This window comes from Geomobilimonas luticola (assembly GCF_018476905.1).
In the GTDB taxonomy this organism is placed as follows: domain Bacteria; phylum Desulfobacterota; class Desulfuromonadia; order Geobacterales; family Geobacteraceae; genus Geomobilimonas; species Geomobilimonas luticola.
Window position 1 is genome coordinate 456,730 of record NZ_JAHCVK010000001.1, and the last position, 55,662, is coordinate 512,391.

At 58.7% G+C, this 55,662-nt stretch carries 57 protein-coding genes and 2 tRNA genes (2 of these 59 cut by a window edge); 39 read left to right on the top strand and 20 right to left on the bottom strand.

Features of this window, described 5'->3' with window-relative positions; all coding sequences use genetic code 11:
* The 3 genes from KI810_RS02120 to KI810_RS02130 form a co-directional block, all read left to right on the top strand.
* Positions 1-400, top strand: the end of a protein-coding gene (locus KI810_RS02120; RefSeq protein ID WP_214173832.1) for an ATPase, T2SS/T4P/T4SS family. It extends 1,256 nt beyond the left edge of the window; only the last 400 of its 1,656 coding nucleotides appear in the window; the start codon falls outside the window, past its left edge; its stop codon occupies positions 398-400.
* Positions 401-495: 95 nt separating this feature from the next.
* Positions 496-1,566 carry a type IV pilus twitching motility protein PilT gene (locus KI810_RS02125; protein ID WP_214173833.1) on the top strand — a complete coding sequence of 357 codons (1,071 nt, stop codon included), beginning with the start codon at positions 496-498 and terminating at the stop codon, positions 1,564-1,566.
* Positions 1,567-1,643: 77 nt separating this feature from the next.
* Positions 1,644-2,576 (top strand): substrate-binding domain-containing protein, encoded by a 933-nt coding sequence (locus KI810_RS02130; RefSeq protein WP_214173834.1) that lies wholly within the window; start codon positions 1,644-1,646, stop codon positions 2,574-2,576.
* A 97-nt stretch (positions 2,577-2,673) separates the two neighbouring features.
* Here KI810_RS02130 and KI810_RS02135 read toward each other — a convergent pair.
* From KI810_RS02135 to KI810_RS02145, 3 genes are all read right to left on the bottom strand, one after another.
* Positions 2,674-2,746 (bottom strand) — tRNA-Pro (locus tag KI810_RS02135).
* Positions 2,747-3,280: 534 nt separating this feature from the next.
* On the bottom strand, positions 3,281-4,669 hold the full coding sequence (locus KI810_RS02140) for a site-specific integrase (protein ID WP_214173835.1): 1,389 nt from the start codon (positions 4,667-4,669) through the stop codon (positions 3,281-3,283).
* Between the two features lie 94 nt (positions 4,670-4,763).
* A tRNA-Pro gene (locus KI810_RS02145) sits at positions 4,764-4,840 on the bottom strand.
* Positions 4,841-5,077: 237 nt separating this feature from the next.
* Here KI810_RS02145 and KI810_RS02150 point away from each other — a divergent pair.
* From KI810_RS02150 to KI810_RS02180, 7 genes are read left to right on the top strand one after another with little or no spacing between them, the layout of a single operon-like run.
* Positions 5,078-5,581 carry a hypothetical protein gene (locus KI810_RS02150; RefSeq protein WP_214173836.1) on the top strand — a complete coding sequence of 168 codons (504 nt, stop codon included), beginning with the start codon at positions 5,078-5,080 and terminating at the stop codon, positions 5,579-5,581.
* A 25-nt stretch (positions 5,582-5,606) separates the two neighbouring features.
* Entirely contained in the window at positions 5,607-6,485 is an 879-nt protein-coding gene (locus KI810_RS02155) for a 4-hydroxybenzoate octaprenyltransferase (RefSeq protein WP_214173837.1), read from the top strand.
* Positions 6,482-7,168 carry a UbiX family flavin prenyltransferase gene (locus KI810_RS02160; RefSeq protein ID WP_214173838.1) on the top strand — a complete coding sequence of 229 codons (687 nt, stop codon included), beginning with the start codon at positions 6,482-6,484 and terminating at the stop codon, positions 7,166-7,168. Before KI810_RS02155 ends, KI810_RS02160 begins: the two co-directional genes overlap by 4 nt.
* Positions 7,165-8,247, top strand: coding sequence for an aminofutalosine synthase MqnE (gene mqnE / locus KI810_RS02165; protein WP_214173839.1), 1,083 nt, complete (start codon positions 7,165-7,167; stop codon positions 8,245-8,247). Before KI810_RS02160 ends, mqnE begins: the two co-directional genes overlap by 4 nt.
* A gap of 1 nt (position 8,248) precedes the next feature.
* Positions 8,249-9,334: a cyclic dehypoxanthinyl futalosine synthase gene (gene mqnC / locus KI810_RS02170; RefSeq protein ID WP_214173840.1), complete on the top strand. Its 1,086-nt coding sequence runs from the start codon at positions 8,249-8,251 to the stop codon at positions 9,332-9,334.
* The gene (hisC, locus tag KI810_RS02175) at positions 9,331-10,374 is read left to right on the top strand and encodes a histidinol-phosphate transaminase (RefSeq protein WP_214173841.1); all 1,044 of its coding nucleotides are present in this window, start codon (positions 9,331-9,333) and stop codon (positions 10,372-10,374) included. Before mqnC ends, hisC begins: the two co-directional genes overlap by 4 nt.
* The gene (locus tag KI810_RS02180) at positions 10,361-11,545 is read left to right on the top strand and encodes a ribonuclease D (protein WP_343213453.1); all 1,185 of its coding nucleotides are present in this window, start codon (positions 10,361-10,363) and stop codon (positions 11,543-11,545) included. Before hisC ends, KI810_RS02180 begins: the two co-directional genes overlap by 14 nt.
* 120 nt (positions 11,546-11,665) lie before the next feature.
* Here KI810_RS02180 and KI810_RS02185 read toward each other — a convergent pair whose 3' ends face one another.
* The 3 genes from KI810_RS02185 to prmA form a co-directional block, all read right to left on the bottom strand.
* The gene (locus KI810_RS02185; RefSeq protein ID WP_214173842.1) at positions 11,666-12,391 is read right to left on the bottom strand and encodes a hypothetical protein; all 726 of its coding nucleotides are present in this window, start codon (positions 12,389-12,391) and stop codon (positions 11,666-11,668) included.
* 66 nt (positions 12,392-12,457) lie between these two features.
* A complete protein-coding gene (locus tag KI810_RS02190) occupies positions 12,458-13,195 on the bottom strand; it encodes a 16S rRNA (uracil(1498)-N(3))-methyltransferase (RefSeq protein WP_214173843.1) in 738 nt (245 codons plus the stop codon).
* A gap of 1 nt (position 13,196) precedes the next feature.
* Positions 13,197-14,132, bottom strand: a complete 936-nt coding sequence (prmA, locus tag KI810_RS02195; RefSeq protein ID WP_214174692.1) for a 50S ribosomal protein L11 methyltransferase — start codon at positions 14,130-14,132, stop codon at positions 13,197-13,199.
* Positions 14,133-14,280: 148 nt separating this feature from the next.
* Between prmA and KI810_RS02200 the strand changes: the two genes are divergently transcribed.
* From KI810_RS02200 to KI810_RS02220, 5 genes are all read left to right on the top strand, one after another.
* Positions 14,281-15,447 carry a M20 family metallopeptidase gene (locus tag KI810_RS02200; protein ID WP_214173844.1) on the top strand — a complete coding sequence of 389 codons (1,167 nt, stop codon included), beginning with the start codon at positions 14,281-14,283 and terminating at the stop codon, positions 15,445-15,447.
* 72 nt (positions 15,448-15,519) lie between these two features.
* Positions 15,520-16,332, top strand: coding sequence for a pyruvate, water dikinase regulatory protein (locus KI810_RS02205; protein ID WP_214173845.1), 813 nt, complete (start codon positions 15,520-15,522; stop codon positions 16,330-16,332).
* 50 nt (positions 16,333-16,382) lie between these two features.
* Positions 16,383-17,057, top strand: a complete 675-nt coding sequence (locus KI810_RS02210; protein ID WP_214173846.1) for a response regulator — start codon at positions 16,383-16,385, stop codon at positions 17,055-17,057.
* A complete protein-coding gene (locus KI810_RS02215; RefSeq protein WP_214173847.1) occupies positions 17,058-18,515 on the top strand; it encodes a sensor histidine kinase in 1,458 nt (485 codons plus the stop codon). It begins immediately after the preceding gene.
* Between the two features lie 42 nt (positions 18,516-18,557).
* Positions 18,558-19,952, top strand: coding sequence for a DegQ family serine endoprotease (locus tag KI810_RS02220; RefSeq protein ID WP_214174693.1), 1,395 nt, complete (start codon positions 18,558-18,560; stop codon positions 19,950-19,952).
* Positions 19,953-20,013: 61 nt separating this feature from the next.
* Here the strand turns inward: KI810_RS02220 and KI810_RS02225 are convergent, their stop codons facing one another.
* Positions 20,014-20,727, bottom strand: coding sequence for a phosphatase (locus tag KI810_RS02225; protein ID WP_214173848.1), 714 nt, complete (start codon positions 20,725-20,727; stop codon positions 20,014-20,016).
* 200 nt (positions 20,728-20,927) lie between these two features.
* Between KI810_RS02225 and KI810_RS02230 the strand changes: the two genes are divergently transcribed.
* Positions 20,928-22,412: a leucyl aminopeptidase gene (locus KI810_RS02230; protein WP_214173849.1), complete on the top strand. Its 1,485-nt coding sequence runs from the start codon at positions 20,928-20,930 to the stop codon at positions 22,410-22,412.
* Between the two features lie 72 nt (positions 22,413-22,484).
* Here KI810_RS02230 and atpE read toward each other — a convergent pair whose 3' ends face one another.
* The 5 genes from atpE to hemL all read right to left on the bottom strand — a co-directional run bounded on the left by atpE (position 22,485) and on the right by hemL (position 25,489).
* Positions 22,485-22,760 carry an ATP synthase F0 subunit C gene (atpE, locus tag KI810_RS02235; protein WP_214173850.1) on the bottom strand — a complete coding sequence of 92 codons (276 nt, stop codon included), beginning with the start codon at positions 22,758-22,760 and terminating at the stop codon, positions 22,485-22,487.
* 54 nt (positions 22,761-22,814) lie between these two features.
* Positions 22,815-23,507, bottom strand: coding sequence for a F0F1 ATP synthase subunit A (atpB, locus tag KI810_RS02240; protein ID WP_214173851.1), 693 nt, complete (start codon positions 23,505-23,507; stop codon positions 22,815-22,817).
* Between the two features lie 3 nt (positions 23,508-23,510).
* Positions 23,511-23,891, bottom strand: coding sequence for an ATP synthase subunit I (locus KI810_RS02245; RefSeq protein ID WP_343213454.1), 381 nt, complete (start codon positions 23,889-23,891; stop codon positions 23,511-23,513).
* The gene (locus KI810_RS02250) at positions 23,869-24,114 is read right to left on the bottom strand and encodes an AtpZ/AtpI family protein (RefSeq protein WP_214173853.1); all 246 of its coding nucleotides are present in this window, start codon (positions 24,112-24,114) and stop codon (positions 23,869-23,871) included. The genes KI810_RS02245 and KI810_RS02250 overlap by 23 nt, the downstream gene beginning before the upstream one ends.
* A 91-nt stretch (positions 24,115-24,205) precedes the next feature.
* Positions 24,206-25,489 carry a glutamate-1-semialdehyde 2,1-aminomutase gene (gene hemL, locus KI810_RS02255; protein WP_214173854.1) on the bottom strand — a complete coding sequence of 428 codons (1,284 nt, stop codon included), beginning with the start codon at positions 25,487-25,489 and terminating at the stop codon, positions 24,206-24,208.
* A gap of 336 nt (positions 25,490-25,825) precedes the next feature.
* Between hemL and KI810_RS02260 the strand changes: the two genes are divergently transcribed.
* The 18 genes from KI810_RS02260 (at position 25,826) to KI810_RS02345 (ending at position 43,020) form a co-directional block, all read left to right on the top strand.
* Complete coding sequence (locus KI810_RS02260) at positions 25,826-26,197, top strand: NADH-quinone oxidoreductase subunit A (RefSeq protein ID WP_214173855.1); 372 nt, start codon at positions 25,826-25,828, stop codon at positions 26,195-26,197.
* Positions 26,188-26,703, top strand: coding sequence for an NADH-quinone oxidoreductase subunit B (locus KI810_RS02265; RefSeq protein WP_214173856.1), 516 nt, complete (start codon positions 26,188-26,190; stop codon positions 26,701-26,703). Before KI810_RS02260 ends, KI810_RS02265 begins: the two co-directional genes overlap by 10 nt.
* Positions 26,704-26,736: 33 nt before the next feature.
* A complete protein-coding gene (locus tag KI810_RS02270; protein ID WP_214173857.1) occupies positions 26,737-27,222 on the top strand; it encodes an NADH-quinone oxidoreductase subunit C in 486 nt (161 codons plus the stop codon).
* Between the two features lie 53 nt (positions 27,223-27,275).
* Positions 27,276-28,448 carry an NADH dehydrogenase (quinone) subunit D gene (nuoD, locus tag KI810_RS02275; protein WP_214173858.1) on the top strand — a complete coding sequence of 391 codons (1,173 nt, stop codon included), beginning with the start codon at positions 27,276-27,278 and terminating at the stop codon, positions 28,446-28,448.
* Between the two features lie 27 nt (positions 28,449-28,475).
* Positions 28,476-28,985 (top strand): NADH-quinone oxidoreductase subunit NuoE family protein, encoded by a 510-nt coding sequence (locus KI810_RS02280; RefSeq protein WP_214173859.1) that lies wholly within the window; start codon positions 28,476-28,478, stop codon positions 28,983-28,985.
* Positions 28,986-29,017: 32 nt separating this feature from the next.
* On the top strand, positions 29,018-30,799 hold the full coding sequence (nuoF, locus tag KI810_RS02285) for an NADH-quinone oxidoreductase subunit NuoF (protein WP_214173860.1): 1,782 nt from the start codon (positions 29,018-29,020) through the stop codon (positions 30,797-30,799).
* 41 nt (positions 30,800-30,840) lie between these two features.
* The gene (locus KI810_RS02290) at positions 30,841-33,330 is read left to right on the top strand and encodes a molybdopterin-dependent oxidoreductase (RefSeq protein ID WP_214173861.1); all 2,490 of its coding nucleotides are present in this window, start codon (positions 30,841-30,843) and stop codon (positions 33,328-33,330) included.
* Positions 33,331-33,373: 43 nt separating this feature from the next.
* Positions 33,374-34,438 (top strand): NADH-quinone oxidoreductase subunit NuoH, encoded by a 1,065-nt coding sequence (gene nuoH, locus KI810_RS02295; RefSeq protein ID WP_214173862.1) that lies wholly within the window; start codon positions 33,374-33,376, stop codon positions 34,436-34,438.
* A 23-nt stretch (positions 34,439-34,461) separates the two neighbouring features.
* The gene (gene nuoI / locus KI810_RS02300) at positions 34,462-34,860 is read left to right on the top strand and encodes an NADH-quinone oxidoreductase subunit NuoI (protein ID WP_214173863.1); all 399 of its coding nucleotides are present in this window, start codon (positions 34,462-34,464) and stop codon (positions 34,858-34,860) included.
* Positions 34,861-34,870: 10 nt separating this feature from the next.
* Positions 34,871-35,377: an NADH-quinone oxidoreductase subunit J family protein gene (locus KI810_RS02305; protein WP_214173864.1), complete on the top strand. Its 507-nt coding sequence runs from the start codon at positions 34,871-34,873 to the stop codon at positions 35,375-35,377.
* Positions 35,378-35,396: 19 nt separating this feature from the next.
* Complete coding sequence (gene nuoK, locus KI810_RS02310) at positions 35,397-35,693, top strand: NADH-quinone oxidoreductase subunit NuoK (RefSeq protein ID WP_214173865.1); 297 nt, start codon at positions 35,397-35,399, stop codon at positions 35,691-35,693.
* A 42-nt stretch (positions 35,694-35,735) separates the two neighbouring features.
* Positions 35,736-37,742 (top strand): NADH-quinone oxidoreductase subunit L, encoded by a 2,007-nt coding sequence (nuoL, locus tag KI810_RS02315; RefSeq protein WP_214173866.1) that lies wholly within the window; start codon positions 35,736-35,738, stop codon positions 37,740-37,742.
* A gap of 40 nt (positions 37,743-37,782) precedes the next feature.
* Positions 37,783-39,351 (top strand): NADH-quinone oxidoreductase subunit M, encoded by a 1,569-nt coding sequence (locus KI810_RS02320; RefSeq protein ID WP_214173867.1) that lies wholly within the window; start codon positions 37,783-37,785, stop codon positions 39,349-39,351.
* 41 nt (positions 39,352-39,392) lie between these two features.
* Entirely contained in the window at positions 39,393-40,856 is a 1,464-nt protein-coding gene (locus KI810_RS02325; protein WP_214173868.1) for an NADH-quinone oxidoreductase subunit N, read from the top strand.
* A 168-nt stretch (positions 40,857-41,024) separates the two neighbouring features.
* Positions 41,025-41,393 (top strand): hypothetical protein, encoded by a 369-nt coding sequence (locus tag KI810_RS02330; protein WP_214173869.1) that lies wholly within the window; start codon positions 41,025-41,027, stop codon positions 41,391-41,393.
* Between the two features lie 65 nt (positions 41,394-41,458).
* On the top strand, positions 41,459-41,656 hold the full coding sequence (locus KI810_RS02335) for a hypothetical protein (protein ID WP_214173870.1): 198 nt from the start codon (positions 41,459-41,461) through the stop codon (positions 41,654-41,656).
* A gap of 20 nt (positions 41,657-41,676) precedes the next feature.
* Positions 41,677-42,126: a hypothetical protein gene (locus KI810_RS02340; RefSeq protein ID WP_214173871.1), complete on the top strand. Its 450-nt coding sequence runs from the start codon at positions 41,677-41,679 to the stop codon at positions 42,124-42,126.
* A 12-nt stretch (positions 42,127-42,138) separates the two neighbouring features.
* On the top strand, positions 42,139-43,020 hold the full coding sequence (locus KI810_RS02345; protein ID WP_214173872.1) for a radical SAM protein: 882 nt from the start codon (positions 42,139-42,141) through the stop codon (positions 43,018-43,020).
* A gap of 4 nt (positions 43,021-43,024) precedes the next feature.
* On the opposite strand, the gene mnmL is transcribed toward KI810_RS02345, so the two are convergent.
* The 3 genes from mnmL to ttcA all read right to left on the bottom strand — a co-directional run bounded on the left by mnmL (position 43,025) and on the right by ttcA (position 46,015).
* Positions 43,025-43,942: a tRNA modification radical SAM protein MnmL/YtqA gene (gene mnmL, locus KI810_RS02350; protein WP_214173873.1), complete on the bottom strand. Its 918-nt coding sequence runs from the start codon at positions 43,940-43,942 to the stop codon at positions 43,025-43,027.
* A 61-nt stretch (positions 43,943-44,003) separates the two neighbouring features.
* Complete coding sequence (locus KI810_RS02355) at positions 44,004-44,981, bottom strand: 4Fe-4S binding protein (RefSeq protein ID WP_214173874.1); 978 nt, start codon at positions 44,979-44,981, stop codon at positions 44,004-44,006.
* Positions 44,982-45,229: 248 nt separating this feature from the next.
* Positions 45,230-46,015 (bottom strand): tRNA 2-thiocytidine(32) synthetase TtcA, encoded by a 786-nt coding sequence (gene ttcA, locus KI810_RS02360; RefSeq protein ID WP_214173875.1) that lies wholly within the window; start codon positions 46,013-46,015, stop codon positions 45,230-45,232.
* A gap of 205 nt (positions 46,016-46,220) precedes the next feature.
* Here ttcA and KI810_RS02365 point away from each other — a divergent pair, with 205 nt between their 5' ends.
* The gene (locus KI810_RS02365) at positions 46,221-47,408 is read left to right on the top strand and encodes an FprA family A-type flavoprotein (protein WP_214173876.1); all 1,188 of its coding nucleotides are present in this window, start codon (positions 46,221-46,223) and stop codon (positions 47,406-47,408) included.
* A 120-nt stretch (positions 47,409-47,528) separates the two neighbouring features.
* Here KI810_RS02365 and KI810_RS02370 read toward each other — a convergent pair whose 3' ends face one another.
* Positions 47,529-47,762, bottom strand: a complete 234-nt coding sequence (locus KI810_RS02370; protein ID WP_214173877.1) for a GSU3473 family protein — start codon at positions 47,760-47,762, stop codon at positions 47,529-47,531.
* Between the two features lie 168 nt (positions 47,763-47,930).
* Between KI810_RS02370 and KI810_RS02375 the strand changes: the two genes are divergently transcribed.
* Positions 47,931-48,968, top strand: coding sequence for an acyl-CoA thioesterase (locus KI810_RS02375; RefSeq protein ID WP_343213455.1), 1,038 nt, complete (start codon positions 47,931-47,933; stop codon positions 48,966-48,968).
* Positions 48,969-49,126: 158 nt separating this feature from the next.
* Positions 49,127-49,366 carry a hypothetical protein gene (locus KI810_RS02380; protein ID WP_214173879.1) on the top strand — a complete coding sequence of 80 codons (240 nt, stop codon included), beginning with the start codon at positions 49,127-49,129 and terminating at the stop codon, positions 49,364-49,366.
* Between the two features lie 153 nt (positions 49,367-49,519).
* Here KI810_RS02380 and KI810_RS02385 read toward each other — a convergent pair whose 3' ends face one another.
* From KI810_RS02385 to KI810_RS02400, 4 genes are all read right to left on the bottom strand, one after another.
* Positions 49,520-50,476, bottom strand: coding sequence for a SphA family protein (locus KI810_RS02385; RefSeq protein ID WP_246525114.1), 957 nt, complete (start codon positions 50,474-50,476; stop codon positions 49,520-49,522).
* A gap of 133 nt (positions 50,477-50,609) precedes the next feature.
* Positions 50,610-51,803 (bottom strand): glycosyltransferase family 2 protein, encoded by a 1,194-nt coding sequence (locus tag KI810_RS02390; RefSeq protein ID WP_214173880.1) that lies wholly within the window; start codon positions 51,801-51,803, stop codon positions 50,610-50,612.
* 4 nt (positions 51,804-51,807) lie between these two features.
* On the bottom strand, positions 51,808-52,395 hold the full coding sequence (locus KI810_RS02395; protein ID WP_214173881.1) for a DNA-3-methyladenine glycosylase I: 588 nt from the start codon (positions 52,393-52,395) through the stop codon (positions 51,808-51,810).
* Positions 52,396-52,428: 33 nt separating this feature from the next.
* Positions 52,429-53,586: an MFS transporter gene (locus tag KI810_RS02400; protein ID WP_214173882.1), complete on the bottom strand. Its 1,158-nt coding sequence runs from the start codon at positions 53,584-53,586 to the stop codon at positions 52,429-52,431.
* A 201-nt stretch (positions 53,587-53,787) separates the two neighbouring features.
* On the opposite strand from KI810_RS02400, the gene KI810_RS02405 reads away from it, so the two are divergent.
* The gene (locus KI810_RS02405; RefSeq protein ID WP_343213456.1) at positions 53,788-55,026 is read left to right on the top strand and encodes an MFS transporter; all 1,239 of its coding nucleotides are present in this window, start codon (positions 53,788-53,790) and stop codon (positions 55,024-55,026) included.
* Positions 55,027-55,047: 21 nt separating this feature from the next.
* A protein-coding gene (locus KI810_RS02410; protein ID WP_214173883.1) for a substrate-binding domain-containing protein crosses the window boundary here: on the top strand, positions 55,048-55,662 show its 5' portion. It continues 141 nt past the right edge of the window; only the first 615 of its 756 coding nucleotides appear in the window; it begins with the start codon at positions 55,048-55,050; its stop codon lies beyond the right edge, outside the window.

The following is a 55,662-nucleotide window of genomic DNA, read 5'->3' on the forward strand; positions in this document are numbered from 1 at the left end:
CCTCCATCTCTGGCACCGGCATTACTTTGTCCCCGGCTGTCTCAGGGGGATCATCTCCTTCAAGGGGGTGGCAACCCTCTGTCCCCGCTGCCGCGGGGAATACAGCCCGACCAGGGAAGAAATTGCCTCCCTGCGCTTGGTGGCACTGCCAGCAACCTATTTCCGGGCTGCCGGCTGCCCGGCCTGTGACCAGACCGGGCACACGGGACGGCGTTATCTGCTTGACCTGATCACCTTTGACGAAGGGGTGCTGGCCGCCTTCGAGTCGGCCCGCGGCAGCAGGGACATCGAGCGGTACCTGCAGGGTGCGGGTTATCGCGGCATCATGGCGGAGGGGGAGGCGTTGCTCAAGGCCGGCGAGATATCGCCGGTGGAGTATGTTGCCTCGCTCCTCCTCTGACCGGAAGGGCATGGGGCCTTGAATGCGCCCCGACTGCAGTACCTGCGGAGTCTACAGGCGCCGCCGCATAATAGTTTTACCGGGGAGTACAGACAATGGCACGAATCGACGGACTGTTCAAAATGCTCAAGGATCAGGGGGCGTCGGACCTGCACCTTTCGACGGGGTCGCCTCCCATCTTTCGCCTTCATGGCGAAATGGAAAGGTCGAACTTCAAGTCCCTTTCCCATGAAGAGACCAAGGCGATCCTTTACGAGATCCTCACCGAGCGGCAAAAGCGCGACTTCGAGGAGAAGAAGGATCTGGATTTTGCCTACGAGATTCCGGGGCTGGCGCGGTTCCGCGGCAACATGTTCATGCAGCACAAGGGGATTGCAGCGGTCTTCCGGATCATCCCGAGCAAGATCCTTTCCGCCGACGACCTTGGACTCCCCGAAGGTATCCGGAAGATGACCAACCTGAAAAAAGGAATGGTCCTGGTCACCGGCCCGACCGGTTCCGGGAAATCCACCACCTTGGCGGCCATGATCGACCTCATCAACAGCACCCGGCGGGAGCATATCCTGACCCTTGAGGATCCTCTGGAGTTCATCCACCCAAGCAAGCAGTCGCTCCTGAACCAGCGCCAGATCGGCGAGCATTCCGAGAGCTTTACCGCCGCCCTTCGTGCGGCCCTGCGTGAGGATCCGGACGTCATCCTGGTGGGGGAGATGCGCGACCTGGAGACCATCAGCCTGGCCATGACCGCCGCCGAAACCGGTCACCTGGTGTACGGTACCCTGCACACCAATTCCGCCGCCAAGACCATCGACCGGATCATCGATGCTTTCCCGCGGGATAGTCAGGAGCAGGTCCGTACCATGCTGTCCGAATCACTCCGGGGGGTGATCTGCCAGCAGTTGCTCCGGACCGCCGACGGCAAGGGGCGGGTTGCGGCGCTGGAGATCATGGTCGGCACGCCGGCCATCGGCAACCTGATCCGGGAAGGAAAGACCTTCCAGATTCCTTCCATCATCCAGACCGCCAAGAAGGAGGGGATGCAACTCATGGACCAGCACCTCCTGGACCTCCTCAAGATGCGCAAGATCGCGGCGGAAGAAGCCTATCGCTGTGCGGCGGACAAGAAGCAGTTCGAGCAGTATCTCCCCCACCGGCCACCACAGTAGAAGGGTACTCCCCTTCCTTCCGGGCTCTACGTGCCACGTGCGGTAACCAGACTCATCCTGCAGAGAGGTGATCGGGCATGAAAATCCGGGACGCTCATAATCCCTTGAAGATGCTGGCGGCTGTTGTCCTGGTATCTCTCGTGGCCATGGCAGGCTGTACCAGGTCTGATGCACAGAAAACCAGCCTGGAGAACAAAGCGCCCCTTACTGCTCCGGTGCCGGGCCCGGAACAGCCGGGGCTGCGTATCGGCATGGGGGCGGTGAACACGCCCAAGGAAGGATATTTATACTATAGGCCCCTGAAGGAATATCTGGCAAAAGAACTGCACATGCCGGTAACGCTCGTCGATCGCGAAAACAACGACGAGATGAACAAGCTGCTGGCTGTCGGTGGCGTTGATGCCGCTTTTATCGGTGCCGGCCCCTATGTGGAGGGGCACGACCGGCTCGGGTTGGAGCTTCTGGCCATGCCGCTGGTGAAGGGGAAGGCGGTGTACCATTCCTATATTATCGTGCCGAAGGAGAGCACGGCCAACAGTCTCGATGACCTGCGGGGGAAAAAATTCGCTTTTACCGAGGCCCATTCCAATGCCGGGAGCCTGGTGCCCACCTATCTGCTCGCCCGTCGCAAAGAGACGCCGAAATCCTTTTTCGCCAAGGTTTCCTACACCTATGGCCATGACATATCAATTGCCTCCGTGGCCAAAAAGCTGGTGGACGGCGCAGCGGTCAGCAGTCTGGTATGGGAGCACCTGGCACGCACACGCCCTGAACTGACCACCAAAACCCGCATCATCTACGTCTCAGAACCCTACGGCATTCCACCGCTGGCGGTAAAGGACCTCGATCCGGCACTCAGGGCGCGACTTCTCAAGGTACTGCTGACCATGCATGAAACGCCTGAAGGCAAAGATGTCCTGGCGGGGATGATGATCGACCGGTTTGTGCCGGGGAATGACGCAAATTATGATTCGATCCGGGCAATCAGAAAATTGACAGCAGGGCTATGACGTCCCCTCCGGTCGTTGGTCGGAAGAAAGCCGGATGCAGGGGTCAGGAACGAAAAAAGGGGCTCTCCGTGGAGGAGAGCCCCTTTGATTTTTAAACTGGTCGGGATGACTGGATTTGAACCAGCGGCCCCCTGCTCCCGAAGCAGGTGCGCTACCAGGCTGCGCTACCGGGCCTCGACAGCTCCCTTTATCTTCCCGTGTGTGCTAATTTGTGGGCAAGTTTTTAACACACCCAGTCCGACAAGTCAATTTCTTTAGTACTTATTCCAGCCCCAACTCATACGCCGCGGCGTGCGTCAAATAAACGAATCGCGTGCAAAAGCCTACTTTTCGAGGTGTTAAATCTACCACTTTCCCGCGCCGGTTTGGCACCCGAAACATATTCAAAGATAATATGCATTCTCCGCCACCAAACAGGGATATCTTCCCACCCCCACCTCTCCGCCGAATCATTAATATACAGGCTTCCATATTTGACCTGTGGCTGGCTTTCTTCCCATGTGTCGGGTCAAGCCAGGAATGAATTCCTAACTCGGTTGAGGTCCACTGCCAGAGTTCAAATCGAAAGTGCAGGGTACTTCTTAACGGGACCAGTTATAGAATTTGAAAGGGTTTTTTTTATATATATTATGGTTCCTCTTATATACCTTTAAGGGAACCGACCGATAACCCCTCCAGGTTCTCACGATAAAAAAATCTGAAACCTATGTATGAAAGACAGCATACCTCTTTTTCAACTCCTTCAGGTTGATGCTCGGATGCTCTAACTTAATCAATTCGTTGTACTTGATATGGACAAGGTACTCTTGAGTGTAAGTGTCATCTATCGCGTTTTCTGGCATGTGACCGATTATGCTGTACCGCACATTGTCGGGTATCATTAACTGTTTGAGTTGGTTGTCAACGGTGTGCCTGAAGCTGTGAAATACTTTCTTCCGGTCGGCAGTCACAAATTGGTTGTTGAATTGCTGGAACCGCTTTGAGTAATATTGACCTGTCAGTGGTTTGCCCGTCGTCGTCTCAAAGACGGTGGTCTTGCCCCGCCCTCTTTGCCTCTCCACGAAATCTAAGAACCCCATTTCGATGATAGCGGGATGAATCGGGACGACACGTTTGCTATTCTCATTCTTGACCGTCTTAACAAGGTTCCCTGCATCGTCTTCTTCGGTTATGTGCATGTAAGGTATTCCATCAGCCTCCTTAATGTCTGTAACTAGAAGCTGGCATATCTCTCCCTGTCGCGCACCTGAGTAGGCCGCAATTAGTGGAACCCATGCAAGGTGAGGTTGTTTCGGCTCGAAAGGCAGCAGGTCGAAAATTCTTTTCAAGTCGGCAGGGTCGTACGGCCTGCGCTTCCTTGCTTTCTTCTCTGCGGATGTGAGAGAAGAGGCAAGCCCCGGCGTCAAGTCTCTATCTACGTAATCCTTGACATGTAGCCACTTGAACAGCGAGACAATTTTCCCTATGTAGTTGGTATTCACCGTCCGCTTGTCGAGGGGTGGGGCGTTCTTCTGGCCTTTGCTTAGGTTCTTCGGACGTTCGTAAAGCTCATCTTTCAGATTCTCCAAGTCTCGCCGGTTGTACTCGGTAACGTCCCGGTCTCCCAGCATTCCTAGCATGACATTGAAATATTCACGATAACGTTGCTGTGTTCGTTCATTGGTGGGCCGTTCCTTTTGCCGGTCCTTGCAGAATTTATCTATTGCCTTAGACAAGGGGAACGGAGGGCGCTGGTTGTTCAGGTCTACTTCTTTGGGGGGCGGCAATACCTTTCGGCAAACGTCGTTGAATTCGACCGCATTCCATGAACTGTCATTCGCGTCGTAACAATCGCCGGAAGGCAGCGAGTTGACCTTGTACCGTTCGAGAAGAGTTTGCAACTGCATATCGCCAATCATGCCAGTTCTTACAAGCGAGAATATGCGCTCCAATTGATAAGCATACGACTTTACCGCAGCCTTTGCGGAACGATGGCATGAGGTTCTTAACGATTTTTTGATTTCGAAGGTCTTGAAGTAGGGGAGTAAATCTTTGGGGATGCGGCAGCGGAAATAATACGTTACGCCGATTTTCAGAAGGTAGGTGCTAGACATGAAAATTCCCGTGTGTGCTAATTTGTGTGCACAAACACGGGAATTCCCTGTGGCGGGATAATTAACGTACTTAAAACAGTACGTTGAAGCTAAATGGTCGGGATGACTGGATTTGAACCAGCGGCCCCCTGCTCCCGAAGCAGGTGCGCTACCAGGCTGCGCTACATCCCGACAAGGGCTTATATATACCCTGTCGGGTGTTATTTGTCAACAGCTTAACTGGCGATATTGCCAAAAAACCGTTGTCAGATTTCCCCCGAAGTGCTACAAAATTAGATTCGGTAAAATGCCACAGCATTCCAGGGTGAACGTGGACGGTTTACCGCAACCTGCGGAAATTTCAGGGATCCCCGTTGCCCGGATTCGATGGTATGCGAGCGGAATCCGGCCAGGGAGGGGTAAGGGGTTGTGACGGTGCGGTGTGGGGTTGTGGTCGGTCTGCTGGTGGCAGTTCTGTGCGGTGCCAGCGGTTGTTATCATATGCGATTGTTGCCGGTTCCCCTGGAGAGCGCCGATTTCAAGGCCACACAGCCGATGGGGCGGGCCGTTGCCGAGTTCGAAAAACGGTTGCTGCAGGACGGGTTTTTGCTGGAGGCCGTCGATGCCGGTGGTGGCGTGATCCTGACCGGTTATCGGTTCTTTTATAATGACACCGGGTTCGGGCAACCTGCCGGAGGGCGGGACTACTACTACCGGCTGAAGGTCAACGTCACCCCCGAGGGGCAGGGCGTTACGGTGCGGCTGACACCCTTCGACCTGGAGCTCCGCACGTTTTACGTCTACGATCATGAGGGTAGGCTCGACACGCTGAAGAAGCGGTATCCCTACGAGGTATATCCCGGCATGTTCGAGCTGGAGTATCTGAAGAAGGAGTTGCAGCGGGTGAAGGCGCTGCTCGCTGCGGAAAGATGACAGGTTTATGCAGGCGGAAATCGGCATGAAAGCAGCGTGGCTGGAGAAGCTCCGGGTATTCCTGGAGATGATCAAATTTTCCCACACCGTCTTCGCCCTCCCCTTTGCCTTCACCGGCGCGGTGCTGGCGGCAGGCGGGCTCCCCTCCTGGCAGCAGGCGTTCTGGATCCTCATGGCCATGGTGGGGGGGCGTACCGCTGCCATGGGGCTGAACCGGCTCATCGACGCGGAGATCGACGCAGCAAACCCCCGAACCCGCGGCCGGGCTATCCCCGCCGGGCTCCTGGGCAAGGGGACGGTCTTTGTCTACGTACTGCTCGCCTCTTTCCTGATGTTCTTCGCAGCGGCCCAACTGAACCGTCTCTGCCTCTACCTCTCCCCGGTGGCGCTCGCTTTTCTCGTGCTCTATTCCTACTGCAAGCGGTTCACCTCCCTTGCCCACGTGGTGCTCGGGCTCTGTCTCGGGGCTGCCCCCGTCGGCGCGTGGATCGCCGTCCGGGGGGTCGTGGAGCTGCCGGCAGTACTCCTCGGTCTGGCGGTGCTCTTCTGGGTGGCCGGATTCGACATCCTCTATGCCCTGCAGGACCTTGAGTTCGACCGGCAGCGGGGACTCCACTCCATCCCGGTGCGGCTCGGGGTTACCGGTTCCCTCTGGACGGCCCGCCTTTTTTCCCTTGTCATGCTCGTTCTGCTGGTCGGGCTTCATGTGACCATGCATCTCGGGGGGTGGTTTCTCGCCGGCCTGGCGGGGGTGGCCATCTTGCTCGGTTATGAGCACTGGCTGTTGCGGAGGGGTGACCTGTCCCGACTGGACCTGGCATTCTTTACCATGAACGGCTACGTGAGCGTCATCATTTTCGTTGCCACCCTGATCGATGTGCTGGCCGGGAAGGGGGGCGCATGAAGGGAAACAGGGTGGTCCTCGCCATTACCGGAGCTTCCGGTTCGATTTATGGTCTGAGGCTGGCCGAAGAGCTGCTGCGCGCATCGGTGTCGCTGACGCTCCTTATCAGCCGCCCCGGTTTTGCCGTTCTCAAGGAGGAGTGCGGGTTGGCATGGGAAGGGGAACCGGCGGCGGTAGGGGCGACCCTGTGCCGCCACTTCGGGGCGGATAGTCAGCAGCTTGCCTATTACGCCGCGGACGATTTTTTTGCCCCCATCGCCAGCGGTTCGGCGGCGCCCGACGCGCTCGTCATCTGTCCCTGCTCCATGGGGACCCTGGCGCGCATAGCGACGGGGGTTTCGGGAAATCTGCTGGAACGCTGCGCCGATGTCATGCTCAAGGAACACCGCCGGCTGGTGATGGTCCCCCGGGAAACGCCGCTCAGCGAGATCCACCTGGAGAACATGCTGAAACTCACCCGGATGGGGGTACGGATGGTGCCGGCCATGCCCGCCTTCTACCACCACCCCCGGTCCCTTGACGACCAGGTGGACTTTGTGGTGGGGCGGGTGCTGGATTCCCTTGGGGTGGAGCACGCGCTGGTCAAGAGGTGGGGGGAGATATCGGGCAGGCCCTCACCCCCAGCCCCTCTCCCAGTGGGAGAGGGTGGCCGCAGGCCGGGTGAGGGGAACGATTTGCCATGAACGCCATCGATGTCATTTCAGAAAAAGTCCGTGCCGGCCAGCGGATCGACGATGCCGAAGCCCTCTTCCTGTTGGAGTCGCCGGATCTCCTGGCGATCGGTGAGCTGGCGGCCTTTGCCAACGAGCGAAAAAACGGCCGCAGGGTCTATTTCAACGTCAACCGGCATATCAACCACACCAACATCTGCGTGAACCGGTGCCAGTTCTGCGCTTTCTCCCGTACTACCGACCAGCCCGGGGCCTATCTCTACGACCTGGAGGAGATCGGCAACCGCACCCGGGAAGCCCTTGCCCAAGGGGCGACGGAGATCCACATCGTCGGCGGTCTGCACCCCGACCTCCCCTTCGACTTCTACCTGGAGATGCTCCGGACGGTGCGGGCGGCGGCTCCCGCCATCCACATCAAGGCCTTCACTGCCGTGGAGATCGATTATCTCTCCACTCTTGCCGGCCTTTCCCTGGCGGCGACCCTGGAGGAGCTGAAGCAGGCCGGCCTCGGCTCCCTGCCGGGAGGGGGGGCGGAAATCCTCCGCCAGGAGGTGCGTGATCGCCTCTGCCCGGAGAAGATCAGCGGTGACCGTTGGCTGGAGGTGATGCGGGGGGTTCACAAGGCGGGACTCAAATCCAATGCCACCATGCTCTACGGTCATGTGGAGTCTTATGCGGACCGGATCGATCACATGCGGCAGCTGCGGGAACTGCAGGACGAGACCGGCGGTTTCCAGGCATTCATCCCCCTGGCCTTCCAGAAGGAGAACAACCCCCTCGGCCACCTGAAAAATCCCTTGAGCGGGGGGGTGGATGACCTCAAGACCCTTGCCGTTGCCCGGCTCTACCTGGACAACTTTGCCAACATCAAGGCGTACTGGGTGATGCTCGGGGAAAAGATCGCCCAGACTGCCCTCTGCTTCGGGGTGAACGATCTGGACGGAACAGTGGTGGAGGAAAAGATCGGCCACGACGCCGGCGCCGCCTCTCCCCAGGCCATGGGGCGGGACGACATCGTCTCCCTCATCAGGATGGCGGGGCGGGTGCCGGTGGAGCGGGACACGCTCTATAACGAACTGCGGACGTACTGACATGCTGAAGACGATTACCGCCAAACTGGGGAACAACGAACCGATCAGCCGGAAAGAGGCACTCTGGCTCCTCACCGACGCCGATCTGCTCGCGGCGGGGAAGCTGGCGGACGGCATCCGGAAGAGGCTCCATCCGGACAACCGGGTCACCTTCGTGGTGGACCGGAACGTCAACTACACCAACGTCTGCGAATCCCGGTGCACATTCTGCGCGTTCTACCGGGATGCCGGTTCCGGCGATGCCTACGTCCTTGCCGAGGCGGAGATCTTCGCCAAGATTGCCGAGCTGGTGGACCAGGGAGGCACCCAGCTCCTCATGCAGGGGGGGCTCCATCCCGACCTGAAAATCGGGTTTTTCGAGGGGCTGTTCCGGGAAATCCGGCGCCGCTTCCCGTCGGTGCAGAACCATTCCCTCTCGCCGGCGGAGATTACCCACATCGCCCGGATTTCGGACCTCACCGTTTCCGAGGCGCTCCGGCGACTCCATGCTGCCGGCCTGGACTCGGTCCCCGGCGGCGGGGCGGAGATCCTGGTGGACAGCGTGCGGCAGGAAATCTCTCCGAAGAAGATCGGCTGGGAGGGGTGGGCGCGGGTGATGGCCGACGCGGCCAGGCTCGGCATGCCGACCACCGCCACCATGATGTTCGGCAGCCGGGAGAGCCGGGAGGATATCGTCGAGCATCTGTTCCGGGTCCGTACTCTCCAGGCGGAGGGGGGGAGCTTCACCGCGTTCATTCCCTGGACCTACCAGCCGGGAAACACCGAACTGGGGGGGAAGACAGCGACCGGTGTGGAATACCTGAAAGTGCTGGCCCTCTCCCGCATTGTTCTCCATAACATCCTCAACATCCAGGCGAGCTGGGTCACCCAGGGGGCCAGAATGGCCCAGGTGGCGCTCTTCTTTGGCGCCAATGACCTGGGGGGGACCATGCTGGAGGAGAACGTGGTGGCGGCGGCCGGCTGCTCCTTCCGGATGAGCCGGGAAGAGATGATCCAGCTGATCCGTGGTGCCGGCTTCATCCCGGCGCGCCGCACCACCACCTATGCCATTCTCGAAGAGTACAACCGGACGACGGAGGTCCCATGATTCCCCTGCGGAGAAACATCAAGGAGATGGCCGGGTACGTGCCGGGCTACCAGCCCGCCGACGCGGCTGCCTATATCAAGCTGAACACCAACGAAAATCCCTATCCCCCCTCACCCCGGGTGCTGGAGGCGATCATGGCCGAGGCGGGGGAGGGGCTGCGGCGCTACCCGGATGCCGCCAGCCGTGCGCCGCTGGAAGCCGCGGCGCGGCTTTACGATTTTCCCCCCGACTGGATCGTCATGGCCAATGGCTCCGACGAGCTGCTCAACAACCTCATCCGTGCCTTTGCCGCCGAAGGGGAGGAGATCGCCTACGTGCACCCCTCCTACTCCTACTATGCCACCCTGGCGGAGATCCAGGGGGCACGGGTGCGGACCTTCGGCCTGACGGCGCGGCTGGAGCTGGACGATTTCCCGGCGCGCTACGAGGGGAAGCTCTTCTTTCTCACCAATCCCAACGCGCCGCTCGGATTCTGCTTCCCCCGGGAGTTCATCGAGGAACTGGCCGGACGGGTGACGGGGATGCTGGTGATCGACGAGGCTTACGCGGATTTCGCGGAGGAGCATTCCCTCGACCTGGTCCGGCGCCATGAGAACGTGGTGGTGACCCGGACCTTTTCCAAGAGCTATTCCCTGGCCGGCATGCGGCTTGGGCTCGCCATTGCCCGTCCCGAGGTGATCGCGGCGCTCAACAAGATCCGGGACCATTACAACCTTGACCGGTTGGCCCAGGTCGCTGCAGCTGCCGCCCTGCGGGATCAGGATTATTTCCGCGGCTGTGTGGAGAACATCCGCGCAACCCGTGAGTGGTTCAGCAACGCGTTGCGGGAGCTTGGTTACGAGGTCATCCCTTCCCAGGCCAATTTTGTCTTTGCCTCATCGCCGGACCGTAATGGGGAGAGGGTCTATCAGGGGCTCTTCGACCGGAACATCCTGGTCCGCTACTTTACCGATCCGCTCCTTGCCCACGGCGTGCGGATCACCATCGGCACCCGTGAGGAGATGGAGAAAACCGTGGAGGCGCTTCGTGACATTCGCTGAATCTGCCAGGACCGAAACCGGGTCGCCGCATCTGCCCGCCGACTTCATCGGCATCATCACCAGCCGGGAGGCCCTTCTCTCCCTGGTGGGGAGGATGGAGAAGGAACCGGTCCTCGCCTTCGACCTGGAAGCGGACTCGCTCCATCACTACACCGAAAAGGTCTGCCTGATTCAGGTCTCCACGCCGACGGAAAGCGCTCTCATCGATCCTCTTGTCTTGCCCGATCTTTCGCCGCTGGCGTCAGTGCTTGCAAATCCTGCCATCCGCAAGGTCTTCCACGGTGCCGACTACGACATCCGCTCCCTGCACCGGGATTTCGGCCTGGAGGTCAACAACCTGTTCGATACCATGATCGCCTGTCAACTCCTCGGGGAGGCCGAAGTGGGGCTGGCGGCTGTTCTTAAGCGACGGTTCGGTGTGGAACTGGATAAGGGGTTTCAGAAGGCGGACTGGAGCAGGCGGCCGCTGAGCAGGGAGATGATTGTCTATGCGGTGCAGGACACGACGTTACTGATCCCCCTCTTTCGGCAACTGGAGGCTGAGCTCTGCGGCAGGGGGCGGCTTGCGTGGGTGGAAGAGGAGTGCCGGCTGCTTTCCCGCGTAAGGACGGTTCCCCGTGACCAGGAGCCGCTCTGTCTCCGCTTCAAGGGGGCTGCCCGCATGGAGCCGCGGACCCTCGCCGTACTGGAAGAGCTGCTCCTCTTTCGCGACCAGCAGGCCAGGCGACAGGACGTCCCCCCCTTCAAGGTGCTGGGGACCGACGTCATCAGAGCCCTTGCCGAAGGGCGGCCGCGGACCATGGAAGAACTGGCCGCCATCTCCGGTTTTCCTGCAAAACTCCTGACACGGTTGGGTACGGGGATCGTCCAGGCGGTCACCAGGGGGATGGCGCTTCCGTCCGACAAACTTCCCCGGTTTCCCCGTCAGCAGCGACAGGTACTCGACAAGGGGCAGCAGGCAATTCTGCTGCGGCTGAAGAGGATGCGGGAGGCGAAAGCACGGGAAGTGGGGATTGATGCGGGACTGCTTATCAACAACAGCCTGCTTGAGTCCCTTGCGATGGCCGACAGGACCCATGAGGCCAGGCAGACGGCATTTGCCGCCCTGAAAGGGTGGCAGCGGGAGATTCTGGCCGCCGATCTGACGACCCTGATGGAAATGAAGTCGTGAGCCCATGAAAGCCGGGCGTCCCGTCCTGCTCAGAGCATCTTGGTGCCGGCTGTTCGGCCGGCACCGGGGCACAGATGTGCTCCATGGAGCATTCATCCCCTTACGGATTCAGGGGAAGTCTTAACGGTCGGTTTTGTCTGGGTCGTCGGGAAGATCTCCGAACAGGGAATCGAACGTATCCGGGGCAAGCCCCGTATCTTCCGTCGCCGGTTTTTTGGGTTCGTCCTTCGCGGCGTCCTCGTCTTCCTGGAAGAAGAAGTCCATCTCGAACCCACCCCCCGCAGCTGGCGGTTCGGGAGCAGGTTCTTCCCCTCCAACGTCGCCAAATCCTGCGAATCCGTCCGTCGCGGGCTCTGTTGCCGGCGAGGCTGGCCCTTCGTCTGCACCGGACGTTTCCAGCAGGTCGGCAAAGCTGTCGTCAACGAATTTCTGCGCAGGCGTCGCGGCTTGCTCCTGGACAACGGGGGTGTCCTCGAAGGAAAAATCGCCGAATGCCGGTTCTGCCGCCTCGGGGGTCGCTTCCGGCGCGGTGTCGGCGAAGCTGAAGGCATCATCTTCTCCCACGGCGCCGAAGTTCAGGCCGAAATCGCTGCCTGAAGGTGCAGAGTCCTCTGTCGCAACAAAATCTTCCTTGAACAACTCCTCTCCCGCAGTCGCTGCGACCGCAGCCGCAGGCACAACGTCCGCTCCTCCCCCCTGGGGTGGTTCGACCGCTTTCCGGGAAAGCCCTTGCAGAAATATGGGGCGGATCCCCCGTGACTCTTTGAACGCCGTCAGGTCATGGTTGCACTTCTTGCAGCTGTCGAGGGTTTCAAAGCTGTTGTACCCGCACTTGGGACATTTCATGGTGCATACTCCTTGGGTTTATCGTGTAAGTGCAAGATCGTTCACGTAAAGGCATCGGGAATAATCTCATCCCAGGTCTCCCCAGTGGAACTGCAGAATTGACAGTATGGCGAGGCCTGCGGTTTCCGTCCTGAGGATGCGGCTACCGAGGGATACCGGTATGAAACCGCTGTCCCGGGCTTGCCGGGCCTCTTCCCCCGAAAGACCCCCCTCGGGGCCGACAATGACTGCCACGCTTTCAGGGGCAGTTCGTCCTGCCAGTACGGTCCGGAGCAGGGTTTCCTGTTCTTCTTCCCAAAGGAGCAGCTTGAGGGACTGGTTCGCCGACCGCAGCATCTCGCCAAAGCTCCCGGCAAAAGAGATTCGCGGGAGGGAGGCTCGTTGCGACTGGCGGGCTGCCTCGTCGGCGATTCGCTGCCAGCGTTCGAGCTTGTTGTCACTTTGCGCGGCGCCGACCCGGGAGACGGACCTGGCTGCCTGAAACGGCACGATGGCGGTGGCACCGAGTTCGGTCCCCTTCTGGAGGATCAGTTCCAGCTTGTCCCCCTTCGGCAGCCCCTGGTAGAGGGTTATGGCCGGTCCCGTTCCGGTTTCTACCGGCAGAGCCTCCCCTTCCAGCACGATGGTAAGGCTTTCTTTGCCGACGTGAGAAATGGTACCGCGCGACTCCCCTTTGCCATCTACCAGGAGTACATGCGTTCCGGCCTTCAGGCGGAGCACCCTGATCATGTGGTGGTGAAGTTCGCCGTCGATGGTGACCGTTTGCCCGTCCAGGCTGCCGGAAGGAACGAAGAACCGTCGCACCTCAGGTGTCCCGCCGGTAACAGAGACAGCTCCACTCGGCGTGACGGGTGGTCGTCAGCAGGGTCACGCCGTGGTCGGCGAAACCGGTTCGGACGAAGTCTTCCCTTTCCGTCAGTATGCCGGACAGTACCAGTGTTCCTCCCGGCCCGAGCCGGTCGATCAAGGGGGTGGCGAGTCGCACCAGCTCTTCCGCCAGGATGTTGGCAAGCACCACGTCGAACTGGCCTTTCATCTCCGTGAGGGGGGTGGTGCCAAGTTCCACCCTGTCCGCCGCCCCGTTCTGGCGTACGTTCTCCCCTGCTACCTCAACCGCCCGGGGGTCGATGTCCAGGCCGACAATCCGGTCTCCTCCCATCTTGGCGGCGGCGATGGCAAGGATACCCGAACCGGTCCCCACGTCGAGGACCGTGGCGGGTATCGGCCCTTGTCTGTTCGTCCATGTTCCTTCCCGGAAAAAGATCTGCTCCAGCGCCTCGAGACACAGCCTGGTGGTGGCGTGGGTGCCGGTGCCGAAGGCCATGCCCGGGTCCAGTTCGATGATGAGATCGCCGGGATCCGGGTTAAAGGATTCCCAGGTCGGTTTGATCACCAGCCGTTTGCCGATACGGGCCGGCTTGAAGTACTGTTTCCAGTTGTTGGCCCAGTCTTCTTCCCGGAGCAGGGAAATGGCTGGCTGTAGAAAGGTGAAATCGGGAAATGCCGGGCCATGCTTGGCCAGGAATGCGGTTATGGTGTCGATTTTAGCCGTCAGGTCGGCATCGGCAGGGAGGTAGGCCTTGACCGTTTTCCGGTCGGACTCCCTGACGGTGTCGAGGGAGAAGGTGTCGAGAAAGAGGTTGTCAATACTGACGCCACTACCGGAAAGTTCGATGAGAAATTCCGCCACTTCATCCACCATGGCGGCGGGGACGGTGCAGGAAACCTCGGCCCATACCATGTTTTCCATCAGACTGGCTCTCCGGGAGGTTGGCGGTGGGGCATCATCACCGTACCGTAGCAAAACAACGCCCGCGTTACAACAAAAAACCTTGACAAATCGGCCCTTTCCATGTGAAATTCTCATTAAAAACAGTTTTGGGGCGGAGATGGAACTGGCAATACTCAAGCAGGTTATTGTAGGGTTGGTGGATGGGCGCAGGGAACAACTGGCCGACGTTGCCGAACAGTTGTTCCGGTTTTCCGAACCCGGGTTGGAGGAATACCGGAGCTCGGCCCTGCTGGCGGATATCCTGGAGAAGGAGGGATTCCGGCTGGAGCGGGGGGTGGCGGGGCTGGATACCGCGTTTCGTGCCGTCTTCGGCTCGGACGGACCGACTGTCGCCATTCTTGCCGAAATGGACGCGTTGCCTGGACTGGGACACGCCTGCGGTCATAACGTCATAGCGGCTGCCGCAACCGGTGCGGCCATCGCACTGCGGCATGCCGTTCCTGACGGTGAAGCGCGGATTGTCGTGCTCGGGACGCCGGCAGAAGAACTGGGCATCGGCAAAGTGGAACTGGTCAAGGCGGGTATTTTCCAGGGGGTGGATGCGGCCATCATGGTGCATCCCTCATCGAGGCGCCTGGTCATCAAGCACTACCTGGGGCTTGCCCGGGTCCGGTTCACCTTTTTCGGCAGGCCGGCCCATGCTGCCGCCTACCCCGAGGAGGGGGTCAACGCCCTGGACGGGGTGATCCAGACCTTCAACGGCATCAACGCCCTCCGCCAGCAACTGCGCCAGGATGTGCGTGTCCATGGAATCATCACCGACGGAGGGGTCGCCCCCAATATCATCCCGGCAATGGCTGCCTGCCATTTTTATGTCCGGGCGACAGACCTGCACGAGGTCGGACGGGTGCGGGAGCGGGTTATTGCTTGTGCTGAGGGGGCTGCCAGGGCAACAGGCTGCCGGCTGGAAGTTGCTCTCGACGAGCGGGTACTGGCTCCCCTGAAGGTCAACCATACCCTGTCAGCTCTTTACTCCGAGCAGCTTGCCTATCTCGGACTTACCGAGGCTGCCGCCCCCGCCGATAAAAACCTCGGGTCCTCCGATATCGGCAATGTGTCGCAAATTGTACCGACCATCCACCCCCACGTCCCTATCGGCCCGGGACTTCATATCCATACGGAGGATTTTGCCCGGGCGACCGTGTCGGAGCAGGGGAGGCAGGCGGTTGTGGAGGGGGCGACGGCGATGGCGCTCACGGCAGCGGAACTCATTGCCCGGCCGGAATTGCGTAAAAAAATGTGGGACGAATTCACCAGTTCATGAAATTGTTTGCACATTAAAAAAATCGTGGTATATGTTAATGAAAATTGCAGGTGCAGCATAGTCGAGAGGCCCATGGAACAACATGTGTATCTTCTCTCCGATGCAACGGGGGAGACGGTTGAGCGGGTCGTACGGGCGGCCCTGTCCCAGTTCAAGGACGTGGATATACGCCTGCACCGGTTAAGCGGCCTGCGGAGCCATGAGGATATCCTGACGGCGGTGAACCAGGCAACGGCCCAACCGGGGATCATCATCTATACGCTGGTCGACCCGGAACTTGCCCAGCTCCTCCGGAACGAAGTGGAGGCCCATGGGCTGGATGCGGTGGACCTCATCAGCCCCCTCCTGTACAAACTGTCGGATATTTTCAGGATGCCCCCCCAGAAGGTGCCGGGGCTTCTCTACCAGATCAACTCCGAATACCACAAGCGGGTGGAGGCGGTCGATTATACGGTCAAGCAGGATGACGGCCAGGAACTGCGCAGTCTTCACCGGGCGGATGTTGTCCTCGTCGGCGTCTCCCGGACCTCCAAAACGCCGCTTTCCATGTACCTGGCCCACCGGGGATACAAGGTGGCCAATGTCCCGCTGGTCAAGGGGATCGATCCCCCTCCCGAACTGTTCGAAATCCACCAGCACCGGGTGGTGGGGTTGACCATCGATCCCAAGCGGCTGGTGGAAATCCGAACTGCCAGACTGCGCAACCTTCACCAGAGCCCGCGTGGCAGCTATGCCGATTTTGAGCATGTGGAGGAGGAGCTTGGCTGGTGCATGCGGATCTACCGGCGGCATCCCGAATGGCTGATCATCGACGTAACGAACAAGTCGGTAGAAGAGTCGGCGGCGGAGATACTGAAGCGGCTCAATACCTATTTTAACTGCTGAGATGTCCCTGGCTGGACATGAGAGACAAAACTATCAGAGAGGTGCGGAACATGAAAATTCTTGTGGTGGAAGATGAGAAGAAAGTATCCAGTTTCATCAAGCGGGGACTTGAGGAAGAGAAATATGAAGTGGATATTGCCAACGATGGGGAAGAAGGGCTCCGCATGGCCCTCGACAAGGCATATGACCTGATCGTTCTCGACTGGATGCTTCCCAAGCGGGATGGATTGAGCGTGGTCAGGGAAATGCGGGGCAGAAGCACCATGACGCCGGTACTCATGCTCACCGCCAAGGATTCCGTCGAGGATATCGTGGCGGGCCTCGACTCGGGCTCCGATGATTACCTCACCAAGCCGTTTGCCTTTGCCGAACTGCTTGCCAGGGTAAGAGCCCTGCTCCGCCGCAGTGAAATGGACCGTGGCGCAGAACTCCGCTTTGCCGACCTGCGCATCGATCCGGTAACCCACAAGGTCTGGCGCAGCGAGAAGGAGATCGACCTAACCGCCAAGGAGTATGCCCTCCTGGAATACTTCATGAGAAATCCGAACCAGGTGCTGACCCGCACCATGATTGCCGACCATGTATGGGACTATACCTTTGACAGTTTCACCAACATCATCGATGTGTACGTCAATTACCTGCGGAAAAAGATCGACCGGGATGCAGACAAAAAACTTATCCATACCGTGCGAGGGGTGGGCTACATACTCAAAGAGGAGGATTGATTGTTCTTAAAATCAATCCGTTTTACGCTTACCCTCTGGTACTCGGTAACGCTTGCCTTAATCCTGATTGTATTCAGCTCGTTCCTCTATGTGACCCTCCGGAACCAGCTGTACCAAGAGGTGGACCGGGATCTGCTTGCTGTTGCGGAAGCAATAGCAAGCCCCACCTTCGAACCGTTTTACCGCACAGCCCCCGCCGAAATGGACCAGCTCCTTGAGGATTTCATCGGGGTGCGCTCCGCCGGAAAGTATGTCCGCATCCTGGACAGGCGGGGCGAGCCCCGTGCAGCGACCAGTAATCTAGATAATATCAGTCTTCCGCTGGATCGGCGCGCCCTTACTGCCGCAGCCGCCAACAGAATCTCCTACGCGACCCATCGCGACGGCGACCTGTATCCCGTCCGGATCATCTCCTATCCGCTCCTTGTCCGCGGACAACTGGATACCGTCGTTCAGGTCGGCTCATCGCTGGTGGGGCCGACTGAAATCCTCAACAAGATTCTCCTCATCTTCACCATTTCCATCCCCCTTTCCCTGTTTCTGCTGATGTATGGCGGCTGGTTCCTTGCCGGGAGGGCGCTCAAGCCTGTCGACCTGATTACCAGGAGCGCCAGGAGAATCACGGCGGAGAATCTGAGTCAGCGGCTGGATGTGGTCAATCCTCGGGACGAGATAGGACGGCTGGCAGAGACGTTCAACACGACTTTGGCGCGGCTGGAGAATTCCTTTAACCGGACCCGCCGTTTCTCCGCCGATGTTTCCCATGAGTTGCGCACCCCCCTTACCATCCTGCGGGGCGAAATCGAGGTAGGTCTCAAATGGGCGAAGGAGCCCGAAGAATTCCGCGAACTCATGCAGAGCAATCTTGAGGAAGTGCACCGGATGTCGGGCATCATCGAATCGCTCCTCGAATTGTCACGTGCGGAGGAAAAGGGGCTGTCGCTCAATCTGCAGGAGGTGGATCTTCGAGAGCTACTCAATGATCTCATTCAGCAACTCCGCACGATGGCCGACGAAAAAGGGATACACCTGGAATTCGCCGGCGCCCTGCCGGTCCTGGTCCAGGGAGACCGGGTCCGTCTGCACCAGGTATTTCTGAACCTGTTGGGAAATGCCCTCAAGTATACGGAAAGCGGCGGCCAGGTCCGGCTTTTTCTGGAGACCGAGAACGGGTACGCAAAGGTGGGGGTTTCCGATACGGGGCAGGGGATTCCGGCCGACGACATTTCCTGCATATTTGACCGTTTTTACCGGGTCGACAAGGCACGCAACCGTGCCCATGGCGGCAGCGGCCTCGGCTTGTCACTGGTCAAGTCATATACCGAAGCCCATGGCGGACGGATCGAAGTGGCCAGCGAGGTTGGCAAGGGGAGTACCTTCACGGTCTATCTGCCGATTGCCGACGGCCTGCCGGCGGGTGATTCCGGAGAGGTTGACAAGCCGCGGGGACGACATTAAATTTATGGGGAACGTCTGAAAAGGAGGCTCTCCATGGTAAACATGCTCGTCCGCAGTGGAAAATGTTTTCTGCCGGTGTTCTTCCTTGCGATGGCAGTGGGTGGAACTGCCTTTGCCAAAGCGGTGGCGCCGGACTTCATCGTACTGGCGAGGGAACTGAAGCCAACGGTCGTCAACATAAGCACCGCCAAGGTCATCACGCCCCAGAAACGCCTGAAGCGCCCCTCCCCCAGCCCCTTTGGAACCGACCCCTTCGAGGACTTCTTCGAACGTTTTTTTGAAGAGATGCCCCAGCGGCCCCGTAAAGAACGCAGTCTCGGATCGGGATTCATTATCAGCAAAGAAGGGTACATCCTCACCAACAATCATGTGGTGGCAGGTGCCAACGAGATAAAGGTGAAACTTGCCGACGGCCGGGTATTCACGGGGGAGATAAAAGGACTGGACGACAAGCTTGACCTGGCACTCATCAAGATCGACGCCAAGGAGCAGTTGCCGGCGGCTGTCCTGGGTGACAGCGACGGTATCCAGGTCGGCGAATGGGTAATGGCGATCGGCAACCCCTTCGGGCTAGCCGAGACCGTGACGGCAGGCATCGTCAGTGCCAAGGGGCGGGTTATCGGCAGCGGGCCCTACGACGATTTCATCCAGACCGATGCATCCATCAACCCCGGTAATTCGGGAGGGCCGCTCTTCAACGCCCAGGGAGAGGTGATCGGTATCAACACTGCCATCGTGGCTGGCGGACAGGGGATCGGCTTTGCCATTCCGGTCAATATGGCCAAGAACATCATCCCGCAGTTGCAGGAAAAGGGACGGGTCACCCGGGGGTGGCTCGGGGTTTCAGTCCAGGCCATAACACCGGATCTTGCCAAGTCTTTTGGTCTTTCCGAGGCGAAGATTGGGGCGCTTGTTACCGATGTGGTGAAGGATAGCCCTGCCGACAAGGGGGGGCTCAAGCCGGGGGATATCATCCTCGCGTTCGATGGCAGGCAGGTCCATGAAATGAACGAACTTCCCCGGCTGGTTGCCGGTACAACGGTGGGGAAGAAGGTTTCCCTCAAGGTGCTGCGAAACGGAAAGGAGGAGAATCTCACCGTTGTCGTCGAGCGACTGGGGGATGGTGAAGACGGTGGAGTCGCTGCAACCGGTACAGACCGGCTTGGAATGACGGTCCGGGAACTGACCAGGGAATTGGCTGCCCAGCTGGGAGCGAAGGATATGCAAGGGGTCGTGGTCGCGGAGGTCAAGCCGGGAAGCGCGGCGGAAGATGCCGGTATTGCGAAGGGGGACATCGTTCGAGAGATTGACGGGACCAGGATTGCGTCGGTCGCCGATTACGAAAAAGCCCTGACTGCCCACAAGAAAGGGACGGTCATGCGTCTCTTCCTGCGACGTGGCGACAGTTCGCTGTTCGTGGCGCTAAATGTTGAATGATTCCCATGGGGGATTTGACGCAAAGAGGTCGTCCGATCGGACGACCTCTTTTTTTACCGTTTTAGGGGGTGAGGGAGAGAAAGGCGTAGAGACGTTCAAGAGAGGCGTTGATCACCTGTTCCTCCCTGACTCCCGCGGCCTCCAGCACTTCGATTGCGGCGGTAAATTCCCCCACTCCCTGGGCGATGTGGGCGTCGCTCCCGACCATCACCGGGGCACCTGTTTTCGCGATGAGCTCCGCCAGGGTTTCGCAGTTGGACCGGCTTCCCTTGCGGCTGATGACAAACGAGGAGTTGTTGATTTCCAGGGCGGTACCGGTCTGGCAGGCGGCCTCTACGATCATTTCGTAATGGAGGGGGAAGACGGGGTTGCCCGGGTGGGAGATGGCCTTAACCCGTGGGTTTGCCATGGCCTTTATGATGGCGATGGTGTTCCGGTCTGCTCCCAGCCCGTCCATGCCGCACCCCTCGTGGAGGCCCGCCATGACGAAATCGAGTCTCTGGAGGTATTCCTCGGGAAGGTCGAGGGTGCCTTCGGGGTCGATAATGTTGGCTTCTACTCCGGCCAGGATGCGTACTTCCTGGATGATTTGGGGAAAGAAGCGCATGGCTCCGAAATGGTAGAGATGGGGGCCGCCGGGAATGGCAGGCCCATGGTCGGTGACGGCCAGTGCCAGAAGCCCCTTGCGGGCCGCTTCCTGGGCCAGCTCGTTGATGGTGGAATAGGCGTGACCCGAGGCGATGGTGTGGGTGTGCATGTCGGCGACGATGTGCATATGTTCCTGACCTTTTGATATGCTGGAGCTCACTCTGCTACTGTAGCACAATCCCTGGTCGGTGGTCCATCACGGAACATCCGGCACGGGGATAGTCTTGCCGTCGGTGCCGATGCCACAGTGCAGGGTGCCTCTTTACCGTTTGCATAAGGATATGCGGCCGGTTACACTTACCGTACTACGGACCCGGAGGTTCTCATATGCAGATTTCACTTATGGTGGAAGATCCCCTCACGCACCCCTGCCCTGTTCTGGTTGCGGCATGTTTTGAGGGAGACGAAGAGATGGAATGGCTTGCCCGGCTGGACCAGGCCATGGATGGTGGACTGGTTCCCCTTTGCCGGCAGGAGGATTTTGCCGGTAAGATCGACAAAGTAAAGCTGGTACATACATTGGGACGGATGCCTGCCGAACGTATCCTCCTGGTCGGCTTGGGGAAGCGGAAGGAGCTGACAGCCGAGCGACTGCGGCGAGCCGCCGGCACGATAGTGCAGGCGATGAAGAAGGGGCGGATTGAGCGGGGGAGCAGTCTGCTTCACCTGGCTGCCGGCACCGACCCGGCCAGACTCAGGGCGGTTGCAGAGGGGGCGCTGCTTGGCAGTTATGAGTTCTCCAGGTACAAAACGACTGCCGGTGAGGAGAGTGCGGTCACCGGACTGACCTTCCTCTGTCCTGACGAGACCGTCCTGCAGCATGTCGAGCCATGCGTCGCCGAAGCAGTCAGTGTCTGTGAGGCAGTCTCATTTGCGCGCGACTTAGTATCCCAGCCGGGGAACGTGGCTACTCCGGCCTATCTGGCCGAAAAGGGGCTGGAAATGGCGGCCCGGCACGGTATCACGTGCCAGGTGCTGGAGCGGGAGGAGCTGGAACGTCTTGGCATGGAGGCCCTGCTGGCGGTGAGTCGCGGGTCCCACCAGCCGCCGCGGTTCATCATCCTGGAATACCGGGGGGGTGGCGCGAAAGGGCGGCCGGTCGTGCTGGTGGGGAAGGGGGTTACCTTCGATTCGGGGGGGATATCGCTCAAACCGGGGGCCGGGATGGAACGGATGAAAGACGACATGGCGGGTGCAGCTGCGGTGCTCGGGACGCTCCAGGCCGCTGCCGCCCTGCATCTTCCCCTGCACCTGGTGGGGTTGGTGCCGGCCGCCGAAAACCTTCCCGGCGGGGGGGCATACAAGCCGGGGGACGTGGTGAAGGCCATGTCCGGCAAGACCATTGAGGTCGTCAATACCGATGCCGAGGGGCGGCTGCTCCTCTGCGATGCCCTCCACTACGCCCAGCGTTACCGGCCGGCCGTGCTTATCGACCTGGCGACCCTGACGGGAGCCTGTATCGTTGCCCTCGGCAACGTTGCCACCGGTCTGATGGGGAATGACAACACACTCAAACGGGCATTGCAGAGGGCAGGCGAGACGAGCGGCGAGCGGGTCTGGGAGCTTCCCCTTTGGGAAGAGTACGGCGAGCTGATGAAGAGCGATATTGCGGATGTGAAGAATGCCGGGGGCCCGACGGCGGGCACCATCTCCGCCGGCTGGTTCCTCCAGCAGTTTGCGGGGAAAACGCGCTGGGCCCACCTGGATATCGCCGGCACCGCCTGGGAGGAGAAGGGGCAACCCCATATTCCCAAAGGGGCGACGGGGGTCGGGGTGAGGCTGCTGGTCGAATATCTCCGTTCCATCTGTTAACGCTGCCGGGGGGCGGAAATAAAAAAAGGTGTGTCTTGCGACACACCTTTTTTCATAGGCTGGTTAGCCGGATTACTTGGCGACGGTTTCTGCCAGCTTGAGGGCGATGTCTTTGTAGGGGTTGGCGAACAGGATGATAAGACATACGACCAGAGCGTAGATGGCGAGAGACTCGATCATGGCGAGACCGATCATCATGGTGGTGAGGATCTTGCCGGAAGCGCCCGGATTGCGGGAAACGCCTTCTACCGCACTCTTGACGGCAAGCCCCTGGCCGATACCGGTTCCGAGGGTGCCCAGTGCCATGCCGATACCGGCGGCGAGTACGCACATAGTGAAAAAGCTCATTGTTGGTTCCTCCTTTCGTGAAATATCTCCTAAATAGTATAGGAAGGCGAATTCTTAATGGGCTTCCTCAAGGGAACCCTGGATGTAGATCATGGCCAGCAGCATGAAGACGAAGGCCTGGATGAAGGAGACCAGCACTCCCATGACCATCATGGGGAGGGGTACCAGGAACGGGACGAGCCCGAAGAAGATCATGAGAACCAGTTCGTGGCCGTTCATGTTGCCGAAGAGACGAAGCGACAGGGAGATGGGGCGGCTGAGATGGCCGATGACCTCGATGAAGAACATGATCGGCGCCAGCCACCAGATCGGCCCCATGAAGTGCTTGAGGTAATGGAGTCCGTGCTCTTTCACCCCGACGATGTGGGTGGAGAGGAAGACGATGATGGCGCAGGCCGCGGTGGTGTTCAGGTTGGCGGTCGGAGGATAGAAGCCGGGGATGAGGCCGATCAGGTTGGAAACGAGGACGAAGAGGGCGATGGTCGCGATGAGCGGAAAGTAGGGTTTTCCCTTCTCCCCCATGGTCTCGACCACCATGTTCTCGATACCGCCGACGATGACTTCCATGAAGTTCTGCAGACCGCTGGGAACGGTTTTCAGTCCCTTGGTGGCGAGCAGGGATACGATCAGCAGAAGGGCCATGACCAGCCAGGTGTAAGCGATGGCATCGGCGCCGGCTTCGGAAATGTGGAGCGTCTCCACAAGGAGTTCCCTGAAGAACTGCAGAAACAATAACGGATGAACCATGGACTACTCTCCTTTGGTGTTCAACGAATAGAGCGCAAGTGCGGTTATGGTCAGGACCAGCGTCGACAGGCCGAGGAGAAGCCCCCGGATATCGACGTCGAGCTTTACGATGAGCAGGTATATAAGGGCACCGATGACCGTGAGCCGGAGGAGGTAGCGCACGATGGCGAAACGCTCGGGGTTCTCCTGCTGCCGGTACAGCACCCGTTGCATGATGCTCAGCAGCCAGTAGTAATTGCCGATGGCAATCAGTCCCCCCGCCAGCACCCCCCCGGCGAACCTCAATGAGCCGAAACAGGCTCCTCCAAGGGTCAGGGCGGCAAGCAGGCACCAGCTGCCGGTGGCAACGATGGCGCTGTGATCAGGCTCCTTTATCGTTTCCACGGTCATTTCTATGAATTTCTTTGCCGGCGATAATGTAGATGTTCCGGAAGCCGGCCGCAATACCGAAAAAGAGAAAAATGAAGAAGAACCACGGTTCAGTTCCGAGCCACTTGTCCAGCTGCAAACCGATGAAGACCCCGATGGCAATGGCCAGCGCCACCGAAATCCCCATGCTCGACACCATTCCCAGAGTCTTTATCAGGCTCTTTGTATCCTTTTCCATGGGGAGGAACCTGACTGCCAAGGTACGGTGAAAAACCCAAGCTTAATAGCATATACGTGGTTGCCGTGTCAACCACCTTTTTGTCGGCGGGCTACAGTGCCTTGAACGCCTTGCGGGCCGCAGCGATAGTCCGGTCGAGGTCGCGGTCGCTATGGGCAGCTGAAACAAAGGCTGTTTCGAACTGGGAGGGGGCCAGGTAGATCCCCTCTTCAAGCATGACACGGAAATATGTTGCAAAGGCCTTCGTGTCACATTGAGCGGCGGTTGGCCAGTCGCGGACCTCGCCTCCCGTGAAGAAGGCACAGAACATGCTGCCGACGCGGGTTGAATAGATCGGGTACCCCGCATCCTTGGCTGCCTGGGCGATGCCGGCCGAAAGGCAGGCGCTCTTTTCTTCCAGCTTCTGGTAGAAACCTTCCTGCTGGAGCAATCGCAGGGTGGCGATGCCGGCGGTCATGGCGAGGGGATTGCCGGAGAGCGTGCCGGCCTGGTAGACGCCGCCGGAAGGAGAGAGAAGCTGCATGATCTCCCTTTTCCCGCCGAACGCACCGACCGGCAGACCTCCACCGATGATCTTCCCCAGAGTGGTCATGTCGGGGGTGACGCCGTACACCTCCTGGGCACCGCCATAGGCGACCCGGAAGCCCGACATCACCTCGTCGAAGATGAGCACGATCCCTTCGTTCGTACAGAGATCCCGCAGCCCTTCAAGGAATCCTTCCCGGGGGGGGACGGTGCCCATGTTGCCGGCCACCGGTTCAACGATGATGCAGGCAACCTCCCCCCTGTTATCGGCGACGAGAGTCCGCACCGACTCCAGATCGTTGAAGGTTGCGGTCAGGGTAAGCTTGGCGAAATCCTGCGGCACCCCGGGAGAATCGGGGACTCCGAAGGTGGCGGCGCCTGAGCCTGCCTTCACCAGCAGGGCATCGGCATGCCCGTGATAACAGCCGGCGAATTTCAGGATCTTGTCCCGTCCGGTATATCCCCGGGCTAAACGGATCGCGCTCATGGTCGCTTCGGTGCCGGAACTTACCATCCGCACCATTTCTATGGAAGGAACCGCCTGTATGACCATTTCCGCCAGGGTGATCTCCAGCCCGGTTGGTGCACCGAAGCTGCTTCCACTTGCCACGGCGGCCTGTACCGCAGCAACGACGTCGGGATGGCAGTGGCCCAGGATCATCGGTCCCCAGGAACCCACATAGTCTATATATTCATTGCCGTCTTCATCGTAAATCAGGGAACCGTTCGCCTTTTTGATGAAGAGGGGGTCGAAGCCGACGGACTTGAAGGCACGTACCGGGCTATTGACTCCCCCGGGAATAGATTGCTGGGCCTGTTGAAACATCTGCACGGAACGTCCGTTTTGCATCACATGCACCTCACGCTTTTTCGATTCGCAACGTGGGCGTGGTACCATATAACTCCGCATGCTGTCAAGGGTTAATAGCGCCTGGGCGAGTGATGCTGTCCGTGTCTGAGTCGGTAAAATACGCGGTCAGAGGCGAAAAAATTAGAACTTTTTTTTCTTGACAATGATTCGGAAATGAAATAAGTTCCGACCAATGGAAATTGTATACAGTATACGCTTCCTGGGCAAAAACTGAGTTCTATTAACTGGTTACTGGCGCGGTTCAAGCGCGAATCAGACGAAAAATCCGCTTCTGGCAAAACATACTAACGCTTTTCGAAAAACTGGAGGAAAAAGATGCTTGGTGCATATCTGCCCATAATCGTCCTGCTAACGATCGCAATTCTGTTCGGCCTTGGGTCGATCATTTTTTCGTCCCTTATCGGACCGAAAAAACCTTCCGAGGTAAAGCTGTCTCCCTACGAGTGTGGATGTGAGCCCGTTGGGAGTGCACGGGAGCGATTCTCGATCAAGTTTTACCTCATTGCGATGCTCTTCATCCTGTTCGACATCGAAGCGGTGTTTCTCTACCCGTGGGCGGTGGTCTTCAAAAAATTCATCGCAGCCGGTCTTGGTCCCTTCATTCTCGCTGAGATGGGCGTCTTCATCGTGATTCTCTTCGTCGGTTACATCTATGTCTGGAAAAAAGGAGCATTGGAATGGGAGTAGATCAGCAGCCATTGGGTGATAACATCATTACCGCGTCGCTGGACGGCCTGGTCAACTGGGCGCGTAAGTCGTCGATCTGGCCCATGACCTTCGGTCTGGCCTGCTGCGCAATCGAGATGATGGCCACCGGGGCGTCCCATCACGACCTGGACCGTTTCGGCATCATCTTCCGTGCGTCGCCTCGTCAGGCGGACTGCATAATCATAGCGGGGACGGTCACCAAGAAGATGCTTCCCGTGATCAAGACCGTCTATGAGCAGATGCCGGAACCGAAATGGGTTGTGGCCATGGGTGCCTGCGCCTGTTCCGGCGGCATTTTCGATACCTACAGCGTGGTGCAGGGGATCGACGAGGCGCTTCCCGTTGACGTCTACATCCCGGGATGTCCTCCACGCCCCGAGGCGTTGCTCTATGGTCTCATGAAGCTTCAGGACAAGATCATGAAAGAGAGAAACTCCTTCGGTTCGTCAATCGGGCTCGGAGACAGGCTCGAACCGGCAGCGTAAGGGATCAATACCAAAGGAAAAGGTATGACTAATATGGCTGAAACTAATCGCGCAGTTATAAGGCTGAAGGAAAAATTCGCTTCTTCGCTACTGGAAATCAAAGAATTCCGCGGTGAAGTGACGGTGACGGTCAAGAAAGAGGATGTCATCGCCGTTTGCACGTGCCTCAGGGATGAACTGGGATATAATCTGCTGACCGACGTGACCGCTATTGACTATTACGGGAAAACCCCTCGTTTCATGGTGGTCTACAACCTGTACTCGATTCCTGCCAAGGACCGCCTCAGGGTCAAGACCCCGGTGGAAGAATCGGATGCGTCCATTGCCAGTGCCACCTGCCTCTGGAATTCTGCCAACTTCCTCGAGCGCGAGGTGTACGACCTGTTCGGCATCACGTTCACCGGTCATCCCGACCTGCGCAGGATTCTCATGACGGACGATTGGGTCGGTCACCCGCTCCGCAAGGACTATCCGCTCCAAGGGCCGGATCGTGAGCCCTACAAGGGTCGGCTGTCCTAATACATACTCCGCACGCAAACGAAATTATTCTATCCAACACATAGAGGCGACGAATGGCTAGTACAGAGATCATGACAGTAAACATGGGCCCGCAGCATCCGAGTACGCACGGAGTTCTGCGGCTGGTTGTCGAACTGGACGGTGAGGTGATCCAGAAGATCACGCCGCACATCGGTTACCTGCACCGGGGAGTCGAGAAGCTGTCGGAGCACCGGACCTATCATCAGGCACTTCCCCTTACCGACCGCCTCGACTATCTCGCCCCCATGAGCAATAACCTTGGTTACGTGCTGGCAGTGGAAAAGCTGCTCGGCATCGAGGTGCCTGAGCGGGCCCAGACGATTCGCGTCATCCTGGCCGAATTGACCCGCCTCAAATCCCACCTTGTCTGGATCGCCTGCCATGCCCTCGACATCGGCGCCATGACGGTCTTCATCTATGCCTTCCGCGAACGCGAGAAGGTAATGGCCCTCTACGAAAAGATTTCCGGTGCGCGGATGACCAGTAACTACTTCCGTGTCGGCGGGCTGTCCTCCGAGGTCTACGACGGATTCGAAAAAGATGTACAGGAGATCGTCGATACCTTCCCTGGCCATTTCGATACCTATGAGGGGCTCCTGACCAAGAACACCATCTGGGTTCAACGGACCGTCGGCAACGGCGTGATTTCTGCCGAAGATGCCATAGATTACGGTATCACCGGCCCTGCCCTGCGTGGTTCCGGCGTTGACTGGGACCTGCGGAGAGACAATCCCTACAGCGGGTATGAGAAGTATAACTTCCAGGTGCCGGTCGGTAAGAACTGCGACACCTACGACCGTTACAAGGTGCGTCTCGTGGAGATGCGTGAAGCGGTCAAGATTGTCAAACAGGCTCTGGACTCCCTCAAGCCGGGACCGATTCTTGCCGATGCCCCCCAGGTGTGCTACCCGCCGAAAGAAGACGTTTACAACACCATCGAAGGGTTGATCCACCATTTCAAGATCGCCAGCGAAGGCTTCCCGGTTCCGGAAGGTGAAGTGTACCAGTCGGTCGAGGCTCCTAAGGGTGAGCTGGGGTTCTATCTGGTCAGCGATGGTGGGACCAAGCCCTATCGGATGCGGATCCGGCCGCCTTCATTCGTAAATCTCGGGGCGATCGAAAAAATGGCAAAGGGTGCCATGATTGCCGACCTGGTAGCGGTTATTGGGACGCTTGACATCGTCCTCGGGGAAATCGACAGGTAACTCACATTATCAAAGGAGATGGAGTACATGAGTAACGCTCCAGCCGAAGAAAAACCGACTGAAGATATCGATTTGGCCCCTGCCAATCATGTCATCGACAAGTACCTGACCCTGCCGGGCAACCTGATGCCGGTCCTTCAGGGAATCCAGGAAGAGTACGGTTACGTGCCCAGACCGACCATCGACCTGGTGGCGGAACGGCTGAACGTTTATCCGAGCCAGATCTACGGCGTCCTTACCTTCTATGCCCAGTTCCACCTGAAGCCGCGGGGCAGGTTCATCATCAGGGTTTGCGTAGGAACTGCGTGTCATGTCCAGGGGGCTCCACGTATCGTTGAGACGTTCTTTGACAAGCTGGGGATCGGGCATGCCGAGACCACTCCCGACCTGCGCTTCACGTTCGAGAAGGTTGCCTGTCTCGGCGCCTGCGGTATGGCACCGCTGGCCATGGTGAATGATTCCACCTACGGTTCGATGACGGTGCAGAAAGTCGGCGAAATCATAGCCGATTATAACCAGAGGCCGATGAAGAAGTAGCTCGATACTTATCCAGTAGGGGACTATTCGTCATGAGCGAAAACGCAGCGATAAAAATTCTGATCTGCCAGGGAACTGGCGGCGTTTCCATGGGTGCCAAGGACGTTGAGGCGGCATTCATCAAGCAAATCGCGGAAAAAGGTGTTGATGCTGTCGTCGGCAAGCGCTGTGACGTCATCAAGACCGGCTGCCGTGGCCTCTGCGCCAACGATGTTCTCGTCGATATCATCACCCCTGAGCAGGGACGGGTCACCTACGACTTTGTCAAGGCGGAAGAGGTCGGACAGATCATCGACGAGCACATTATCAACAAGACAATAATGGAGAAACGGAAAGCGAAGCCCTATTACAACACCTTCGTCGACCAGCAGATGCGCATCGTTATGACCGGTTGTGGTCAGATAGATCCCGACAGTCTGGAAGCCTATCTGGAAGAAGACGGCTTCAAGGCCATCGAGAAGTGTGTCAAGACTATGAAGCCTGCCGAGGTTACCGAGGAAGTCAAGAAGTCTGGACTGCGCGGTCGTGGGGGCGGGGGCTTCCCCACCGGCATGAAATGGTCCTTCTGCGCTGCCTCGCCCGGCGATAAAAAGTATCTGATCTGCAATGCCGACGAGGGTGACCCTGGTGCTTTCATGGACCGTTCGATTCTTGAGGGAGACCCCTTCTGCATTATCGAGGGGATGATGATCGCCGCCTACGCCATCGGCTGCTACTACGGTTACGTCTATGTCCGGGCCGAGTATCCGCTGGCAATTGAGCGTCTGCAGCATGCCATTGACACCTGCTACGAGAAGGGATGGCTTGGCAAGAATATCCAGGGATGGGGCTTCGATTTCGATATGCGCATCAAGATGGGAGCTGGCGCGTTCGTCTGCGGTGAAGAGACTGCGCTCATGGCATCCATCGAGGGAGAGCGCGGCATGCCCCGTCCTCGTCCACCGTTTCCTGCGGTCAAGGGTCTCTGGGGAAAGCCGACCAATATCAACAACGTGGAGACGTTTGCCAACGTCCGCCATATCATCAACAAGGGGGCTGATTGGTATGCCTCCCTCGGTACCGAGACGACCAAGGGGACCAAGATTTTCGCCGTCACCGGGAAGGTCAAGCATACCGGCCTCGTCGAGGTTCCTGCCGGGATGACGGTGCGTGAAGTCATCTATAACGTCTGCGGTGGCATTGCCAACAACCGTAAGTTCAAGGCGGTCCAGGCAGGGGGCCCATCCGGTGGTTGTATCCCCGCGGAAGTCCTCGACACACCCGTTGACTATGACTCCCTGATAAAGGCCGGTGCCATGATGGGTTCCGGAGGCCTCGTTGTCATGGATGAGACCACCTGCATGGTGGACGTGGCCCGATTCTTCCTTTCCTTCACCAGGATGGAGTCGTGCGGTAAATGTGTTCCCTGCCGGATCGGACTCAAGGCAATGCTTGACATCCTTGAACGAATCACGGAAGGAAGGGGTGAGCCTAATGATATCGAGACTCTGCTTGAGATGGGCACCACCATCAAGAAGGCGTCCCTCTGCGGTCTTGGTCAGACGGCTCCGAACCCGATCCTTTCCACAGTCAAATATTTCCGTCACGAGTACGAGGCCCACATCAACGACAAGCGCTGCCCCTCCAACTGCTGCAAGGAACTCCTCCTGTGGCAGGTAGTGGAAGAGAAGTGCGTCAAGTGCGGCGCCTGCCTCAAGGCCTGCCCTTCCAACGCCATACGCTGGGAGAAGGGCCAGGTTGCATACCTCATCAAGGAAAACTGCACAAAGTGTAAGTCCTGTTACGACGCCTGCCGTTTCATGGCCATTGAGTAGCTGATCACCAAGTAAACATCCGAGGGAGAACAGAGGGCGAGATGGTAAATCTTACAATCGACGATAAACAGGTAACGGTACCGAAAGACGCTACCATATATGATGCGGCCAAGGCAGCCGGCATAAGAATACCGATCCTCTGTCACGACAAGAAGCTCCACCCGTTCGGCGGATGCCGCATGTGTCTCGTGGAAGTTGAGCAGATGAAAGGACGCCAGATTCCTGCCTGTACCACTCCCGTGACGGAGGGGATGATCGTTCGTACCATGACCGACGAAATCATCCAGGCCCGCAAAATGGTTCTGGAACTCCTCCTGCTCAAGCACCCCATCGACTGCCCGGTTTGCGATGCGGCTGGTGACTGCGATCTCCAGAATCTCACCTATGAGTACAAGGTCAACGGCAACCGTTTCCAGGACGAAAAATTTCAGCACAAGATCGACTACGAGAACCCCCTCATCGAGCGGGACATGAACCGCTGCATCCATTGTGGCAAGTGTGCCCGGATTTGTGACGAGATCGTTTCATTCGGTGCCTATACCTTCATCAACCGAGGCATAGAGGCGAAGATCGGTACTGAATTCGATGGTCCCCTCAACTGTGAATTCTGTGGCTCCTGTGTCTCTGTCTGTCCTGTAGGCGCCCTCATTTCGCGCCCTTTCAAGTTCAAGGCCCGTTGGTGGGCACTCAACAAGGTCAAGTCGGTCTGCTCCTACTGCGGGACCGGTTGCCAATTAACCCTGGGAGTCAAGGACGATAAGGTCCTGACGACCATCTACGACGAAAACCAGGGATTCCACAACGGCCAGCTCTGCACACGTGGGCGTTTCGGCTACCAGTTTATCAACAGCGACAAGCGGCTGACAACACCGCTTGTTCGGAAAAACGGCAGCCTGCAGCCTGCAACATGGGACGAGGCTCTGGGCCTTGTCGCAGCAAAGCTCGCCGAAGAAAAAAATGCAGGGGGAAAAACGGTCGCCGGCCTGGCCACACCCCGGTTGACCAATGAAGAGCTATTCCTTTTCAAGAAACTCTTCAGGGATGGCCTTGGCTCAGACAACGTTGATCACTCGGCAGGGTATGCCCATGCAGCCCTTACCGCCGGTGCGGCGGAGAGCTTTGGAGGCACAGCTTCACCGGCGACAGTTGCTGATATCCAGGCATCCAATTTACTGCTCGTGGTGAAAACCGATGCCTATGAAACACATCCGGTACTCGGCTTCGAAATCAACCTGGGGGTAAAACGTAAGGATATTGACCTCAGGGTTCTATCCGACAAGCGGGGCAAGCTGTCCAAGCTTCCCAAGGCGGTTACCTACGTCCACAAACCGGGGCAGGAAGTGGCGCTCGTCAATGCCCTTGCCCAGGTGATCCTTGCCGAAAATCTTCAGGACGCTACTGCTTCCGGGATCGATGGCTTTGATGCCCTCAAGCAGCAGCTTGATGCCTTTGCTCCCGAAAAGGTCGCAGCCGCCTGCGGTCTGGATGCTGATACCATCAAGACGCTGGCCAGGGATTATGCAAAGGCGGCCAAGGCGCTCATCATCCTCCCCCTTGGCCTCGGTTATCCGGGGCATGGCAAGGCGCTGGCACAGGCCCTTGCAAACCTGGCGCTGCTGACCGGCAAGGTCGGCAAGGAAGGATGTGGCGTCCTTTATCTGGGTGAGAAGAACAACAGCCAGGGTGCCGCCGACCTCGGGCTCTTCCCGACCGCAGGTGGCGCAGATGCAGATGCCATCCTGGCAGGTTGTCAGAACGGTTCCATAAAGACTCTCATTGTGGCCGGTGAAAACCCTGTCGTTTCCTATCCCGACAGGAAAAAGATCGAGGCTGCGCTTGATAAAGTGGAATTTCTCGTAGTGCAGGATCTGTTCCTGACCGAAACCGCAGCAAAAGCTCATGTTGTGTTGCCGGTCTGTTCCTTTGCGGAAAAGAACGGTACCTATACAAGTGTCGGCCGTGCGGTACAGCGGGTAAACCAGGCCATCAAGCCTGTTGGCGACGCCCGGAGCGATTTTGCCATTCTTAACGGACTCCTTGCCGGCCTGACCGGCAACGCCCCTTACGCCGACACGACAGCAGTATTCGCAGAAATCGCGGCGACTGTCCCTGCATATGCGGGACTCACCATGGCAGGACTGGGTGAGACGGGAGCCATTCTTCCCGCCACGATCAAACCGCGGTTCGTGGCGGTGGAGGCTGCTGCCATCCCGGCAGAAAGCGGCAAATTTGCACTTGTCACCGGCAGTGCCCTCTACCATTGTGGCACCATGTCCCGCTTCGGGGAAGGTCCCATGTACGTGTGTCCGGAGGGTTACGTGGAACTGTGCCGCGATGACGCACAGGCGCTCAATGTTAAAGAGGGAGAGGCGGTTGTGGTTAAATCCGCAGCCGGCGAACTCAAGTTGAAGGTCAAGGTCGGAGCGCGCATGCCTCAAGGGGTTGTCTTTGCTCCGTACCATTTTGGAGAGGCCTCCGTGAACAGCATAGCTGTCGGCGCGCCGGTGACCTGGGTAAGCATAAGCAAGTAGCAACTACTCCGATACCAATTATTTTCGAGGGGAAGAGGAACACATGGACGCTCTATTAGCACTGCCACCGATGTACTATGTCGCCATGGTCGCCAAGGTTCTCGTAGCCTTTGTATTCGTACTGTTGACGGTGGCTTACGCAACCTACGCAGAACGGAAAGTCATCGGTTTCATGCAGGTACGGCTCGGACCAATGCGGACCGGTCCTTATGGCCTGCTTCAGCCGATTGCAGACGGACTCAAGCTCTTTTTCAAGGAAGAGATCATTCCGAAACAGGCGAGTACGTTTGCATTTCTGGTTGCACCGCTGATCGCCCTGGTGCCGGCGTTCATCTCCTTTGCGGTTATTCCCTTCGGCGGCAACATCGAAGTGTTCGGCTACACGATTCCGCTGCAGATCGCATCGGTGTATGACCCCCAGGTGGGAAAGGTGCTCGACCTGAACGTCGGCGTCCTCTATATCCTTGGTATGGCATCACTTGGTGTCTATGGTATCGTTCTCGCCGGGTGGGCCTCCAATAGCAAGTACTCTCTTCTTGGCGGACTCCGCGCTTCGGCGCAGATGATCTCCTACGAACTGGCCGCAGGTTTGGCAATCGTTTCCATCTTTCTCATGTCCGGGTCCCTTTCCCTCAACCAGATCGTGGCGGACCAGGCGGGAGCCTTCGGAGTGGCAGGATGGTACCTGTTTCGCAACCCCTTTACGTTCCTCGCCGGTATCATTTTCTTCATATGTTCCATAGCGGAAATCAACCGGACCCCCTTCGACCTTCCCGAGGCTGAAACAGAACTGGTGTCCGGATTCTGCACCGAGTATTCCAGTATGAAATACGCCATGTTTTTCATGGCTGAATATGCCAACATGGTAACGGTCTGTGCTGTCACCACAACCCTTTTCCTTGGAGGATGGCAAGGCCCTGCGTTCCTGCCGGGGTGGGTATGGTTTGTCGCCAAGGTCTATTTCCTGATTTTCTGCTGCATGTGGATCCGGGCTACCTATCCGCGCTACCGTTATGACCAGCTCATGCGGCTGGGATGGAAGGTGTTCCTGCCGATCACTCTGGTCAATGTCGTTGCCACCGCTCTGTGGGTCATGGTGGTAGGATAAAAAACGAAAAGAGGTAAATTCGCATGATAATGCCATTGCTGCAAGGTCTGAAGATAACATTTCTCCACATGTTCAAAAAACCGGTTACCCTCCAGTACCCGAAAGAGCGCCCCGTGGTTGTTCCGAATTACCGGGGACTCCATGCCCTCAAGGTTTCCCATGAACAGGCCAAATGTGTCGCCTGTTATCTCTGCCCTACGGTCTGCCCTGCAAAGTGCATTACTGTTGAGGCGGGGGAGGACGCAAAGCACGACAAGTATGCGGCCCGTTACGAAATCGATCTGCTCCGCTGCATATTCTGCGGATACTGCGTTGAGGCCTGCCCCGTTGATGCGTTGAAGATGACCCAGGAGTTCGAACTGGCCAACTACAAGCGGGAAGACTTCGTTTTCGTTAAAGAAAGACTCTTAGAAAAGAAATAAAGGAGCAGCAATGGAAACCCTCTTCTTTACCATTGTGGCAGCGGTGGCTGTCCTTTCCAGCATCCTGGTCATCACCTGCAAGAACCCGATCAACAGCGCGCTGTCGCTGGTAATGACCTTCTTCTGTCTGGCGACCTTCTATGTGATGCTGGATGCCCAGTTCATGGCGGCCATTCAGGTCATTGTCTACGCGGGTGCGATCATGGTCCTCGTCGTTTTCGTCATAATGCTCCTCAATATAAGGAGCGAGACGGGGAAACGTTCCAACCATGCCGTTGCCGTCAGCAGCATTCTCGCTTTCCTTGTACTCTTTGAGGCGTGTTACTTCCTGTTCCGGAGTACGCCTGCGAAGGAAGGGATGGGGCCGCTTACCAGCAGCGTAATCGAACAAGTCGGACATACCGAATTGATAGGGAAAGCCATGTACAGCGAGTTCCTTCTCCCCTTCGAGATAACGTCGCTGCTTCTTCTGGTTGCAATCATCGGTGCTGTCGTCCTTTCGAAAAAGAAAATCTAACCAAGTCAGGGGTGATGAAATGTTAGAGAAGTACCTCATTCTGAGCGCAATACTGTTTTCCATCGGTACTCTTGGCGTACTGATCAGAAGGAACGCCATCGTCATCTTTATGTGCGTAGAGTTGATGCTCAACGCGGTCAACCTGACATTCATTGCCCTTTCAAGGCATCTGGGCAATATAGACGGTCAGATCTTCGTCTTCTTCGTCATGACCGTTGCCGCTGCGGAAGCAGCTGTCGGGCTGGCTCTGATGGTCGCCTACTTCAAGAACCGCGAGTCCATAGATGTTGAAGACATCAATGTAATGAAGTGGTAACTGCACCCAAGATTCAGGAACTATACGGACAAGGAGTCTGGAATGTTTGATAATGTATGGCTTATACCTCTCTTTCCACTGATCGGTTTCTTGATTAACGGATTATTTGGAAAGACCATCAAGGAAGAAAAGGTCATCGGCGGGATTGGCGCTCTCGCAGTGCTTTGCTCTTTCGCGGTGGCGTGCATGACGCTCTTCACCATGATATCTCTGCCGGTCCATGAGCGAGTGCATAACGTCCCGGTATTCACCTGGATAAAATCCGGGACGTTCCAGGCTGATATCGCATTCCTGATAGACCCTCTTTCCTGCATCATGTTGATGGTGGTTACCGGGGTCGGCTTCCTGATCCACGTGTATTCCATCGGCTATATGCACGGTGAGGAAGGATTTTACCGGTTCTTCGCCTACCTCAACCTGTTCACATTCTCCATGCTCCTCCTGGTAATGGGTAACAACCTGCTCCTCATGTTTGTCGGCTGGGAGGGTGTCGGTCTCTGCTCCTATCTCCTCATCGGCTACTACTTTCACAAGAAGTCTGCGGGAGATGCTGGCAAGAAGGCGTTCGTCATGAACCGGGTCGGTGACTTCGGTTTTCTTCTCGGCGTATTCAGCCTCTTCTGGTGGCTCGGGCAGAATCACGGCATCTGGACCATCCAGTTTACCGAGCTTGCCAAGCACGCCGAACTCTTCCAGGGATGCACAATACTGACGGCCATCACGCTTGTCTTCTTCGTTGGCGCCACCGGAAAATCGGCCCAGATACCTCTTTATACCTGGTTGCCGGACGCCATGGAAGGCCCGACGCCTGTTTCCGCACTTATCCATGCTGCTACCATGGTCACCGCCGGTGTCTACATGATCGGGCGCATGAATTTCCTTTACATCCAGGCCCCCACCACCATGATGGTGGTAGCGCTTATCGGTGGAGCAACGGCACTGTTCGCAGCAACCATCGGCACGGCACAGAATGATATCAAGCGGGTCCTTGCCTATTCCACCGTATCCCAACTCGGGTACATGTTCCTTGCCATGGGGGTCGGTGCCTTTGCTGCCGGCATCTTCCATCTGATGACCCATGCATTTTTCAAGGCCTGCCTGTTCCTCGGGTCCGGTGCCGTTATCCACTCCATGCACCATGCCCTCCACCATTGCCATTCCCATGATGACGCCCAGGATATGCGGAACATGGGTGGACTCAAGTCGAAAATGCCCCTCACCTACGGGACGTTCCTTATTGCAACCATCGCGATAGCAGGTATTCCTGGCTTCGCCGGCTTTTTCTCCAAGGACGAAATTCTCTGGCAGGCATTTGCCAATCCCCACCACGGCAGCCTTAATTACCTCCTCTGGGGCTTTGGAGCCTGTGCCGCTCTGCTCACCGCTTTCTACATGTTCCGTCTGGTCTTTATGACATTCCATGGTGAGTGCCGCATCACCCCGAAAGCCAAGGACCATCTCCACGAATCCCCCATGGTTATCGTTTTCCCCCTCATTGTCCTCGCTGCCTTGTCGGTAGTTGGTGGTTATATCGGTATACCGAAAATCCTGGGTGATGTACTTGGTGGAATTCCTAACTACTTCGAGCATTTCCTGGCGCCCGTGTTCGAGTTCTCCGAAGAGTTCGTGAAGGCTCACGCCCACGGTGGTGCGCACCCCAGCCATGCTGTTGAATGGGGCCTCATGGGATTGTCCGTGCTGATTGCCTTTATCGGCATCGGCATCGCCTTCGTCCTCTACATAAAGGACACCTCCATACCGGCCAAGTTCACGGCAGCCTTTCCTGCCCTGCACCGGGCAGTATTCAACAAGTGGTACATTGACGAACTCTATGATTTCCTTTTTGTCAACCCCTGCAAGGCCCTGGGTAACTTCCTCTGGAAAGGGTTCGACGTGGTTGTGGTGGATGGTATCGTCAATGGCGTAGCAAGTGTTTTCATGGGATTCAGCGGTGTGCTGCGCCATATCCAGTCGGGCTACGTCTTTAACTACGCGTTCAGCATGACCATAGGGGCAATGGTTATCGTGGCCTTCTACATCTTCCGGTAGTACCAGTCAATTTTTAACAGGAGCAAAAGGAGCAGAGTAAATGAACCAGATGCCCGCGTTACTGAGTATAATAACTTTCACACCGCTGATCGGGGTTATTCTTCTCCTCTTCATGAACAAGAATAATCACTCCGTCCTTCGCGGACTCGCGATGGTAGTTACCCTGATTACCTTCCTGGCGTCCCTGCCACTGGTTACCGGGTTCCAGACCAACGCCGAGTTTCAGTTCGTGGAGATGGTTCCCTGGATCGCTGCCGGACCCTTCCAGATGAACTATCACGTCGGTATCGACGGAATCAGCCTCTGGCTCGTGATCCTGACCACCTTCATCATGCCGATTGCGGTGCTTTCCACCTGGACCGCCGTGGAGGAGAAGGTAAAGGAGTACATGGTCTGCCTGCTGCTGCTTGAAGTCGGAATGCTCGGGGCATTCATCTCCCTTGATCTTTTCCTCTTCTACATCTTCTGGGAAGTCATGCTTATCCCGATGTACTTCATCATCGGTATCTGGGGTGGCAAGCGGAAGATCTATGCGGCAGTCAAGTTCTTCATCTACACCATGGTCGGTTCGCTCCTCATGCTGGTGGCGCTCATCTTTCTCTACTTCAAGGCGGGGGCCGGTGATTTCAACCTGCTCCACTTCTATCAGGTAGCGCTTGACCCGGCAACACAGACCTGGTTGTTTCTTGCATTTGCCCTCGCATTTGCCATCAAGGTCCCGATGTTTCCTCTCCATACCTGGTTGCCCGACGCACATACCGAGGCTCCGACAGCCGGTTCCGTAATACTGGCTGCCATCCTCCTGAAAATGGGGACCTACGGATTTGTCCGTTTTGCCATGCCGCTCTTTCCCGATGCCACCGAGCAGTTCACTCCGCTCATCGCTACCCTTGCCGTCATCGGCATCATCTATGCTGCACTCGTCGCCATGGTGCAGGAGGACGTGAAGAAACTGGTAGCGTACTCGTCTGTTGCCCACCTTGGTTTCGTCATGCTCGGGGTGTTTGCACTCAACCAGCAGGGGGTTGCGGGTGGCATGCTGCAGATGCTCAATCACGGGGTTTCCACCGGAGCGCTCTTCCTTATCGTCGGCTTCATTTATGAACGCCGGCATACACGGCTCATCACCGACTTTGGCGGACTCTCCAAGCAGATGCCGATCTTTGCCACAGTATTCATGATCGTTACCCTTTCGTCCATCGGTCTTCCCGGAACCAACGGTTTTGTCGGCGAGTTCCTCATCCTGCTCGGGGCGTTCGAGAGCAAGCTACGCTGGTACACCGTCATCGCGACGAGCGGTGTCATCCTTTCCGCAGTCTATATGCTCTGGATGTTCCAGCGGGTCATGTTCGGCGAACTCAATAATCCCAAAAATCAGACTCTGAAAGATCTCAACGCGCGCGAGATCGCCATCATGGTACCGCTCATTATCCTGATATTCGTGATGGGGGTTTACCCCACGCCGTTCATAGATAAAATGAACCCTGCCATCGACAGGATGATCCAGTTGTCCAAAACGAAGCAGGCTGCACGTCTGCAGCAGCAGGTTCCGGCAGTGCTCCCCCAGGCGGCTCCCTTGGCGGCTCCCCCTGTTCTGGAGATGAAGTAACACGTTAACGGTTTCAGAATAGTCACCGGAGGAAATATTTGATGGAAACACTCGTTATGCCGGCCATAAACTTCGCCGCAATCATGCCTGAGACGATCCTGTCGATTGTCGCCATGGTGCTGCTGCTCCTCAACGTCTTCGTTCCCGGCGAGCAGAAGGCCTACTTGGCTTACCTGAGCTTCATCGGCATCGTCGTCGCCTTCTTCAGCGTCGTCAGCGGCTGGAATGCTCCACTCGCCTTGCAGGAGGGTTTCAACGGCTCAGTGCTGCAGGACAACTTCTCCCTCTTCTTCAAGGCAATATTCCTTGTCTCCGCCGGACTTGCGGTCCTGATCTCCGACCACTACATGGCCAAGGAAGAGTGCAACCATGGCGAGCTCTATCCGCTTATACTTTTTGCCACCGCCGGCATGATGCTGATGGCGTCAGGCACCGACCTCATGACCATCTTCCTCGGTCTGGAGGTACTATCGGTTTCCTTGTATGTGCTGGCTGGATTTAACCGCTCCGACATCAAGTCGAACGAAGCCGGTCTCAAGTACTTTCTCCTCGGGGCCTTCTCCACCGGCTTCCTTCTGTACGGCATGGCTCTCACCTACGGTGCAACCGGCACCACCAAAATTGCCAAGATAGCCGCCGCCGCAGCCATGGACGGAGCACTCGCCAACAACCCGATGTTTGTAGTCGGCATGCTGCTCATGGCGGTAGGGTTCTCTTTCAAAATTGCCGCTGCACCGTTCCACATGTGGACTCCGGATGTCTATGAGGGTGCACCGACGCCCATGACCGCTTTCATGTCTGCAGGACCCAAGGCTGCCGGTTTTGCCGCCTTCATCCGGGTACTCGTGGTTGCCATGCCGACGCTCAAGGCAGACTGGAGCGACCTGCTCTGGATACTGGCGGTTCTGACCATGACCGTTGGTAACATCATCGCCCTGAGCCAGAACAACATCAAGCGGATGCTCGCCTACTCCTCCATTGCCCACGCAGGGTATGCCCTGGTCGGTTTTACCGCGGGCAATGGCGAAGGGACAGCCGGTATCCTCTTCTATATGCTTTCCTACGCCTTCATGAATATCGGCGCCTTTGCCATTATCATCCTGGTGGGCAAGAAGGGTGAACCGAACAACAACGTGGAGGACTATGCCGGGTTCGGTGTCAAGCATCCGGTCCTTGCCATGGTCTTGGCGCTCTTCCTCTTCTCCCTGGCGGGTATGCCCCCTACCGCCGGCTTCGTCGGGAAGTTCTATCTCTTCTCGGCAGCACTCAAGTCCGGTTATGTCTGGCTTGTGGTGATCGGTGTTCTCAACAGCGCCGCATCGGTCTACTATTATCTCCGGGTCATGGTTTACATGTACATGAAGGACCCGGTCGAGGAATTCGACTGGATGAAGCTCAGCCCCGCCGTACTTCTGTCTATCACTATCTCCGTGGTGGGTGTCATTGTGCCGGGGGTCGTGCCGAGCATCATCCTGCAGCTGGCACAGAAAGCGATACTCCTCTAGTCTGTTCGTGTGTTAGAATGAGAGCCCCTCTGCCTGCTGGCAGAGGGGCTTTTTTCGTCAACTGGTACATTCAAGGTCTGTGAGCCATGCAATGCTGCCAGACACTGTGTAGTGGAGTAATCCAGCATGGCAGCGCCATTTGGCAGTATGTAAGTGAGGGGAGCACGCGTGGCGGCACCACAATTGAATCGAATGCTTGAGCGGTTCGCCCGGGCCGCACGGAGCCATCACAACGCGCTGGAGTCTCTCGATGAGGTGGCTGCCAATCGCCAGGCGACTGTTCTTGCCCATCTCGCCGCCGGCATCCTCCAGGAACGTGGCGACGGCGTCGCAGGGCTTGTGACGCTTACCCGTGAACCCGATCCGGTGGTTGCCGGTATGGCTGCAGTCTATCTTCTCCCCAGCGAGCGTGATCTGGCTCTGGCTGTCTTGCGCAGGGTAGCGGACGAACCGGGGCTCATCGGATTTCGTGCCCGTGGCGCCATCGATCGTCTGGAGAAGGGTGAGTGGGACGGGGAGCCGCATAGTTCTCCCTGATACTGAAGGCTGGCGGGTTGCAGCATAAATTGGTATACTACCTACCGGTGCAGGGGGGAGATGGGATGACGGAGGAGAAAGACCGCGAACTTCTTGGGGAGGTGCCGAATCCCCGGCGAACCGACAGTATCACCGAGCGGCTTGCCCGACTTCGACGGGAGCTGGCACGGGGTGAGGCCGTCTACACTCCCAGCGAACTGCGAGCACTTCAGCGGCAGCTGGATGAGTACGAGCATCTGCAGGAGATGCTCCAGTACCGGTGACCGAGGGGAGGCAGGACACCGTGAAGCCTGTAGCCGTTGTGCTTTTTATCCTGTTATGGTGCGGCTTCTGCCTCCCGGTGTCAGCCGTTGCGGGTGATGACGGCCCCGGCATAGCGGGGGCGCGTGAATTCAAGGAAATGGTGGTCAGGTGGCGGGTCTGGAAGAACGGCGACCAACTGGCAGTTACCGGCGGTGTCCGCGCCATTGGCCCTCAGCAGATCCGCAACCTCGAGTTGCGAACGCGCCATCTCTCGGCAACGGGGGAAGAACTTGGTCGCGCAACCTTCATCTTTTTTCCCACGACCATCCAGCCGGGCACCTTTCTCCATCAAGGGCTTACCCTGCCGATCCCGTCGGGGAAGACACCCGCCCGGCTCGAATTTGTCTATACCTATTACCACGATGACGATGAGGCGGGGGTGCTCCCCACCTTCGAGGGGTTCGAGGTAGGCCTGGCGGAGCTCAAGTAAAGGAGATCCTCCATGCCCCGCTACGTAGAACCCTTGTTCCGGCCACCCTCCGAGGCACGCAGCCTTATTTTCCAGATTACCATCGGCTGCTCCCAGAACAGCTGCAGCTTCTGCGGCATGTACAAGGGGAAACGGTTCCGGCTGAAGCCGGTTGACGAGGTGCGGGCGGAAATCGCCGCCATCCCGCCCCAGTACCGGTCCCGGGTGGACCGGGTCTTCCTTGCAGATGGTGATGCCGTTGTCTATCCCGTTGACGGCCTGGCGTCCATTCTCGATGCACTGTCTGCAACGTTCCCCCGACTTGCCCGGGTCGGTGCCTATGCCTCCCCCAACAGCCTCACCACCAAATCCGCAGCCGAGCTTGTGCTGCTGAGGGAAAAAGGGCTTCGAATCCTCTACTTCGGTCTGGAATCGGGGGATGACGACACGCTGAAGAACGTAAACAAGGGGTTTGATGCCGCCACCATGGCCGAGTTGGCCCTGAAGGCGCGGAGAGCGGGAATGAAGCTCTCTGTCACGGCAATTCTCGGCCTGGCCGGCCGGGAACGAAGTCTGGATCACGCCCGGGCGACAGCCGACTGGGTCAACCGGGTCAATCCGGAGTATTTTTCCCTCCTCACCCTGTTTCACCGTCACAACGATGATTTTATCCGTGCCCTCCGGCAGTGCAGCCGTCGCAATCTGATGCTCGAGGCGCGGGAGATCGTCAGCGTCCTCAACCCTTCACGGACCATCCTCCGCTCCAACCATGTCTCCAACTTCCTCAATCTTGCCGGCAGCTACCCCAAGGACCGGCAGCGGCTCATCTCCGATGTTGACAGGGCGCTGGAGCGTGCGGCGCTGGTGCCGGGGTTTCTCGATGGCGTGCCTGAGTACGGGGAAGAGTACTACTGAGCTGTTACGGTAAGGATTTTCCCCCCTGCCGGGTCCCCCGTCGTTCCAGTTCAGCGTCTATCGCGTTCAGCACCTCAAACTTGGCCAGTGACCAGAGCGGTGCGACCAGATGGTCCCGGCCACCGTCCCCGGTGAGCCGATGGATGAAAATGCGCCGGTCGAGCCGCTCCAGGAAGTCGCATACCAGCCCCACGTAGTCGTCACGCTCAAGCAGCCGGACCTTCCCCTCCCCATAGAGTTGAGCCAGTTCCGTTCCCGCCATGACATGGAGAAGGTGGAGCTTCACCCCCTCAACTCCCAGCTCATTAAGCATCCCTGCCGTTGCCATTGTCTCCTCGCGACTCTCCCCCGGCAGACCCAGTATGACGTGGGCACAGATGCGCAGGCCACGTGACCTGGCGGCCCGAATGGCTGCCACTGATGTGGCGGCGTCGTGGCCACGGTTTACAAAGGCGAGAGACCGGTCGTGGAGCGACTGAAGGCCCAATTCCAGCCAGAAATAGGTGCGCCGGTGGTAGTCGGCAAGGAGGTCGAGGACAGGCGGGGGGAGGCAGTCGGGGCGGGTCCCGACGATGAGTCCTGCAACGTCCGTAACTGCCAGCGCCTCGTCATAGAGGGCACGCAACCGCTCAACCGTGGCGTAGGTGTTGGAATAGGGCTGGAAGTAGGCGATGAACTTTCCCGCCTTGTACTTGCGAACCATCACCTCTTTGCCGTCCTCCAGTTGCTCGGTGATGGAGAGGCCGCGGGGGATGCCGAAAGAGCCGGATCCGTCGCCTCCGCAGTAGATGCATCCTCCCGTTCCCACGGTGCCGTCCCGGTTCGGGCAGGTGAAGCCAGCATCCACGGATATCCGGTGGACCCGGCAGCCAAAGATTCGCTTCAACTCCACGGAAAATGCGTTGTAACGCTTGTCGGTCATCTTCGATTTCCCAGCCTTTTACCACAGAGGACACGGAGAAAAATCACCGCCGATGTATTCGTTACCGTCCCAGGAGCCGCAGGTACTCCTCCACCGTAATCGCCGTATGCCAGTTCCCCGTCAGGCGTCCCACCATGGTCCCCCCCCAGAAGAGGAGCACTACAAGGATGGCGAACACCAGGCCGGGGACAATGACCTTCCGGCCGGTCAGCTTCATCTCCAGTGCCCCTTCGGCCCGGCAGTGGCTGATGCAGCGCCAGCAGCCGATGCACTCGGGTGAATGGACCCGACGCTTTGCCATGACCGGGATGTATGAGGGGCAGACCTGGGTGCAGACGCCGCAGGAAACGCAGAGCTCGCCGTCCCGGCTTACCTTGGCGGGCGACAGCATAGATACGAGCCCAACGAGGGCGCCGTAGGGGCAGAGGAAACGGCAGAAGGGGTTGCGCACCGGCAGGGAGAGGAGGGTGAGAAAGAGAATGACCCCGAGGGCGAAAGGGGAGAGGTGGAGGAAGAAGTCGAGCATCCTCACGTCAGCCGTTTTGTTGTAGTCGGAGTAGATGAAGGCGGTTACCTGCTCCGGTCCCATAACCACGAGGATGGAGTAGAGGAAGAAGGCGAGCAGCAGGTACTTGATGCCGCGCAGTACCATGTCGAGCCAGCGGGGGGGGCGGTAGTTGCGGTGGAGCAGACTGAACCCCCGCTTCCAGAGAAACTCCGAGAGGGTGCCGACCGGACAGATCCAGGAGCAGAAGGAGCGCTTGAGGAGGAGAGAGACGGCGACGATGGTGAGAAAGATGACAAGGCCGGCCGGATGGACCGGGTTGATCACCCCGGTAATCACCCACTCCTTAAGGCTTACCAGGGCGGAGATGGGGAGGAACCCTTCCACCCCTTCCGGCCGGGGGACGAAGGAGGCGGTGCCGCCGCTGCGGCAGTAGCGGACGAAACGGAAAAACTCCACGCCGAGATAGACCATGAAGAGGAGATATCCCCACTGCACGGCAATCCGGAGCGGCTGCATGAAACGTTTACCCATGATGCCTCCCAGAGGGTTGCGTGTTCAAATAACTTTCGGTGTGTGAACGAGAGTCGTTGATGCGACTCATTCTGTCACACGGCAGTGCTATGCTTTCACCATCGACCAAGAGGGAGGAAACGGAATGGAACCGATCGTGGTGTTCGGAGCGGGACTTGTGCTGTACTGCGGATATGTGGCGGCCGTCGATTCGTGGCGCGATTGGCGGCGGGGCCGGGTCAAGGTGCGGGCCACCGTCAAGGCAGCCGTCAGGGCGTCGAGTCAGAGGCGCCGCTCGTTTTGCACAGCAACGGGTCGAGCAGGTGCCGCGGCTGCACGTTGGCAAGTGCCCGCAAAAGGCTCCGCTTGACGTGGGGGATATCCTGCTCCAGGTGGCGCAGCAGCTCCTTCATCCGCTTGCGCTGCTGGTCTGCAGTGCCGCAGACCGGGCAGCAGCAGCAGACCACCGGGAAGCGGTTCTGGCGGGAGAATGTAACGATGTCCCGCTCCTCCACGTAGACCAGGGGGCGGATCACGGTGGTATGGCCGTTGTCCGCCAGCATCCGGGGGGCCATCGCCTTGAGCGAGCCGACGAAGAACTGGTTCAGGAGGAGTGTCTCCACGAAGTCGTCCATGTGGTGGCCAAGGGCCAGCTTGTTGCAGTTGAACCGCTGGGCAAGGCCGTAGAGCGCTCCACGCTTGAGCCGGGCACAGATGGAGCAGTAGGAGGAGTCGGGACGCCGCTTTTCCTTGATGATCCCGTAGTGGTCGGTCGGCTCCATGTGGTGGGTGAAACCGTGATCCCGCAGGTGCTCGACGATGATGTCGGTCCGGAAGCCGGGATAGCCGGAGTCGATGTTGATCGCCATGAGGTCGTATTTTATGGGAGCTCGCCGCTGCAACTCCGCCAGGATATGGAGCAGGGTGTAGGAGTCTTTCCCTCCCGAGACCGCCACCGCGATCCGGTCTCCCTCCTCGATCAGGCCGAAATCGGCAATTGCCCTCCCCACACCGTTCTTGATCCGCTTGTACAGTTTGTCCTCGATCAGTGCCACGCGAACTCCCATTTTTTCCATAAAAAATAAAGAGTACCGGAAAGCCCCGAAACAAGTCAAGGAGAGGATGTCCCCTTCGTGATGGTCACGTCGTGCGTCGATCGATTTTTGAGGGTTTGACATTCTTCCCCCTTGCCCAAACAGGACTAGTTTGGTATTATTTGCGGGCGTGCACCATTCGACAACTCAACAAGGAGAAGATCCCATGAACGATGTGATCGAGATACAACCGGGGCTCTACTGGATAGGGGCCGAAGACCCGGAACTGCGCACCTTTGACGACCTCTTCCCGACGGAGCAGGGGACTACCTACAACTCTTACCTCATTAAGGGGAAGGATAAGATCGCCATTGTCGACACGGTGAAGGAGGAGCGGGCCGAGGAGTTTCTCGCCAAGGTTAAAAAGCTTGTCGACCCCGCCGACGTGGACTACTTCATTATCAACCACACCGAGCCGGATCACTCCGGGTCGCTGGCGTTCATGCTCAGGCACTGCCCGAAGGCGACCGTGGTCTCCACCCAGGCAGCCAACACCTTCCTCAAGAACCTCATCCACACCGAGTTCCCTGCTCATATCGTCAAGGATGGTGAAGTCATCGACCTGGGGGGCCGGCACATCCGCTTCATCGTCGCCCCGTTCCTCCACTGGCCGGACACCATGTTCGCCCTGCTGGAGGAGGACGGCGTCCTCTTCACCTGTGACGCCTTCGGTGCCCATTACTGCGGTCCGTCCATCTTCAACGACGAATTGCCCGAATACGTCAAGGACATGCAGTTCTACTTCGACTGCATCATGCGTCCCTTCAAAGACCGGGCTCTGGCGGCCATCGCCAAGATCAAGGGGGAACGGATCGAGGTGGTCTGCCCCAGTCACGGCCCGGTGCTCCGCTCCGATCCGTGGAAATACATCGGCTACTACGAGACCTGGTGCCAGCCCGTCGCCGAGGGGAAGAGGGTGGTCATCTTCTACCTCTCTCCCCATGGCAACACGGAAAAGATGGCGGCCGCCGTCGCCAAAGGGGCGGCCCTGCCGGGAGTGGAGGTGGCCAGCTACCATATCAACCACCTGAGCGCCGACGAGATCCGCGACCACATGGAGGAGGCGGACGCCCTCATCTTTGGCATCCCCACCATCAACCGGGATATTCCCAAGCCGATGTGGGACGTGCTCGCCTATCTCTCCTCGGTCAAACTCAAGACCACCATCGGTGCCGTCTTCGGCAGCTACGGCTGGAGCGGCGAGGCGTGCAAGATGGCCGAGGAGCGACTCAAGGGGCTCAATTTCAAACTGCCGGCTCCTTTTGTGAGGACCCCCTTCACCCCGCGTCCGGAGGTGCTGGAACAGTGCGAGGCCCTGGGACGGACCATCGCCGGGGAAGTGCTGAAGAAGTAGCCACTCCACTCTGCTGCCACATGAAAAGCCGGGAACACCCTGCGGGTGTTTCCGGCTTTCTTTGCTGCGGGATGTATACGCTGCTGCGGAGGGGGTCGTTGCTCCCGGGGAAAGGGGCGATCACTCGCCCAGGGATATGTGACGATAAGGGTGCAAAATGACGCCGTTCGAGGGGATATGGTTCGTTCCTTCCAAGTCAGGATGCGGTTCCTTCTGCAGGGGATCGCGGCAAGCGCGCATGAGTCCGTCCGATCCCCAGAAGGCGATGACTTCCCGCTCTTCGATCAGATAGTCCAGGGCGGTGGAAGGGACAAACCCGTTGGATCCATTGGTGTACACGACGGGGATCAGCATGTTCGACGCTCCTTGTTGGCAGTGTCTTAGTGATACTTAATTTTGCGCGCCAATGCAACCCAATTTTTGGGGTGCCGGTCTGTTTGACAGACACCGCAGTGGCGGGTATCATCAACGCAGTTGGGAAATCCACGGGAAACGGCAGCCATGAGTCCAGACGAGCCATCAGTGAAACATGACGAAACCTTGACACCGCACGACACACGGTATCTGCTGGTCCTCCCCTTTTCAACAGATCCTGTCCTGGCACGGCGCTTCCTTGCCACCGACCGGGACGTGGTTGGCAACATCCGCTTCGGCAAGCTGCTCGAAACCCTCGACAAGGTGGCGGAGAACACTGCCCTGTCCTACGTCAACAGGTTCTATCCCGATGCCAGGGTTGTCACTGCCGCTATTGACAGCGTGGTGGTGCGACACCCTGCCGACACGAGGCACGATCTGGTCTTTTCGGCCCAGATCAACCATGTGGGGAAATCGTCCCTCGAGGTCGGCATCCGGATCGAACACCTGGGGCCGGGGTCGGGACACGTGGCGACCGCCTACTTCACCATGGTGGCCCGCTCAACCGAAGGGGGCCAGGGGCGGAGCCTCACCCTGCCGCCGCTCGCCTACGAACTCGACACCGAGAAGAAGCGGTACGAAAAGGCCAACCAGCGGCGGCAGGCGTACCGGGAGAGCCTGGCAAAGGCCGAGGAGATGCCGTCACTCGACGAATACCTGCTCCTCAAGGGGCTGCACAAGCAACAGGAAGCCGAAGGTTTCAGCGGCATCCGCGCCAGTGCTCTCGTGCTGCACTCAACCCAGCGGGCCTACCCCGAACAGGAAAATGTTCCGAAAACCATCTTCGGGGGCTATCTCGTCAGGCGGGCTTACGAACTGGCCGCCCTGGCCGCCGAGATGGTTGCCCCGGACCGGGTGGTGCCGTGCCAGGTGAACCGGATCAACTTCAACCAGCCGGTGCTCCTCGGCGACCAGCTGAAGTTCACCGCCCGGGTGGTCTACACCGGCAGAACGACCATCACCGTCCAGTCGGACATCGAGCGGTTCAGCCGGGGGGTCGGCGACAAGGCGCTCTCCAACTCCTGCCTCTTCACCTTCAGAAACGTCGATGCCACCATGCAGCCCCAGCCGGTGCCGTTCATCTACCCGGTAACCTATGACGAGGACGCCCGCTTCCTGAATGCCTATCGTCAGCGGATCGACTGAGTCCGATCTGGCCGCAGGGTGGTGGTTTCAGGTAATAGATTGACTTCCGGGGGAAAGTCATCTATGGTCAATCCATATATCACCATGTGATAACTACTGACCCATCCGCACGATCGATTCATGGTGCGGATATACCAGCCTGGAAGGAGAAACCTGAGATGAAGAAAGTACTTGCCAGCATTGTAGGTGTCCTTGCAACCGCCAGCTTCGCCGTGGCCGGCGTCGGTGTCGGCGTCGATGTCGCCACCCCCAACGTGAGGGTGCAGGTCGGCACCCCCCAGCCCCCGCCCGTGACCGTTGTGCATCAGGATACGGTCATCGTCAAGGAGAAAAAGGACAACGGCAAGCACAAGGGACACTACAAGAAGCACAAGAAACACAAGAAGCATAAAGATTGATCCGGACCCCGCCGGTTCATCGCCCAAATGCAAAAAGCCCGCTCGTGCGGGCTTTTTGCTGTGCGGCCTGTTGGATAACCTTCTCGTCCCCGGCGGATTGCCGAATCGAGAAACATTCTGCCGGGGGAGTGGAGTTCTCCCTTCATCCCCTGCTCAGAAGGCGTAGGTGAACTTGACCCAGAGGTTCTCCCCCTCGGGGCGGTTCTTCGCTTCCGTCTCGAACTGGTACTTGGCGCTGAGGGCCATGTTCCGATAGTCGAACTTGAGCGCGGGACCGGCGGCAAACACCCGTCCTTTGTTGTCCCTGACCTTCACGCCGTTCGCCTCGTCGTCGGTCACCTGCTGGTAGTAGTAACCCGCCAGGCCGAAACTGAAACTCTCTATTTTCTTGGCGAGGGTGTAGTCCAGGTGAAATTCCTGGCCGGAGAGATAGTTCGTCGTCCCCGGAGGGGTCAGCCTGCTCGCATCGTCGTTCCGGGTGTTGAAGTCGTACATGAGCTTCGCCGACGCCTCCAGGCCGTTATCGGAAACGTAGGTGCCGGCGATGATCGGTTCGAAGGTCCAGTAGTTCCTCCCCACATTGGCCAGACGGTCCTTGTCGTAGCTTCCCGTGGGGATGTAGATGTCGATGCCCGTTGCGGCATGCCAGTTCTTGCCGTGCCAGGAGAGGATGAAGGGGTCGACGATGATGTCCCCCAGCCCCGCATCGGTGCGGTTGCCGAGGGGGGTGCTGGTTTTCACGCTGACGTTCATGACGGGGACGAAGACGTGGAACCCCCAGAATCCGCCGAGGACCTGCCGGTCGGTGATATGGATGAAACGGAGCACGTCGGCGACCACGTTCAGCTTGAAGCCGGGGATGGCGCTGCTGCCGTGGTTGTTCGTAAACTTGTCGGCGGAGTAGTAATCCACATAGTTGATGAAGTAGGTGCCGGGGGGCGGCACTGCCCCGGACATGAAGTCTTCCGCCCCGTTGGGGTAAGCGCCCCCCCCTCCCTCGGTGGCATGGGCTGTGGCACCCGTCATCCCCGTCACGCAGAGTGCGGCCAACAGCACCAGCGCCCGACGCAGCCTTCGTCCCTTCCCCTCTCCGAACCTTTCCTGAGTCATTTGTCCCCTCCTCCCTGTGATCAAAAAATGACATGCCCGTGCAACCTTTCCCATCGGAAACGGACAGCCGGCACCGTCAACGGCGCCTTCCCTCGTCTACCCCTCGGGAAGGACCGGTTTTATGGTGGAATGATTATGCCGGTTTGTCAAGAGAATGCCATGGTATCCGGTTTGATTTCAGCTCGTTCAGCGGATAGAACGTGCCGCGCCAGTGGATGCCCCCCTGCCGGAGGTTCAGCAGCATGGTTCGCAACAGGATGAAGACGAACAGGGACGCCGTCAGGGGGTAGCCGATGGCATGCCACGGTCGGGCATGGTGAAAGCGGGCGCTGTCGGCGACCACCAGCGTGATCAGGACCGCCGTGGCCAGGTATGCTCCCTGCACCGCGCCGCGGGTCAGGAAAACGGCCGCAAAGGGCCAGATGCTGCACAGCGCAAGGAGCGACGAACCCGCCAGCACCAGGGGGATGCTGTAGTCCGTCCCGGAAAAGGCGTTCTTCTCCAGCCCCCTGATCACTTCGCGCAGCGATGCATACCACTCCACCGTCATGAACTCGGGAGCGTAGGCCACGTCCTGGCGAAAACCAGCCCGTTTGATGATCTTTCCCAGCTTGATGTCGTCATCGGGACGGAGGCGGATGGTCTCGTGTCCCCCCACCTGCCGGTAGGCGGAGGTCCTGACCAGATTGAATGCGCCGATGCCGATATGGCAGCGGCTTTTGGGGTCCCGGGCCTTCCAGGGGCGTGAGAAGAGAGAAAAGAAGACGATGAAGGCGGTTCCGAACATCTCCAGGAAGGTGGTCGGCATGCGAATGGAGGGGGTCACGGCCAGGTGGTCGAGCCGGTTGTTTTCCAGAAAGGTCACGGCGCGGGCGATCAGCGTCGGCTCCATGACGATATCGGCGTCGGTGAACAGCAGCAGCTTCCCTCGGGCCTGACCGCTGCCGACCCACAGGGCATGGTTCTTTCCCAGCCATCCCGGTGGAAGGGCCTCCACATGGCTCACCTTCAACCGACTGTCCGTAGTCGCCATCCCGTCCAGTATGCAACCGGTCGCGTCACCGGAGCGGTCATCCACCACGATCAGCTCGTAGTCGGGGTAGTCGAGGTGCAGCAGCGATTGCAGAGCCTCGCGGATGTTGCGCTGCTCGTTGCGGGCGGCCACGATGACGGAAACGGCGGGGGGGACGGAGGGAGGGTCGGGGGACACATCCCGCAGGGCGGCAATGGAACGGTTGCCGACCATAAGGTCGAGGGCAGCCAGCATGGTGAGGACGAGTGTCGCAACAGCGACCCAGCAGAGGGTGGTCATGGGGATATAGGACACGGGATCACCCTTTTCCCCCCAGTTCGCGCCAACGGAAACAGTTCACCGTGTGGTCGTTGACCATGCCGATAGCCTGCATGTGGGCATAGCAGATGGTGCTGCCGACGAAGCGGAAGCCGCGGCGTTTCAGGTCCCGGCTCATGGCGTCGGAAACGGTGGTGCTGCCCGGGATGTCGCTGGTGCTCCGCCAGCGGTTCTGAATCGGGTGGCCGTCCACGAAGCTCCATTGGTAGGCGTCGAAGGAGCCGAACTCCTCCCGGACCTTGAGGAAGGCCCGGGCATTGGAGATGGTCGACTCCACCTTGAGGCGGTTGCGGACGATCCCCGGGTTTGCCAGCAGTTCCGCAACCTTCGTCCCGTCGAATCGGGCCACCAGTTCGGGGTCGAAACCGGCGAAGGCGGCGCGGTAGGCCTCCCGTTTCCGGAGGATGGTGATCCAGGAAAGCCCTGCCTGGGCTCCTTCCAGGGTCAGGAACTCGAACAGCAGCCGGTCGTCGTGGACCGGCACCCCCCATTCCCGGTCGTGGTAGGCCTGGTAGAGCGGGTCGGTGCCGGGCCAGGCACAGCGCTCGATGATCTGAACATGTTCCATGGTGTTCTCCTCGTTTCCGCAGGTGCAAGGATGTCAGTGTACCGTTGTCTGGCCGGTCCCGGCGGGGAGGCGGATGAACTGGGCCAGGATCAGGGAGACCATCCCCAGGGCGGCACCGCCGATAAAGGGGATCCGGTAGTCGATCATCCAGAGGTACCCCCCCAGGGCCGGGAGGAAGACGGCGGCGATGTGGTTGATGGTGAAGCCGACGGCGGTGGTGGGGGCGATGTCCTCGTGGTCGGCGATCTTCTGGAAGTAGGTTCGGATGGCCACGGCGAAGTTGAAGAGGATGGAGTCGATGATGTACATGGCAGCCACCATCCCCTTGGAGGTGGCGTAGGCATAGGTGAGGAAGATCGCCACGACGCCGATGTACTCCATGGAGCAGAGGAGCCGCTCGCCGAAGGCGTTGATGGCCCGGCCGATGAGGGGGTTGACGAACCAGTTGATGGCATTGTTGACGAGGAAGAGGATGGTCATCTCCCGCACCGAGAAGTGGAAGAGCTTCACCAGGAGAAAGATTGAGAAGACCATGAATATCTGCCGCCGGGCGCCAGACATGAAGGTGAGGGCATAGTAGAGCCAGTAGCGCCGTTTCAGGAACATCCGAAGACGCTGGGGGGGGATGCTCTCGTGGGTCGGGTCCTGGAACAGAGCCCAGATGCCCAGGCAGAAGACCACACTCCCCACCGCCAGGAACATCCCCCGGTATCCCAGGAATCCCCCCATGATCCAGATGGCCCCGGCGGCGACGATGCTGGAGATGGCCGCCAGGCTCCGCAGTTTCCCCATCACCAGGGGGGAGAGGTGGGTGGAGAAGTACTGGAGGGTGAGGGACTGGTTGGTGGTTTCGTAGTAGTGGAAGCCGAAGCTCATGACCAGGGAGGTGAGGGCCACGCCGACGAAGGAGGGGAAGAAGCCGGTCAGGGCGACGCCGATGCCGAGCAGCGCGATGGAGAGCGCCGACAGGCGGTGCTCACGGACCACCATCATCACGTAGACGGCGGTCAGGGCCAGAAAGCCGGGAATCTCCCGCACCGACTGGATGATGCCGATGTGTTTCCCCTCCAGGTGCACCGCTTCCACGGCGAAGTTGTTGATGAGGATGGCGTACCCCTGCAGGCCGACCATGGAGGCGGCGGTGAGGACGGCAAGGAAACGGAACATCGGTTTCTGGTGGGCTTCGAACATGGAAGGGACTTTCCTGGCGGATAGGGTGCTGCCAATCCTATAGCGTAACCGGGGGGGAGGCAAGCAGAAAAGGAGGGTGGTGGCGCTGCATTTTTCGCTTCGCATCGGGGGCGATCCGGGGGTATGCTAAGACTCTTGCGGGGAAGGGGGAGATGGGGACGTGACGGGCAAGGTTCGGAAAATGTGCACGGCAGGTGTATCGTGTCAGTGAATGGTGAAGGGATGCATCCGACACACCGCCAGGGGATACAACTCCTCGTCTGCTGCGGGATCGGTTTTCTCTGCTTTTTCGGTGCCTACATGCGCATACCGGTACTCCCCCTGTTCGCCGCGTCCCTCGGAGCCACCCCCTCCCAGATCGGGATGATCAACGCCGCCTTCATGCTCTCCGCCGGCCTCCTTGCCATCCCCTCGGGGCTCCTCTCCGACCGGATCGGCCAGTGGCCGATGCTGCTGGCGGGACTTCTGACCATCGCCTGTTCCTCGCTCCTGATCCCGTTCTGTTCCGGGCCGCTGACCATGGGAGGCGTCTACCTCCTCTTCGGTGCCGGCCTGGCAGCCTTTGCTCCCACCATGATGTCGTACGTGGCGAATATCACCCCTCCGTCGCACCTGGGACGGGCGTACAGCTTCTACACCACGGCGGTCTACCTCGGCATGACCGTCGGTCCGGCCGTCGGCGGCTTCCTTGGCCGAGCTTGGGGTCTCGGACGGGTATTCTGGGCCTCCGGCGGGACGGTGCTCCTGGCGCTCCCCTTCATGCTGGCGTTCCTCTCCCGTGCCGACTCCCGCCCCTTTCCCGAGCGGGAGCATCCCTCCGTCTGGCGCGCTGTCACCGCACTTATGGGGAACCACCGGTTCGTCGCCTCCCTCGTCGGCACCCTGGGGGGGTGCTTCGGCTTCGGGATGTTCGTCTCCTTCCTCCCCCTGCACGCCAGGGCGGAGGGGCTCAATGCGGGACACGTGGGGATGGTGTTCGGGATGCAGGCGCTGGCCAACGTCCTGTTGCGGATCCCCCTGGGGCGTCTGAGCGACCGGCTCAACCGCGGTACCATGTCGACGTGGGGGCTGGCCCTCTTGGGGGTGAGCCTCGGGACGGTCGGGACCTTCAGCGGGCTGGTGCCGCTTGCGGCCTGCGCTGCCGTGGTCGGCGCGGGGATGGGGGTGAGCTTCACCGCGCTCGGGGCACTGGTGGCCGAGGTTGTCTCCCGGGAGGAGCGGGGGCTGGCCCTCGGGGTATACAACAGCTGCATCTACCTGGGGATGATGGTCAGTTCGGCCACCATGGGGGGAGTCATCCACCATGTCGGTTTCGGGTGGGGATTCGCCGTGGCGGGCGGGGGGACGCTGCTGGCGACGCTGCTGTTCCATGCCGGATTCCGGCGGGCGACCCGTGCCCATCGCGCACGCACTCAGGATTCTCCGGCGAATGCCCCTTGACTTCATTTCGGGAGTTTATTTATGACATGGTACGTAAAAGTGCTGGCAGTAGTGTTCCTGCTCATAGGCTGCACGACGGGATGCGCGCCGTCCGCCAAGGTAGTGCGGGTCGGTGGTGAGGAGGCGGCCATCAGCGGCTTTGTCCTGCCGGCGAAGGAGACGTTCGAGGAGGAGAACGAAGGGATTACCCTGGAGATCGTCCGGAGCGCACCGGGGAACGAACTTGCCGACCTGTCGAACGGGACAGTGGATGCCGTGGTGTCGGTACGGTCCCTTTCCGACCTGCTGCATGCCTATGGGGAAGAAAAGATGGTTGATTCTGCCACCCTCCGGAGCACCGGCGTGGGCAAGAACGATATGGTCATTTTTCTCAACAGGAAAAACAACGTGAAACGGCTGTCGAAGAAGCAACTCAAGACCATATTCGCGGGCAGGGTCACCAACTGGAAACAGCTCAAAGGGGCCAACAGAGGGATTGTGGTGGTCTGGAACCTTTCTGCGGAAGCGGAGAACACCATGTTCATCAAGGATATCCTCGGCGATGCGCCGTTTGCGCCGAAACTGCTCACCGTCAACAGCTACGACGAGGTGCGGAAGCTGGTCATGGAGACTCCGGGAGCCATTGGTATCGCCCCT

What these genes read in the sequence shown, in the direction of transcription:
- KI810_RS02125 (WP_214173833.1), top strand. Translation starts at nt 496, where the DNA reads ATGGCACGAATCGACGGACTGTTCAAAATGCTCAAGGATCAGGGGGCG.
- KI810_RS02130 (WP_214173834.1), top strand. Translation starts at nt 1,644, where the DNA reads ATGAAAATCCGGGACGCTCATAATCCCTTGAAGATGCTGGCGGCTGTT.
- KI810_RS02140 (WP_214173835.1), bottom strand. Translation starts at nt 4,669, where the DNA reads ATGTCTAGCACCTACCTTCTGAAAATCGGCGTAACGTATTATTTCCGC.
- KI810_RS02155 (WP_214173837.1), top strand. Translation starts at nt 5,607, where the DNA reads ATGAAAGCAGCGTGGCTGGAGAAGCTCCGGGTATTCCTGGAGATGATC.
- KI810_RS02160 (WP_214173838.1), top strand. Translation starts at nt 6,482, where the DNA reads ATGAAGGGAAACAGGGTGGTCCTCGCCATTACCGGAGCTTCCGGTTCG.
- mqnE (WP_214173839.1), top strand. Translation starts at nt 7,165, where the DNA reads ATGAACGCCATCGATGTCATTTCAGAAAAAGTCCGTGCCGGCCAGCGG.
- mqnC (WP_214173840.1), top strand. Translation starts at nt 8,249, where the DNA reads ATGCTGAAGACGATTACCGCCAAACTGGGGAACAACGAACCGATCAGC.
- hisC (WP_214173841.1), top strand. Translation starts at nt 9,331, where the DNA reads ATGATTCCCCTGCGGAGAAACATCAAGGAGATGGCCGGGTACGTGCCG.
- KI810_RS02185 (WP_214173842.1), bottom strand. Translation starts at nt 12,391, where the DNA reads ATGAAATGTCCCAAGTGCGGGTACAACAGCTTTGAAACCCTCGACAGC.
- prmA (WP_214174692.1), bottom strand. Translation starts at nt 14,132, where the DNA reads ATGGTATGGGCCGAGGTTTCCTGCACCGTCCCCGCCGCCATGGTGGAT.
- KI810_RS02200 (WP_214173844.1), top strand. Translation starts at nt 14,281, where the DNA reads ATGGAACTGGCAATACTCAAGCAGGTTATTGTAGGGTTGGTGGATGGG.
- KI810_RS02205 (WP_214173845.1), top strand. Translation starts at nt 15,520, where the DNA reads ATGGAACAACATGTGTATCTTCTCTCCGATGCAACGGGGGAGACGGTT.
- KI810_RS02210 (WP_214173846.1), top strand. Translation starts at nt 16,383, where the DNA reads ATGAAAATTCTTGTGGTGGAAGATGAGAAGAAAGTATCCAGTTTCATC.
- KI810_RS02220 (WP_214174693.1), top strand. Translation starts at nt 18,558, where the DNA reads ATGCTCGTCCGCAGTGGAAAATGTTTTCTGCCGGTGTTCTTCCTTGCG.
- KI810_RS02225 (WP_214173848.1), bottom strand. Translation starts at nt 20,727, where the DNA reads ATGCACATCGTCGCCGACATGCACACCCACACCATCGCCTCGGGTCAC.
- KI810_RS02230 (WP_214173849.1), top strand. Translation starts at nt 20,928, where the DNA reads ATGCAGATTTCACTTATGGTGGAAGATCCCCTCACGCACCCCTGCCCT.
- atpE (WP_214173850.1), bottom strand. Translation starts at nt 22,760, where the DNA reads ATGAGCTTTTTCACTATGTGCGTACTCGCCGCCGGTATCGGCATGGCA.
- atpB (WP_214173851.1), bottom strand. Translation starts at nt 23,507, where the DNA reads ATGGTTCATCCGTTATTGTTTCTGCAGTTCTTCAGGGAACTCCTTGTG.
- KI810_RS02250 (WP_214173853.1), bottom strand. Translation starts at nt 24,114, where the DNA reads ATGGAAAAGGATACAAAGAGCCTGATAAAGACTCTGGGAATGGTGTCG.
- hemL (WP_214173854.1), bottom strand. Translation starts at nt 25,489, where the DNA reads ATGCAAAACGGACGTTCCGTGCAGATGTTTCAACAGGCCCAGCAATCT.
- KI810_RS02260 (WP_214173855.1), top strand. Translation starts at nt 25,826, where the DNA reads ATGCTTGGTGCATATCTGCCCATAATCGTCCTGCTAACGATCGCAATT.
- KI810_RS02265 (WP_214173856.1), top strand. Translation starts at nt 26,188, where the DNA reads ATGGGAGTAGATCAGCAGCCATTGGGTGATAACATCATTACCGCGTCG.
- KI810_RS02270 (WP_214173857.1), top strand. Translation starts at nt 26,737, where the DNA reads ATGGCTGAAACTAATCGCGCAGTTATAAGGCTGAAGGAAAAATTCGCT.
- nuoD (WP_214173858.1), top strand. Translation starts at nt 27,276, where the DNA reads ATGGCTAGTACAGAGATCATGACAGTAAACATGGGCCCGCAGCATCCG.
- KI810_RS02280 (WP_214173859.1), top strand. Translation starts at nt 28,476, where the DNA reads ATGAGTAACGCTCCAGCCGAAGAAAAACCGACTGAAGATATCGATTTG.
- nuoF (WP_214173860.1), top strand. Translation starts at nt 29,018, where the DNA reads ATGAGCGAAAACGCAGCGATAAAAATTCTGATCTGCCAGGGAACTGGC.
- KI810_RS02290 (WP_214173861.1), top strand. Translation starts at nt 30,841, where the DNA reads ATGGTAAATCTTACAATCGACGATAAACAGGTAACGGTACCGAAAGAC.
- nuoH (WP_214173862.1), top strand. Translation starts at nt 33,374, where the DNA reads ATGGACGCTCTATTAGCACTGCCACCGATGTACTATGTCGCCATGGTC.
- nuoI (WP_214173863.1), top strand. Translation starts at nt 34,462, where the DNA reads ATGATAATGCCATTGCTGCAAGGTCTGAAGATAACATTTCTCCACATG.
- KI810_RS02305 (WP_214173864.1), top strand. Translation starts at nt 34,871, where the DNA reads ATGGAAACCCTCTTCTTTACCATTGTGGCAGCGGTGGCTGTCCTTTCC.
- nuoK (WP_214173865.1), top strand. Translation starts at nt 35,397, where the DNA reads ATGTTAGAGAAGTACCTCATTCTGAGCGCAATACTGTTTTCCATCGGT.
- nuoL (WP_214173866.1), top strand. Translation starts at nt 35,736, where the DNA reads ATGTTTGATAATGTATGGCTTATACCTCTCTTTCCACTGATCGGTTTC.
- KI810_RS02320 (WP_214173867.1), top strand. Translation starts at nt 37,783, where the DNA reads ATGAACCAGATGCCCGCGTTACTGAGTATAATAACTTTCACACCGCTG.
- KI810_RS02325 (WP_214173868.1), top strand. Translation starts at nt 39,393, where the DNA reads ATGGAAACACTCGTTATGCCGGCCATAAACTTCGCCGCAATCATGCCT.
- KI810_RS02335 (WP_214173870.1), top strand. Translation starts at nt 41,459, where the DNA reads ATGACGGAGGAGAAAGACCGCGAACTTCTTGGGGAGGTGCCGAATCCC.
- KI810_RS02345 (WP_214173872.1), top strand. Translation starts at nt 42,139, where the DNA reads ATGCCCCGCTACGTAGAACCCTTGTTCCGGCCACCCTCCGAGGCACGC.
- mnmL (WP_214173873.1), bottom strand. Translation starts at nt 43,942, where the DNA reads ATGACCGACAAGCGTTACAACGCATTTTCCGTGGAGTTGAAGCGAATC.
- KI810_RS02355 (WP_214173874.1), bottom strand. Translation starts at nt 44,981, where the DNA reads ATGGGTAAACGTTTCATGCAGCCGCTCCGGATTGCCGTGCAGTGGGGA.
- KI810_RS02365 (WP_214173876.1), top strand. Translation starts at nt 46,221, where the DNA reads ATGAACGATGTGATCGAGATACAACCGGGGCTCTACTGGATAGGGGCC.
- KI810_RS02370 (WP_214173877.1), bottom strand. Translation starts at nt 47,762, where the DNA reads ATGCTGATCCCCGTCGTGTACACCAATGGATCCAACGGGTTTGTCCCT.
- KI810_RS02380 (WP_214173879.1), top strand. Translation starts at nt 49,127, where the DNA reads ATGAAGAAAGTACTTGCCAGCATTGTAGGTGTCCTTGCAACCGCCAGC.
- KI810_RS02385 (WP_246525114.1), bottom strand. Translation starts at nt 50,476, where the DNA reads ATGACTCAGGAAAGGTTCGGAGAGGGGAAGGGACGAAGGCTGCGTCGG.
- KI810_RS02395 (WP_214173881.1), bottom strand. Translation starts at nt 52,395, where the DNA reads ATGGAACATGTTCAGATCATCGAGCGCTGTGCCTGGCCCGGCACCGAC.
- KI810_RS02400 (WP_214173882.1), bottom strand. Translation starts at nt 53,586, where the DNA reads ATGTTCGAAGCCCACCAGAAACCGATGTTCCGTTTCCTTGCCGTCCTC.